Below are 52704 nucleotides of genomic sequence, written 5' to 3'. Positions count from 1 at the left end.
TAAAAAAACCTCCTCTTTCACGTATTCTGAGGAGATTCTACATATTTTTTCACTGTTTGTCCATTGACAGAAGACTTTATCAACAGAATGAAAGCTCCCCGCAGCTGCGGGGAGCTTTCTTAAATTATTATGCTTTTCTTGCTTCTTTTCTAATCGTGTCAAGGAAGTCATCAAAGGCGACTGTCTCTGACTTCTGCTCGCCGTATTTGCGAACATTCACTGCCTTGTCTTCAATTTCTTTATCTCCGATCACAAGCATATATGGAATCTTTTGCATTTGTGCTTCTCTGATCTTATAGCCGAGCTTTTCATCACGCCCGTCAAGCTCGGTACGGATGCCTGCACGGCGCAATTGATCCTGTACTTCTTTCGCATAATCTAAATGAACGTTCACAGATACAGGAATAATTTGCACCTGCACCGGCGCCAGCCATGTCGGGAAGGCTCCTTTATATTCTTCGATCAAGAATGCGACAAAGCGTTCCATTGTGGATACGACTCCACGGTGAATAACGACTGGACGATGCTGCTTTCCATCTTCACCGATGTAGTTCAAATCAAATCTTTCTGGCAGGAGGAAGTCAAGCTGAACAGTCGACAATGTCTCCTCTTTGCCAAGAGCCGTTTTCACCTGCACATCGAGCTTAGGTCCATAGAATGCGGCTTCTCCTTCTGCTTCGAAGTAATCGAGGCCCAGGTCATCCATCGCTTCTTTCAACATGCCTTGTGCTTTCTCCCACATTTCATCATCATCAAAATACTTCTCTGTATCTTCTGGGTCACGATAAGAAAGACGGAAGGAATAATCATTTAAGTCAAAGTCTTTGTACACTTCCAAGATCAAGTGAACAACTCGCTTGAATTCTTCTTTAATTTGATCCGGACGAACGAAAATGTGTGCATCGTTCAATGTCATACCACGCACCCGCTGCAAGCCGGAGAGCGCACCGGACATTTCATAGCGGTGCATTGTGCCGAGCTCCGCAATGCGGATTGGCAGTTCACGATAGGAATGGATACCATTCTTGTAAATCATCATATGGTGCGGACAGTTCATTGGGCGGAGTACAAGCTCCTCATTATCCATATCCATGACCGGGAACATATCCTCTTGATAGTGGTCCCAATGTCCGCTTGTTTTATAAAGCTCTACGTTTGCCATGATCGGTGTATACACGTGGTTATAGCCAAGGCTTTCTTCCTTGTCTACAATATAACGCTCAATAATACGGCGGATTATCGCACCCTTCGGCAGCCACATTGGCAAGCCCTGACCTACTTTTTGCGAACTCATGAACAGATCGAGCTCTTTGCCAATCTTGCGGTGGTCGCGCTCTTTCGCCTCCTCGAGCATCTTCAAATGCTGCTTTAGATCCTCTTTCTTGAAGAAGGCTGTACCGTAGATACGCTGCAGCATCTTATTATCACTATCACCGCGCCAGTAGGCACCGGCGATATTCAGCAGCTTGAACTCTTTAATTTTTCCTGTGGATGGCACGTGTACACCACGGCACAGATCGAAAAAGTCTCCCTGCTCGTAAATAGTAACCTTCTCGTCCTCAGGAATAGCATCAATTAATTCAAGCTTATACTCATCGCCGAGTTCCTCGTACAATTCTTTGGCTTCGTTTCGGCTTACCTCCCTGCGAACGACCTCCAGGTTCTCATCCACAATTCTCTTCATTTCTTTTTCGATCTTTGGCAAGTCCTCCGGTGTGATAGATTCATCAAGATCCATATCGTAATAGAAGCCGCCTTCAATGACAGGACCTACACCAAGCTTAACTTTGTCATGGCCGTATAAGCGTTTGATAGCTTGTGCCATTAAGTGAGCCGTGCTGTGACGCAAAATCTCAAGAGCATCCTCATGATCAGGCGTCACAATTTCCAGACGGCCGCCCTCTTCGATCGGTGTGCGCAGATCCAGCAGCTGACCGTCCACCTTGCCAGCCAACGCTTTTTTCCTTAATCCCGGGCTAATAGACTGGGCAATCTCTTCGGTTGTTGTTCCCCGAGGAAACTCCTTTACAGCTCCATCAGGAAACGTAATATTCATCATTTCAGACATCATGAACACTCCTTGCTTTTTTAAAAAATAAAAAAACCCCGCCCCCAAATGAAGGGACGAGGTTTATCATCGTGTTTCCACCCTACTTTTCAACATATACATTACTGTTGAAATCTCCAGATCAGATAACGGCTGCTGCCGGCGGTCCATTACTAGCACGGATGCGTTCACGGCCGAAGTTCAAAGGTGGTAAATATTTATCCCGTGTTAGGAAAGTTGCAGCCTCGCTTTCCCTCTCTGGAAACCGTAAATAAATATTCATGTCCTTCTCTATACTTTTCACTTTATTGATATGTCTGTTCGTATTATATGGGTTGTTTTTAAAAAAATCAATAGGCAGCAGATCTATTTCCTTCTATTTGCACCCTTCATTTCAACAGGATTCGTTAAATATTGAATTCGCTCCATGATGCGCTTCGCTTTCATCTCTTCCTTCTCGCCACGCTGTGAATACGTTAAATGATGCTCAAGGCCGTCATAGTTAAAGTTAGATGTAAATAAGGTCGGCAGTCCTTCCAGCATACGGAACTGAAGAATCGTTCCTAAAATATCATCACGCATCCAGCTCGACATTGTTTCTGCACCAATATCATCGATCATAAGAATAGGTGCCGTCTTCACCACTTCCAGCTTCTTGTCCATTGACTGATCGTTAAACGACTGCTTTAGTTCGCGGATGAATTCGGGGAAATAAACAATTAAAGACGACACGTTCATATCAGCAAGATCGTTCGCAATCGCCCCTAAGAGATAGGATTTTCCTACACCAAAGGGTCCGTATATATAAAGTCCTTTGCTGCTCTTGTCTTTCGTGTAGTTTTCTATAAATTCTTCTGCAAGCTCAATCGCCTTCAAGCGCCCATTGTCCCCTAGATCAAGGCTTGAAAAATCAGCATGCAAAATGTCCTTTGGCACATACAGGCTTTTGATCAGCTTTTCATTTTTTCTTTGCTCATCATCCCGAACCTTGCGCGGACAGCGATGGTAGTCAATATCAATGCCGCCCCGGCGCCAAACAAGCTTTGGTTCGTACCCCTTCATCATATTTATGCAGCCTTCAAGACTTGGGCATTTCTCGCATCCAAAGCTCTGCGTCTTAAATTCATATAGCTTCATCAGGTTTTTATCCAGTACATCCGGCGGGATTCTGTCTTCCTGCTCATCTAGAAAAGCCTTCACGGCCGGGTCTTCTAAAATCTCACGCCGCATGCTTTCATAGCGCTCTTTGAAGTCTGGTGAACGGGCCAGCTTGCTGAGTGCTTCATCCATTCGTTTCATTGCCATTTTTCACCTGCCTTTTCAAGCGCCGATTTTTAATCTTTTCGGCTAATTCTTTTCGTTTTGTATCTAAAGACGGATCTTCAGCTGGCGAGGAAGGCTGGGTCTTGTCTTCCTCGTGGAACCAATCAGGCAGCTTCTCGGTCCTTGTCACTTTTTGCTTTGGACTACGCTTGTTATTCGCCCACTCTGAATACTGACGATGCTCCTTTTTCGCGAGCTCCATTGCTTCCTGTACTGTTTTTATTTTCTTACGGGACCAATGGGAAGCGATCTTCTCTACATAACTCTTCGTAAGCTTCATGTCTGTTTTCAGCATAACATATTGCAGAAGTACATTGACGACGCCTGCCGGCAGCTTATTCTGGAACAGTACACCCTCTACCACTTGCAGATCTGCCTTCGACGGCTGGCTGCCTGAAATATCGATTAAAAGCTGTAACGGAGAAGTCGTTTCTAAATAGTGAACGAGCTTCTCTTCCTGGGAGGCTGGTTCACTCTGGACCGTTCGCAGCGCAGCCGGCTGCACTAAGTGAATTAGATCCGGCAGCTCTTCGCTCTTCTCCAGCTGGTACCAGTCACGGGCCGACTTCCTAAGAACCTCTATATTAATTTCATCCTTCTCATCGACAGCTGTCAGAAGCAGGTTCTTCATTTCCAGCGGGCTGATGCCATAGAGATGGGCAAGCTTCACAATTGTCTCCCTTACTGATGGCGTAAGGGAGGTTTTTGGTACCATTACTCCTTGAAGGGCTGACTCAAGAACACTAAAGTCAAACTCTGAAGAGGAAAGCGGTACTCCCTGATTGTCCACCTTGCTTATGTATTGCTTTCCCTCTCCCGGCCGGCTATCCTCTACCGCCTCTCTGTCAAACGGCGGCGGACCGGAGGAAAAGACTTCCTGAAAGTCTTTCGTTACTTCTCGATGCTCGCTCGTAAAAATATCATGGTCCGCAAAGAAATCTTTCAATCGCAGAAAATGAGTTCGTCCAATTTTACGGTAAAGAAATATATTCAGCATCCCATCATTGAAAAACTGATCGGGTGCAAGAGGCGGCTGCAGCTCGTACACAAATTCCCGGACATCTCCTATTTCCTTTACAAAGGTTTTCAATAAGCCGAGTGCCTCCAGCTTTAAGCGAGCGTCATAAATCTCCTGAAGATTCTTACCTAGAAAGTTCATTAAGTAATAATGATTAGCCACCTGAGAATTCAGCCGGTTCTCCTCTACCTCCGCCCATAATGTCATATACAAACTAAAGCAAGTGGCTCCAAGGAGCGGCTGGTATAAGAAGGTCAATATGCGGCGGTCCGACTCATGAAGCATACCTCTAAGAGACACAGTGTACTTATCTACAGGCTGAATTTCTTTCCAATGTCTTGTCATGGTATTTATCTAACCTTTCATTGATGAAAAAAGCCAGAGCACACAATTAGTCTCCAGCTCATTATTCCTCTTTCTTGATTAGCTCTTTTAATTCATCTAAAAACACATTGATGTCCTTAAACTGGCGATACACAGATGCAAAGCGAACGTATGCCACCTCGTCAATGTCAGCCAGGCGGTCCATCACCATCTCTCCTACCTTTGAGGAAGGGATTTCCGATACTCCTTGACTCCGTATATCCTTTTCTACATCCATCGTCAATTGTTCAAGCTGTTCAACGGAGACAGGACGCTTTTCGCACGCCTTGATCAACCCGCGCAAAAGCTTATCACGGTTGAACTCTTCTCTTGTCCCTTCCTTCTTTACAACGACAAGCGGCAAATCCTCTACTTTTTCGAATGTCGTAAACCGGTAACCGCATTCTTCACACTCACGACGGCGACGTATCGACCGTGCTTCGTCCACAGGCCTTGAATCGATTACCCGCGTGCCATTATGCTGACAGGCCGGACATTTCATGATTATCAACTCCGATTTTAAATTCGCTACTTTCATGATATTAAAAAGCAAGCAAATGCACAAGACAATGGTTTTGGTACACATAAATGAAAAAGGCGTATGCCGTCGCGCACACACCTTCCAACTTTACATCATCACTTTTTGTTTTGCTTTTACAGGGCCCATTCCCCGAGGCATTTCGATCTTCTCACGCGTCTCTGCCTCCAGCGCCTCTGCAATGTAGTTTGCTGCTATATTTGGATCAAGATCTCCACAAGTATATACGTCAATGCTGGCATAACCGTGCTCCGGGAAGCTATGAATCGTTAAATGCGATTCTGAGATAATGACTACTCCACTTACACCTTGAGGGGCAAATTTATGGAAAGCCACTTCCCGAATCTCTGCACCAGATTTCAATGCAGCATCCACAAAAATTTGTTCAATTGTTTCCATATCATTCAATTTCTCTAAATTACAGCCCCAAAGCTCTGCAATGACATGACGACCCATTGTATCCATTGGCCGTTTCCCCCTTTTTACATTTTTTCAAGTAACTGTAAAATAGTAACTGCCACGGGGGAAAGTTAGTCCGAAGAGGTCCTAACCCTTTAAGCAGCTATTTATTTCACGAAAATTAGTATACTGTGAACGGCTTCTTTTTGCAATATCTCATAAATTATTTCTCGGATATTTGTGGAATTTTTATTCTGCTCCCATAAAAAAACCGGCTTAGCAATAACTAAGCCGGTTCGTATAAATCTATTACGCGTTTACTTCAATTTTTTTTTTCATATTTTCTGCAATATAAGTAACCAGATCAGCAACACGGCAAGAATAGCCCCATTCATTGTCATACCAAGCAAGCACCTTTACCTTTGTGCCTTCCATCACCATTGTGGATAAACCATCAATGATAGAAGAATGAGGATTAGTATTAAAGTCCACAGAAACTAGCGGCTCAGTTGTATAATCGAGAATGCCATCTAGTTCACCTTGCGACGCATTAATGAATGCCTCGTTCACTTCATCAACTGTTACTTCGCGCTTCAACTCTACTACAAGGTCTACTAACGATACGTTAGAAGTTGGAACACGCAAAGCCATGCCGTGAAGCTTTCCTTTTAATTGCGGAAGAACAAGCGACAATGCTTTCGCAGCTCCTGTAGATGTAGGAATGATAGACTGAGCACATGCGCGGGCACGGCGCAAGTCTTTATGAGGATTGTCAATGTTCTTTTGATCGTTCGTATAAGCGTGAACAGTTGTCATGAGCCCATTTACAATGCCAAACTGCTCATCAAGCACTTTCGCTACTGGTGCTAAACAGTTTGTTGTACAAGAAGCATTAGAAATAACCTCATGTTCTTCAAGGTTAAGTTCATCCTGGTTTACTCCCATAACAACTGTGATGTCTTCATTTTTACCTGGAGCCGTTAGAACGACTTTCTTCGCTCCAGCTTCCAAGTGAAGAGCTGCTTTTTCACGGTCGTTAAACTTCCCAGTCGCCTCGATGACGATATCAATGCCAAGCTCTTTCCAAGGAAGCTCACGCGGATCGCGGTTATTTACAAGCTGTACGCGTTTTCCATTCACAATTAAAGCGTTTTCTTCTGTTTCAATATGACCTTCAAATTTGCCATGATTTGTGTCATACTTAACTAAATGAGCAAGTGTTTCAGCAGGATAGCTTGCATTCACCGCTACAATGTCAAAATTATCTTCTAAAATCGCCTTACGAAATACCATTCTTCCAATACGGCCAAACCCGTTGATTGCTACTTTTGCCTTCATCTACCGGCTCCTCCTAAATCTATAAGTGTTATACTTAATTGTTTTTTCATTTGCAATTAGTATAGCATAATTGCTCATAAAAGGAACCTCAAAAAGCCTAAAATATCTAATTTAATTATTCTGAAAATTTTAGGTATTTTATTTTCCCCTGCTCCCTTTAACTCCTTTGACTGAAATAGACAGAAGTGAAAATAAGAGAAAGATTATGAGCAATCCAAATGCCGGTCATTAGAAAAAAAGCAAAGGAAATCCCATCATAAAGAATAACGATCACCCATGCTGCTAGGAGAATAGCAGAGGTAATGTTCCAAGCCATCCCCTTTGCCCGAGCCGTTACATACTGTTGACGTTCATCAAACCGCCTCCTCTTCTTCCCAATCCGGCGGTTGATAAGATACACGATCCCTATCGTAATAACGCCAAACAGCAGTCCTGACACGCTAATCACATGATCCATCAATGTTCTCCTCCCCTTCGAAAATAAATAAATCTTCAATCTGACAATTAAACACTTGAGCCAGCTTATGAGCCAGTACGAGAGACGGATGATACTTGCCCTTCTCAAGGGAAATGATGGTTTGCCTTGAGACATTCAGCTTTTTTGACAGCTCCTCCTGCGTCATTTTCCACTCAATTCGTTTGGTGCGAATGATGTTTTTCATTTTCTCTCCTCTGTTTTAATGGTAAAGTATACTTTACAGACAAGTTGCATGTCAAATAGACTTTACTTTTCTATAAGAAAAAACCCGTCCAAGTACGGAACGGGTTAAGGGGTCAGCTGCCAATCACGAAGAATGCGAAGAAGCTGTTCTTTCGTTTCTTCAATAGTCCCATTATTATCAATCACAGCATCTGCCTGCGCCGCTTTCTCTGCAAGCGGCAGCTGGGAGGCAATTCGGGCTTTAGCTGCATCCTCGTCTAATTGGTTTCTCGCCATCAGTCTTTGCAGCTGTGTATCTTTATCTACATATACGACAATCACCTTTCCGACCATCCACGTTAACTTGCTCTCATATAAAAGCGGAATGTCCATAATGATTGTCTGCTTTCCAGCTTCGATCGCAGCTTCTTTTTCATCTTTCATAAATTGGCGGACAGCCGGATGGATAATATTGTTCAGCTTTTTTCGTTCTTCTTCATTATTAAAAATGCGCTCACCCAGCTTTGCCCGGTCTAGCGAACCGTCGGGAAGAAGAATGCCTTCCCCAAATGCTTCTGCAATTTGCTGAAGAGCAGGCTGGCCTGGTTCAACAACTTTACGGGCAGCCACGTCTGCATCCACTATTGTATATCCTAATTCTTGTAATAGCCGACTGACTGTACTCTTGCCGCTCGCAATACTGCCAGTCAGCCCGATAATAACTGCCATGATTTTCCCCCTGTATATGGTGATTACATTTTTAACGTACCTAAAATAATAAGCAGGACTCCTGGAAAAAAAGCGATCCGCTGAACCCACTGCATGCCGGCAAACTTCCTTCCGCACGCCAGACCGCCTAGTACAAATAACAGATTCATTACAGCTACTGAAGCCGCCAGAAAAAAAGGCGGGTAGTTCAGCATTGCCGCCCCAATCCCTGCCCCGAAAGCGTCAAGCGACAAAGCTAGCCCTAATAACAGTGCCTCTAATCCAGTAATCGTGCCTGACTGATCCAAATCAGCTGTCGCCGGCCTTTTAAAAATTTGAATCACTAGACCAAGACGTCGCAGCTCTAAACGAACGAGCTGCTTCTCATTGGACGTATGCTTCTTCTGCTCTCCTCTGAAAAACTGCCAAAGCACCCAGGCACCGAGGAGCATTAAAATTCCGCCTCCAAGACGGTTGGCTATATCTTCATTGAGCCAGCTGCTGAGCCAATGCCCTGCCCCCATAGCCGCCAGAAGAGAGCCAGCCGAACAAAGCGATAGGATAATGGCAGATTTAATAGGAAGCTTTAGCTTTTTCAATCCATAGGCAAGACCTGTGCTGAAGCTATCCAAACTAACTGCCGCCGCCAGCATAAACAGCGAAAAGTACCCATTCATCGAACTGCTCCTCCCTATCTAACCGTTACGATAGTATATGGAAAGAGCAGATGGAAGGTTCAGCACGGTTAGGAGAAAGGTTTTTGACAGTTCGGACAAAGATGTGTTCCTCTGCCGGCTACCTTTATCTTTTCAATACGTTCTCCGCACTTTTTGCACGGCTCTCCTTTGCGCCCATAAACAAAGTGCGTCTCCTGAAAAGTACCTGCTTGCCCCTGGCTGTTGACGTAGGAACGGACCGTGCTGCCGCCTTTATCAATCGCCTCTTGCAATGTAGCGACAACTTCCTTGTGAAGCTGCTCTATTTCTTCTTCTGTCAGCGATCGCGCTTTTCTTTCTGGATGAATGCCTGCACGAAACAACGCTTCATCAACATAAATGTTTCCTAAACCGACGAAAACTGTCTGATCCAGCAATACTGCTTTAATCGATCGTTCTGTTCTCTGCAGCTTTTCTTTTATATAGTTGATTGTAAATTCCCCGGAAAACGGTTCGGGACCCAGCTGTGCGAGAGGGAGGGAGCTGTGCTCTTCTCCCTTCAAAAACAAATGCATAGTGCCGAATTTGCGTACGTCCCTATAACGGAGCTGGGTACCATCTGTAAATGTAAAAAGAATATGTGTATGCGGTTCCTCTTCTTCACCCGGCTGATGTAAATGATATTTTCCTTCCATACGCAAATGAGACACTAGAGAGTAATGATCCAGTATGAAAATCAAAAACTTTCCTCGGCGCTCAATATCATGAATGGTTTCACCAGCTAAAGCATCAGCAAATTGTTCTGCCTGTTCAGGCTTCTTTATAATGTTTGGCCAGCGGATCTCGACGCTTTCGACCGTTTTGCCGGCAACTAAGCTTTTAAGTGTCCGCCGAACCGTTTCAACTTCTGGCATTTCCGGCAATTGACCTTCTCCCTTCTATTTTTCTTACACACGTTATTTTGCATCATACCAGGTAGATCCGTAAGAATAATCTACCTTTAACGGAACGTTCAGCTCGACTGCCTGCTCCATGACCTCCGGCACAAGCTTCTTCATAACATCCAGCTCTTCTTTCGGCACTTCAAAAATCAGCTCATCGTGCACCTGAAGCAGCAGTTTAGATGCAAGACCTTCCTCTTTCACACGCTCTGCTACATCAATCATTGCCTTCTTAATGATATCTGCTGCACTGCCTTGAATAGGCGTATTCATCGCAGTCCGTTCACCAAAGCCACGCACATTAAAGTTTCTGCTTGTAATTTCCGGGATGTAGCGCCGGCGATGGAGCAGTGTAGTCACGTACCCTCTTTCCTTCGCCTGGCGAACAATGTCCTCCATATATTCCTTCACTCCTGGATAGGAATTTAAATAACGTTCAATAAACAGTCCCGCTTCCTTCCTTGTAATTCCCAGGCTTTGAGACAAGCCGTAGTCACTAATGCCATAGACAATTCCAAAGTTCACGGCTTTTGCCTGCCGGCGCATGTTGCTGTCCACTTCGTCCTGGGATACGTGGAATACCTGCGCAGCTGTGGCTGTATGAATATCGAGGTCATGCTTGAACGCATCAATCAATCGCTCATCATCCGCTATATGAGCGAGAACACGCAGCTCGATTTGTGAGTAATCCGCTGCGAAAATAACCGCTTCAGGATCAGAAGGAACAAATGCCTGGCGTATCTTTCTTCCTTCCTCCAGCCGAATAGGAATGTTTTGCAAGTTCGGTTCCGTCGAGCTTAGACGTCCGGTCTGTGTTAACGCTTGATTAAACCTCGTGTGGATCTTGTGTGTATCTTTATCCACAACTTTCAACAGACCTTCAATATAAGTGGACTGCAGCTTACCAAGCTGGCGATAGTGCAGAATGTGTTCGACAATCTCATGGGAAGGGGCCAGCTTTTCAAGAACATCCGCCGAGGTTGAATAACCTGTTTTTGTCTTTTTGATAGGCGGCAGTCCAAGTTTTTCAAACAGAACAGACCCAAGCTGCTTTGGAGAATTAATATTAAATTCTGTACCTGCAATGCGGTAAATGGTCTGTTCAATATCTGTCAGCTTATTCTTTAAGTCTTCACCCATTTCTTTTAAACGGCCAATATCTACTTGTACACCTTCTGTTTCCATGTCTGCTAGAATGAGTGCAAGCGGAAGCTCAAGCTCATAAAACAGCTCTATCTGTTCGTTCTGCTCCAATTCTTTTAGGCAAACTTCCTTTAACTCTTCAATGACAGCTGCTTTCGAAGCAATGTGCTCCGTATACACTTCTTCATCCGGCAGCTTCCGTTTTGCTCCCTTGCCGTAGACAGCTTCATCGGTCTGCACAGAAGTAAGGCCATGCAGCCTCGCGACTGCAGCAAAGTCTTCTGGTGATTCTGAAGGGTTCAGCAAATAAGAAGCAAGCCAAACATCAAAGTCGATTCCTTTTAACTCCACCCCGCGGCGTCTTAATCCAATGATGGTGCGCTTGGCATCATATACTGCCTTCTTCTTGGAGTCATCGGCAGCCCAAGCTTTAAATACATCCGATTGAAGCGCAGTCTCTAACGGAAGAAAAAAAGTTCCCTTTTCCCCACTGATGCCCAGACCAGCAATATCCGCCTGGTGATAGTTTTCAGTAATGATCTCCACATAAAAGGAAGAACTGCTGCTAAAAAGATCTTCGTCTAGCTCTTTCACAACCTTATACTCCACTTGCTCACGCTCCTCGGTACTCTCTGCCGGAGGATTCAATTTATCCAGCAGCGAATTAAAGCCAAGATCTTTAAATAGCTCATAGACTTTCTGTTCATCAGGCTCCCTATACTCTAAACTGCTTATCGAAAAGTCCAGAGGCACTTCCCGAGAAATCGTTGCAAGCTCCTTGCTCATTACAGCAAGCTCTTGATGCTCCTCCAGCTTCTCCTTCAATTTCTTTCCGCTGACTTCATCAATAGAGCCAAGCAGCTTCTCAACTGTCTCAAATTGCTTTAACAGCTTAATAGCTGTTTTTTCTCCAACTCCTGGAATACCCGGAATGTTATCAGAAGAATCGCCCATCAAGCCTTTCATGTCAATAATTTGCTGGGGAGTGAGCCCGTACTTTTCCTGAATATGCGCCGGTGTATACTCCTCAATATCTGTAATTCCCTTCTTTGTGATGCAAACGGTCGTCTGATCGGAGGCCAGCTGCGTAAGATCCTTATCCCCTGAGTAAATCTTAACTTCAAACCCATCGCTCTCCGCCTGAAGGGATAAGGTACCGATAATATCATCCGCTTCATAGTTCTCCAGCTCATACTGAGCAATGCTATAAGCCTTCAAAAGCTCACGAATATATGGGAACTGTTCAGATAACTCAGGCGGCGTCTTCTGCCGGCCGCCTTTATACTCACTATACGTCTCGTGACGAAAGGTGGTTTTTCCTGCATCGAAAGCGACTAGCAAATGGGTTGGTTTTTCTTCTTCCATCACCTTTAACAGCATCATGGCAAATCCATATACTGCGTTTGTATGCACACCTTTATTATTATTCAATAAAGGCAAAGCAAAAAATGCTCGGTATGCAATGCTGTTGCCATCAATTAGTACGATTTTTTTCTTCATTATGATTCGTCCCCCTTCTCGGAACAATAGCCGTAATCCAACGCAAAAAAGCCGTTATTTTCTTCTTTATTCTACCATGCCCAGAATAAAAAAAGAAAATAACGGCTTTGAGTTCTCATCTCTCATTTTAAAAAGAGCGAGAGGCTTTTACACCCCTCGCTAAAGTGGGGGTTGACACCATTTATTATAGGAAGCCATTGTGAAGTAAACATAAAGCCGATTTAAATATTTTGTAAAAGTTTACTCTTTCTCCATATGTTTGTGCAGATATACCGTAAAGGTCGTTCCTTCATTCACCTTGCTCTCTACGGTTATCTCCCCTTTGTGCGCTTCAATAATATGCTTGACAATCGCCAGACCAAGGCCGGTTCCGCCTGAGTTTCTGCTTCTCGCCTTATCTACCCGGTAGAACCTTTCAAAAATTCGGGGCAGTTCCTCCGAAGAAATACCAATGCCATTGTCTTTCACTTCAACAACGATCTGATCTTCTTGCCCAAATGCCCTCACGCTGACGTTTCCACCTCTTTGTGTATATAAGGTTGCATTGGTTAGTAAATTCACAAACACTTGCTTTAAACGGCTGGCATCCCCCTTAATGAACAGATCGTCCTGCAGATCAACAGTAAGACCCAGCTGCTTCTCTTCAAAACGGCTCTGCAGCACAAGAACGACTTCTTTAATCAGCTGGTCCACCGCTACCTCTGAAACATTCAAACTGATTCCTTTTTGCTCAATCTTCGATAATTCGAGCAGATCCATAACAAGCGTCTGCATTCGCTCGCTCTCTTTTAAAATAATGTCTAAAAACATTTTCAGCGCTTCCTTATCTTCCATCGCTCCATCCAGCAGCGTCTCTGTGAAGCCCTTAATCGAAGTAATAGGAGTTTTCAGCTCATGAGAAACGTTGGCCACGAAGTCCTTGCGCATCTGCTCCAGCCTTTTCAAGCTCGTAATATCATGGAAAACAACGAGAATTCCCTTCCATTCATCGTTTGTTCCGATAATAGGGGCACCCGATACTTCAAAGTGCTTTCTCTCAATTCCCACTGGCAAAATAAGCTGGCGACGCACATGCTCTTCCTTCATGAATACTTCTTCTACGACTTCCATTGCTTCCTTATGAGGGATGACCTGATGGTATCTTTTCTTGATCAGTCTCTGGCCCTCTAAATGGAACAGCTGCTTAAAAGAACGATTGACCATCACCACGAAGCCCCGATCATCAATCAGCAAAAGCCCGCTTTCAATGTTTTCAATTAGCGTGGAAAGTCTATTTTGATGAATCTCTTGTGCTTGCATCATTTCCTGCAGGTTCCTTGCCAGGATATTAATGGAGGTATTCAACACTCCGACTTCATCTGAGGGAGCTTCATACGTTCTCGCCCGGTAATTTCCTTTTGCCAGCTCAATCGCTACCTTTGTAGCGGACTCAATTGGCTTCGTATAACGTCTCGTAATTCTTGAGCCGGTTAAAATAATCAGGACGAAGGACAAGCCTAGTGAAAAAAGTAGAATTATCCAAATCTCTTCGTAAATGGCATCTAGCGCCTCTACCTTTGTACTTAAAATAACCAGTCCATCCTCTTCCCCATCACTGTTGGTTATGCTCCGCCAATGATACAATTCATCTACTTTTGATAGAAGGGATTGCTTATACGCTGCAGAATTTTCGACTTTTGGCAGCTGCTTGACAATTTCTTGATGGGTAGAAAGCATGGCCCCATTAAACACACCGCTGTCAAAGAGAAGATCACCGGATGAATCCGCGATCGAGACACGTACATTGAGCTTATCGCTCCATTCTTTCGCTAAATCCGTATTAAAAGTATTAAGACCACCTTCTCTACTGATCATCTCTGCCAGCATATCTGCTTCTTTTTCCAGACGTTCATCGAAAATAGATAAGTAATAACCTTTAAACATTTGCCCGAGCATAATTCCCAGCGCAGCTAACACAAGAACAACTAGGGAAATAAGCGCTAGTACTAGCCGGGTTCGGAACTTCACCATCAGATCTTAGGCTCCTCTAGCTTGTACCCTAATCCGCGTATCGTTTTTATGTATGCAGGTTTTCTAGTGTTCTGTTCGATTTTTTCGCGCAGGTGGCTAATATGCACATCCACAATGCGTGTATCTCCCGCAAAATCGTATTTCCAAACAGCACTTAACAGCTGATCACGAGTCAATACCCTTCCTTTGTTTTCAACTAAATACATCAATAATTCAAATTCTTTTGGCGTTAATTCTAACAAGTTCCCTTGAAAATATGCTTCATACTTTTCTGGATAAATTTCAATTTCTGATACCCTTAAGCTGCCTTCCTGCGGCAACCTTCTTTCCTCTTGAGGGGCCAGTTGCAGTGCACGACGCAAAATAGCTTTAATACGCGCAGTCAACTCCCGGGGGCTAAACGGCTTTGTCATATAATCATCTGCCCCTAATTCAAGACCGAGCACTTTGTCAAATTCTTCGTCTTTCGCTGTCAGCATTAAAATTGGCATGTCCATTCTCTGCTGGCGTAATGCTTTGCAGACTTCCATTCCTTCCATAATAGGAAGCATCCAATCTAAAACAATGAGATCCGGCTGTTCCTCCACAGCTTTCTGTAATCCTTCTTCTCCATCAAAAGCAGTGATTACTTCAAAGCCTGCCTGTTCCAGGTTGTATTTAATTAATGTCACAATGGATTGTTCATCATCCACTACTAGAATTTTTTTACTCATGTCGCCCTCTCCCTGAAAGTGATTTATCGTCTCTCTCCCTCATTATATAGAATGAATGTCCATAGGAAAAGACAAGGGAGGAAAGGAATGCAGGTATTTCGACAATTATTTCCGTAACCGCCCTCTATGACAAGAGCTTTAACATATGCAGCAAAAAAGCCTGCCAGTTCGCCTGGCAGGCTTCCTCATAGTATCTCTCTTACCCATCAACAGAGCCAGGAGACATCGTTACTATCCGTTATGCAAGAACTTTCATAACATTGCGGACAGAATCAGCAGACTTCTGCAGGGCTGCCTGCTCATCCTCTGTTAATTCGAGCTCAATAATCTCTTCAATACCGCCAGCACCTAAGATCGTTGGCACACCGAGATAAATGCCTTCGAAGCCATACTCTCCTTCCAGATAAGCAATAGCTGGAAGAACACGTCGCTGGTCCTTCAAGATAGCTTCAGCCATTTCTACAAGTGAAGCAGCTGGTGCATAGTAAGCGGAACCATTACCAAGCAGTGCAACAATCTCTCCGCCGCCTTTACGTGTGCGTTCTACAATTTCTTCTAAACGGTCTTTTGGAATTAATTTCTCAAGCGGAATACCGCCAGCATACGAATAACGGACAAGCGGCACCATATCATCCCCATGCCCGCCAAGAACGAAGCCCGTGATATCTTTTACAGACAGGTTTAATTCTTGAGCGATAAATGTACGGAAGCGAGCACTGTCCAATACGCCTGACTGTCCGATAACGCGATGCTTCGGAAAGCCTGATTCCTTAAATACTGTGTAAGTCATTGCATCTACTGGGTTTGTCAATACAATGATTGTACAATTCGGAGAGTTTTTCACAACTTCAGCTGTTACAGATTTCATCACCTTTTGGTTTGTTTGAACCAAATCGTCACGGCTCATACCTGGTTTACGAGCGATACCAGCTGTGATAATGACGAGGTCTGAATCCTTTGTATCCGCATAGTCAGAAGTGCCGGTAATATTTGCATCGAAGCCAAGAACCGGGCCTGATTCGAGCATGTCTAATGCTTTGCCTTTCGTTGGGTCTTCTGCTTGTGGAATATCCACTAATACAATATCACCAAGCTCTTTCTGTGCTAGCAAAAATGCTGTAGTGGCTCCAGTGAAACCGGCACCGACAACGGAAATCTTTTTTCGCTTTAAAGACATGAAATGAACCTCCTTCAGTATTGGAAATAATATATACCCCTGTTTCTCCCTAATGGGAGAAACAGGGGCTATACAAATTAAAGGTTTTTAATTAATTCGTCTGCAAATTGAGAAGTTTTCACTTCAGTTGCACCTTCCATTAGGCGGGCAAAGTCATAAGTAACGACTTTAGATGCAATTGTTTGCTCAACTGATTTAGTGATCAGATTTGCTGCTTCATTCCATCCTAAGTGTTCAAGCATTAATACACCTGAAAGCAGAACAGAAGAAGGGTTTACTTTGTCAAGACCAGCATATTTCGGAGCTGTACCGTGTGTCGCTTCGAAAATAGCATGTCCTGTCTCGTAGTTAATATTGGCTCCTGGAGCAATACCAATACCACCTACTTGCGCTGCAAGGGCATCAGAAACATAATCACCGTTCAGGTTCATTGTAGCAACTACGTCGAACTCTTTCGGACGAGTTAGGATTTGCTGTAAGAAGATATCGGCAATCGCATCTTTTACGATGATTTTGCCAGCAGCTTCCGCATCAGCCTGTGCTTTGTTCGCAGCCTCTGCTCCTTGCTCTTCTTTAATCTTGTCATATTGCGCCCAAGTAAATACTTTCTCGCCGAATTCTTTTTCAGCAAGCTCGTATCCCCAGTTCTTGAATGCGCCTTCTGTGAACTTCATGATATTGCCTTTATGTACTAGCGTAACAGACTTGCGTCCTTCTTTGATCGCATAGTTGATCGCAGAACGTACTAAGCGTGTTGTACCTTCTTTTGAAACAGGCTTAATACCGATACCTGATGTTTCAGGGAAGCGGATTTTATTTACACCCATTTCATTTCTTAAGAATTCGATCACTTTCTTTACTTCGTCTGATCCTTCTTGATACTCAATACCTGCATAAATATCTTCAGTGTTTTCACGGAAGATAACCATATCTGTATCTTCGGGGCGCTTAATAGGAGAAGGCACACCGTCAAAATAACGAACCGGACGCAGGCAGACAAATAAGTCTAACTCTTGACGAAGAGCAACGTTCAGGGAACGGAAACCGCCGCCTACTGGTGTTGTTAGCGGGCCTTTGATTGCGATCAAGTATTCACGGATTTGGTCTAATGTTTCATCCGGAAGCCACTGGCCAGTTTGGTTAAATGCTTTCTCACCAGCAAGTACTTCTTTCCATACGATTTTCTTTTCCCCGTTGTATGCTTTCTCAACAGCTGCATCTAATACGCGAGAAGCTGCTGCCCAAATATCAGGGCCAATACCGTCGCCTTCGATAAATGGGATCACCGGGTTATTTGGTACGTTTAATACTCCATTCGATACTGTGATTTTTTCGCCTTGTGTCATTAAAAAATACCTCCAATTCCATAATCAAAGGTTAGAGGCGAGGCCATCTAACCTTTCTACTCTCTTACATATTACATCAGTTTTTTAGTGATTTGTAAATATCTGAACTTAGGCACGTTCGCTGATTGGTACGAACTTCTGCATGCCAGGTCCTGTATACTCAGCACGCGGGCGAATCAGTCGGTTGTTTGCATATTGCTCCAGGATATGAGCAAGCCATCCAGACACACGGCTTACCGCAAAGATTGGTGTGAACAGGTCATGTTCAATACCCAAGCTGTGGTATACAGAAGCAGAATAAAAGTCTACGTTTGGAGGAAGCTTCTTCTGTGATGTCACAAGCTCCTCGATTTGAACGGACATTTCATACAGTTCGGAAGAACCAGTCAGCTCAGTAAGCTTTTTAGACATTTCTCTTAAGTGCTTAGCACGCGGATCACCCTCACGGTATACGCGGTGTCCGAATCCCATAATCTTCTCTTTATTATTTAATTTGTTTAAGATATAAGGTTCTACATTATCTACAGAACCAATCTCTGTTAGCATCTTCATTACTTGTTCGTTCGCTCCACCATGAAGAGGGCCTTTCAATGCTCCGATGGCAGCTGTAACACCTGAATAAACATCAGATAGCGTAGCAACACAAACGCGCGCTGTAAATGTAGAAGCGTTCAATTCGTGGTCTGCATGCAGTACAAGGGCTTTATTGAATGCTTCCACTGCAATATCTTCTGGTTCTTTGCCAGAAAGCATGTACAAGAAGTTTGCTGCTAGGCTAAGGTCTTTGCGAGGAGCAACCGGTTCTTCTCCTTTGCGAACACGAGCAAAAGCTGTAACAAGAGCCGGAAGTTTTGCTTGAAGGCGTACAGCCTTTCTGTAGTTGGCTTCTTCAGACATATCGTCTGCTTCTTCGTCATATAAACCAATTAACGAAACAGCTGTGCGAAGGGCTGCCATTGGATGCACTTTATCAATAGGATATTGTTTAAAGTGGTTAAGTACTTCTTGGGGAAGATCGTAGTTATCTGCTAGCTGCTGCTTTAATTCATCAAGCTCTGCTTGATTTGGAAGCTTTCCGTGCCAAAGCAGGTAAACTACCTCTTCAAAACTTGCGTTTTCGGCTAAATCATCAATATTATAGCCGGCATATGTAAGAGTATCATCAATAATTGAGCTTACTGAAGATGTTGTCGCGACTACTCCTTCGAGTCCACGGGCAGTTGTCATAATCATTCTCTCCTTTGTTTGATAAATTCCCCATACCTGCTTGAATCATCTTGATTTTTGTCCTCCTTTACTGAATACATGCTTGTTCTGCTGTCATGCACCCAGACAAATGGATGAACTTACAAAGATTGCGCTTTCATCATCATTATAAACAATAATTCCGAATTTGTGAATGAGATATGTCTAAATCTTTACAAAATTATTATCTACTGAATCATTTAAAGTATGAGGGAAATATTTACTATATTAAAAAACTTCTTTTACGATCATTATTATACACCTTTCCACATATTATTTCTAATGAAACCACTCAATTAATTTCATTACAGCGTATGCAATACCTGCTGCGACAATCGGTCCAACTGCAACCCCATCAAACAGGGCAATAGCAACAACTGTACCTACTACAAGGGCGGTGGTTAAATGAGGTTCTTCAGCGAGCAGCGAGACTCCTCCCTTTCCGAGAATGGCAACTAATATTCCAGAAGCAAGGGCTACCCATGCTAAAGGCGATCTTAAAGCGGCCGTCAGGTCTTTCATGCCGATGTCCCCAGTAGCAATAGGGGTGAGTACAGCGATCGTTAGAACCGTAACTCCCCAGTTCACTCCCTTAGCTTGAACAACAGAGAAAATTTTATCATCTACACCGATGACTTTCATTACTAATAATACAGATACGGCGATTAGCAGCGATTGGTTTTTTGCTATAAAGCCGACCGCAAGCAAAACGATTAAAAATATGTAGGCCTGCATGTCTCGTTGCCTCCTTCATATGTTTTTAAGCAGGGTCATTAACATCACATTAAGCTCTATCCACTTACTTTCACGGGGGTGAACACTTGAGTACTTCCATAAGGGACAAGCTAATCCGCTTGACCGTTGTCGTTCTATCTACAGTTTTGCTGCTCTATTGCTTTTACTATATCGCAAAACTAACTTACCCGTTTATCATTGGATTTGCTGTTGCTTTCCTTATGCAGCCTTTTATTCGGATGCTGGAAACGAAAATAAAACTGCCTCGAACACTGGCAGCGGCTGCCGCTCTTTTGTTCCTCATTTTACTCTTTGCAGGCGGAATCACTCTGCTTATTGCGGAAACTGCTTCTGGAGCTAATTATTTCGCCTCCATCATTCCACGTCATATCGATATAGTGACCCAGCAATTTCAAGCGCTATTCACCTCTCAAGTTATACCAGCTTATGAGCGATTAACGGGTCTCTTTCAATCACTTGACGGAAGCCAGCAGAACGCTGTACTGACTAATATTCAGGAAACGAGCGAACAGTTTGCCGCAGCAGCCGGCCAGTTTATTCAAAGCTTCTTTCTTAAGCTCCCTTTGCTCATTTCCTGGATTCCTGACTTTGCCACCTCATTTATCTTCTCATTCCTGGCTGCCTTTTTCATTATAAAAGATTGGGAAAAGCTGCAAAGGCACTCATTAAATTACCTGCCAAAGAAAATAGAAATGAGTGTGCGCAAAGTATTTAATGCACTGAAGAAAGCAATGTTTGGATTTTTCCGCGCTCAATTCACGCTCGTTTCCATCACTACATTAATCGTGCTGGCAGGCTTGCTGGTTCTTCGCGTGAATTATGCCATCACACTAGCCCTTGTAGCAGGTCTTGTGGACTTGCTTCCTTACCTTGGAACCGGCACGCTGTTTATTCCGTGGATCATATATGAGTTTATTGCCGGTGACTCACGCCTTGCTATAGGACTGATTGTTTTATATGTCATAGTTATCGCTCAACGACAGATTATGGAACCAAAGATCCTTTCTTCAAGCATCGGGCTGGATCCATTAGCCACTCTTCTTTCTTTATTCATCGGCTTTCAGCTCGCAGGATTTTTCGGTTTGCTTCTCGGTCCGGCCGTTCTTGTTGTACTCAACGCATTGCAGCAGGCAGGCGTATTTACAGACCTTTGGACTTACATCACCGGTAAAAGCGGCAGTCCGCCAAGCAAATAAGCTGATGAACCGTATCCTTGACCAACACAAAACAAGCCGGCTAATGCCGGCTTGTTATTTCATTATGATAATATTCGGGTTTTGGAAAGAATTCTTTAACACCTTAATAAGCAGAGGCTTCAGTATAGTTCTTGTGTAGGGAATTAAAAGTACAAAGCCAATCGCATCCGTTACAAAGCCAGGTGTCAACAGCAGCAGTCCGCCGAATAACACACATACACCATCGAACGCCGTATCGCCAATGAACCGCCCGCTCTCTATATCCTGACGTAACCGGATAAACGTATGCATTCCTTGACGTTTCGCTAAGTACGCGCCAACAAAGCCTGTTAACAAAATAAGCAGCACCGTCGGAAGAATGCCAATCGTCTTTCCTGACAGCAATAGCAAAGCTATTTCCAGCGCCGGTACAATAACAAAGGTGAAAAGTAAATATTTCAACAGCGTATCCCCTTTTTATCTTTCAATCTATGCACATACACATTATATCATTCCAGGACCCTTCTTCGCAAAAGAGCCGAGTTTCTTTTCTTAAGCATAGAAAAAGCCGCTTAAGAAACCCTTGCAGGCTCCTCAGCGGCTGTTCTTTTCCTATAAGACATTAGCGTGGCCATTATAAATAATTCCTCGTGATGCATCCACTGTGATCTCCTGACCATCTGTTAATTTAGAAACGGCATCCTCTACTCCTACAATCACTGGCAGTCCCAAGTTAATGCCAACAACGGCCGCATGGCTTGTTAAACCGCCTTCTTCTGTGATAAGAGCGGCACATTTCTCAATGGCAGCTACCATGTCTCTGTCACTGCCAACCGTTACGAGAATAGATCCCTCTTCCACCTTTGCAAGAGCTTCCTTAGCATCTTTAGCCACCACGACTCTCCCGTAAGCTGATTTACGACCAATTCCCTGACCTTTCATCAGCACATCTCCAACTACATGGATCTTCATCAGATTAGTCGTACCTGATTCACCAACTGGTACACCAGCCGTAATAACGACTAAATCGCCATGCTTGACAAGATCTGACTGCAGGCTGCGTTCTACTGCTAAATCCAGCATTTCATCCGTGGTCTTTACCTTCGGACCAATATATGGATAGACTCCCCACACAAGCGCTAAGCTTCGCGACACTCGTTCATTTGATGTGACAGCGACGATTGGTGCTTTGGCACGGTAACGGGAAATCATTCTGGCTGTGTGACCACTCTCCGTCGGTGTGATAATCGCTTTGACATCCAGATCATTCGCTGTGTGCGCAACCGACCGGCCAATCGCATCGGTCATGGATTGATCCTTCACTTTGCTTCTAGCGGAAAGAAGCTCTGAGTAATTTAGCGCTTTTTCTGTACGTTTGGCGATGTTATGCATCGTTTGTACAGCCTCTACCGGATACATGCCTGCTGCGGTTTCGCCGGAAAGCATGATCGCATCTGTTCCATCAAAAATCGCATTAGCTACATCGCTTGCTTCAGCCCGTGTCGGTCGTGGATTTCTTTGCATAGAGTCGAGCATTTGAGTAGCTGTAATGACTGGCTTGCCGAGCGAATTACACTTTCTGATTAATTGCTTCTGTACAAGCGGCACTTCTTCTGCTGGAACTTCTACGCCAAGATCACCACGGGCAACCATTAAACCATCAGATACTTCAAGAATGCTGTCGATATTGTCAACGCCTTCTTGATTCTCAATCTTGGGGATAATCTTTATGCTATCTGCTCCGTAGTTTTCCAGAAGTTCGCGAATTTCAAGAACATCTGATGCTCTTCTCACAAAAGAAGCAGCGATAAAGTCAATGTCCTGCTCAATACCAAACTTAATGTCTTCTGCATCTTTAGAAGTGATACCTGGAAGGTTAATGGATACTCCAGGCACGTTCACCCCTTTTTTGTTTTTCAACGTGCCGCTGTTTAACACTTTTGTATGAATTTCTCCCCGGTCTTTATCTATTCCTGTTACTTCCAAAGCAATTAATCCGTCATCAAGGAGAATCTTTCCTCCAACCTGAATGTCATCAATCAGCCCCGAGTAGGAAATAGAAAACCGCTCCGGCGTACCAAGGACTTCTTTCATAGAAACGGTCACTTGATTTCCAGCCGATAGCTCGATAAAACCATTTTCCATCTCGTGCGTACGAATTTCAGGCCCCTTCGTATCTAATAGAATCCCGATCGTGCGTCCTAACTTCTCAGCCGCCTGACGGATATGTTTAATTCGCTGTGCATGTTCCTCATGATTCCCATGAGAGAAGTTCAAACGTGCTACATTCATTCCTGCTTCTATGAGCTTTTCCAGCATTTCTGGACTTTCACTTGCCGGACCAATCGTACATACAATCTTTGTTTTTCTCATTCTTTGACCGCCTCCTAGAGAGATAAATTAAATAGATAATTCTTTAGATAATTGATAAATATCCAAGTCCAATTTATGAGGAAGAGACAAGGCTTCGATAATGTCATAATCGACGAGCTCATTCCGCTCTATTCCAACAGCCCTTCCTCCCTTATTAGCGAGCAGAAGCTCTACTGCCTTAGCGCCAAGACGGCTCGCGAGCACGCGGTCTCTAGCGGTTGGCGACCCTCCGCGCTGCATATGTCCGAGAACGGAGACCCTCGTTTCTATGCCCGTCATTTCCTTTACCTTATCGGCTAGCTCATTGCCGCTCATTACGCCCTCAGCAACGATAATAATACTATGTCTTTTTCCACGCTTTAACCCTTTCATGAGTCGCTCTTTCATCGACTCCATATCAATCGGGTCTTCGGGAATAACAATAGTTTCTGCCCCGCCAGAGAGTCCTGCCCACAAGGCAATGTCTCCTGCATCCCGTCCCATGACCTCTATAATAAAAGTTCTTTCATGAGAGCTGGCGGTATCACGAATTTTATCTATCGCATCAATGACCGTGTTGAGTGCCGTATCAAATCCTATTGTAAATTCTGTTCCCGGTATATCATTATCAATTGTTCCCGGTACGCCGACACATGGATAGCCGCGTTCAGTCAATGCTTTTGCTCCTCTATAGGAACCATCGCCGCCAATCACGACCAGACCATCGATGTTATGCTTGTCAAGCTGCTTCAAAGCTTGCTGCTGTCCCTCTTGCGTTTTGAATTCCGGGCACCTCGCAGAGCGGAGAATCGTTCCGCCGCGGTGGATAATGTCACCGACTGATCCCGCCTCCAGCTGATGAATATTGCCATTAATCAGCCCCTGATAGCCCTGGTACACGCCGTACACCTCGACTCCATGATAAATGGCTTTACGAACCACTGCACGAACAGCCGCATTCATTCCTGGAGCGTCACCACCGCTTGTTAGTACGCCAATACGCTTCACTTCTTACCACCTCACTTAATATGTACCTGCTAACATTATTATGTACCTGTTAACAAAGAAAAGAAAACACTTTCCGATGGTTAGTCTTTTCTCTAATCATCTGTTTTTAACATAGCAAAAAGGTCTGACCTTTACAATTTTTAGAGCTTTTGAGCCATCCGGAAAATGAAAAACACGGCTGCTTCCATACTCAAGAAAAAAGAACGTGCCTTCGTTCATACGATGCACGTTCTTTCTTCTTTTACTCTATTGATTAAAGAGTGTACTCTCCGATTGCTTTATACTTGTCATAGCGCTGATCCACCAATTCGGAAGTTGATAGCTTCAGCAATTCCTTCAGAGCCGGTGCAAGCACCGCATCAATCAACTCTGCCTGCTTCTTGGCATCCCGGTGAGCGCCCCCTCTTACTTCAGGAATTACTGCATCAATAATGCCAAGCTCTTTTAGGTCATGAGCAGTAATTTTCATTGTTTCTGCTGCACGCTTGGCTTGAGAAGCATCCTTCCATAATAAAGCGGCTGCTCCTTCTGGCGAAATCACTGAATATGTCGAGTTTTCCAGCATAAACAGCTTGTTCCCTACACCAAGGGCAAGTGCTCCTCCACTACCGCCTTCACCAATAACGATACAAATCACAGGAACTGTTAGACCAGCCATCTCAAATAAATTTCTGGCAATTGCCTCACTTTGGCCCCGCTCTTCTGCCGCTTTTCCGGGATATGCGCCTTTTGTATCAATTAAACAAATGATAGGACGATGGAACTTCTCCGCTTGTTTCATTAGACGAAGTGCTTTTCGATAGCCCTCTGGATGAGGCATACCAAACGTACGACGTATGTTCTCTTTCGTGTCGCGGCCACGCTGGTGGCCAATGACCGTGACAGGCAGCCCTTTGTACTTAGCCACTCCGCCTACGATGGCTTCATCATCACCAAACAGACGGTCCCCATGCAGCTCCATAAAATCAGGGAATAAATACGTAATATAATCAAGAGTTGTCGGACGCTCTGGGTGCCGGGCCATTTGCACACGGTCCCATGGCGTCATGCTTTCATAAATGTCCTTTTCGAGTTTTTTCAGCCGCTGTTCGAGCTTTTCAATCTCTTCTGTTAAATCCACGTCAGATGTTGACGTAAAGTGCTTCAGTTCAGCAATCTTCCCTTTTAACTCCGTTACCGGCTTTTCGAATTCTAATCCTACTACCATGCGAGTTCACCACCCGGTTGATGTATGTCTAATAAAAAGGCAATCTTCTCCTTCAAGTCATGGCGGTGAATCACTTCATCCAGCTGACCATGCTTCAGCAGAAATTCAGCTGTCTGAAAATCTTCGGGCAGCTTTTCATGGATTGTCTGTTCAATAATCCGTCTGCCGGCAAAGCCAATCAGGGCCCCCGGTTCTGCAAAGTTATAGTCACCAAGAGAAGCAAAGCTTGCAGATACACCACCTGTCGTCGGATGCGTCATAATGGAGATAATTAAGCCGCCATTTTCACTAAAACGCTTCAAGGCTACACTTGTTTTCGTCATTTGCATTAAGGACAGCACGCCTTCCTGCATGCGAGCTCCACCGGACGCTGTGAAAATCACAAAAGGAACTTTGCGCTTATCCGCTTCTTCAATCGCTCTTGTGATCTTCTCACCTACAACAGACCCCATGCTTCCCATGCGGAAGTTAGCATCCATAATAGCAACGACTACCTCCAAGCCGTTTACACGGCCTGTCCCTGTTAATACAGCTTCGTTCATTTCTGTCTTCTTTCGATCTGCCTCCAGCTTCTCTTCATAATCCGGAAATTCCAAAGGGTTAGCTGAAGTCATCTCTGCATCAAGCTCTTGGAATGTACCTTCGTCAATGAAGGAATCCCTGCGCTCAAATGCCGTCATTCCAAAGTGATGCCCGCACCCTAAGCATACAGACAAGTTTTTTTTCAGCTCTTTTGCATAGCTGATCTTCTTGCACTTAGGGCATTTCTGCATAATGCCCTGTGGAACATCTTGTTTGCTGGCTTCAGTTGGAATGGTTACATATTTTTTCTTCTTTGGCTTTTGTTTATTAAATAAGTCTCTGATCAACTTGCATCCTCTCCCTATAAAAAGCTTCACCCGATTAGTATCTTTTCTTTTATGAGATGGACAGCAGAAAACAGCATAGCTGCTCTATGGAAAGACGCTTGTACATCTTCAGGATTCCTCCACGGAAAGCTGACCGTAAGCTTCAAAGACGTTGGTCACATCCTTTGTCCTTACCGCGTCAATAAGACGGAGAAATGCTCCTTTGTTATATACTAGTCTATCTTCCTCTTGAACGGCATCTGCATAGCTAGACACAATAAGCCAGATCTTCTTAAGCAGCTGATTGCCGCTCACATCCATGAAAAAACCAAAGAAGTCGCGTTCGGTGAAATGTTCTTTTCTTATTTCAGCCTCAAGCTCTTCTAAACGCTCCTCTAAGTTTGGTTGTACCATAGCGGTTGATAAACAGCCCATTTCAACGATATGCTTCGTATGCTGCACATCCCGCTTTGTTTGATCTTGCTGCAAAATAAATGCGCCTACTAAATGGATGAGCTGATGATTACTGAAGTCACGAAGAAATGTACCTTCTCCGCGCTTCGTTTCAATTAATCCAAGCAGCTCTAAAGCTCGCAAGGCTTCTCGAATAGAAGAGCGAGAGGCTGCGAGCCGCTCAGACAGCTCGCGTTCAGATGGAAGTTTGTCACCAGGAAGAAGATGATCTTCAATAATAATATCGCGGATTTCCTCTACCACTTCGGCAAACTTTGATTGTGGCCTCTTACTTTCCACTTTTTTACTCACTTTTTCCAATACGAGCTAGCTGTACAGTCCGCTCTCTCACTTCATCTGCATCCACTTTTTGGCGTGCCACACCTGTTTCCATCGCTGTTTTTGCTACCGCTGCTGCTACTGCTGGCGCTACTCGCGGATCAAATGGCCCAGGAATAACATAATCAGCATTTAATTCATTTTCACTAATTAAACCAGCAATTGCCTCTACAGCTGCCCGTTTCATATCCTCATTAATATGAGTCGCCCGTACATCTAGTGCTCCGCGGAAAATCCCTGGGAAAGCGAGTACGTTATTAACTTGATTTGGGAAGTCAGATCGGCCGGTTCCGATAACTCGAGCGCCCGCCTGCTTAGCCTCTTCCGGCATGATTTCCGGTACAGGGTTCGCCATAGCAAATATAATCGAATCAGCATTCATCGTCTGCACCATTTCCTTCGTCAAAGCACCAGCGGCCGATACACCAATAAACACATCTGCGCCTTTAATCACATCTGCAAGCTGACCTTCCTGTCGGCTGAGATTAGTGAATTTAGCTACTTCTTCTTTTACTGGATTCATGCCTTCCGGACGGCCTTCATAAATAGCCCCGCGTGAATCGCACATAATAACATTGCGTACGCCGTAGCTTGATAACAATTTGATAATCGCAATACCTGCTGCTCCTGCACCATTAGCGACAACCTTAATATCCTTAAACCTTTTCCCTGTCAGCTTCAAAGCGTTAACCAATCCAGCAAGCGTGACAATCGCTGTCCCGTGCTGATCATCATGAAAGATAGGAATGCTTGTCTCTTTCTTTAAACGCTCTTCAATTTCGAAGCAGTGTGGCGCTGCAATATCTTCCAGGTTCACACCGCCAAACGTCGGCTCCATTAGCTTAACTGTTTCAACAATCTTGTCAGGATCTTCTGTATTTAAGCAAATAGGAAAAGCATCCACGCCAGCAAAGCTTTTAAACAGTACTGATTTCCCTTCCATTACAGGCATAGCTGCTTCAGCACCGATATTTCCGAGGCCAAGTACGGCTGTTCCATTGGATACAACAGCCACAGTATTTCCTTTGATTGTATAATCGTAAACAGTCTCAGGCTTCTCGTATATATCCTTACAAGGCTCGGCGACGCCCGGTGAATAAGCAAGGCTTAAGTCTTTAGCGTTTTTCACTTCAACTTTAATGCCCGTGGACAATTTTCCTTGATTTATTTTATGCATATGTAACGCTTCTTCTCTAATTGACATCTTTTTTCTCTCCCCGTTCATTTGCTGTCCGCTTGTAGTGGTCTGACCACGTGTAGTCTATTACACACAATAAACTATCGGCGGAAAGTTGTAAAGTTATTTTATTTCATTTTTTAATACGACATTCTCAGAGCCCACGATTCTCTTTAACTCATCTAATAAAGGCTTCACCGGCTTGACGTATTTCTTACTGTTAAGCCTGACCGTCCGGCGGGTTCGTTCATAATGCAGTACAACAGCCGTTTCCCCTTTAAAGCGGCTGATTAGCTGGTGAATATCTTCAAGAACAAGGGATTCATCCTGAGACCCTGGAATTTTTACATATAGCGTTTTTTCCCGTTCACTCTGTCGTTCTTTCAATTCAACTGCTGTGTAAATGTCTTTCACAATCAGCTTCTTTTGTCGGTTTCTTTCTTCTACATCCCCCTTCACAAACAGAACGGCCCCTTCTTGTAAATCGTCCATATGCACACGGTATACAGCCGGAAATACAACACCCTCTATCTCTCCGCTTTCATCAGACCCTTGGATAAACGCCATATTCTCCCCCGTCTTCGTACGGATGACCTTTACCTCATCTATGAAAATTCCAGCAGAAATGCCTCTCTGTCCTGAGGACAGCTTAGCAATCAGCACTTTTCCTGCCTGCTTGAATAGACTGTCGTACGTTTCTGCCGGGTGAGCAGATACGTAGAAACCAAATGCCTTCTTCTCATGCATAAGCCGCTCTTCCTCTGACATAGGGGCGGCTTTCGAATATTTCGGCTTAGGAAAAAAGTCTCTGTCCATTGATGACTCTCCCCCAGGATTCATAAGGTCTGCATGCTCTATAGCCGCCTCCAAGGTGGCTAGCAGAACAGCCCTGTCTTCCCCAAACTCATCCATCGCTCCAGCCTGAATGAGAGACTCAATCGTATTTCGATTGACAATATGAAGCGGTACACGGAGACAGAAATTAAACAAATCGGTAAACGGACCATTTTTCCGGGCAGCTGTAATTTCCTTCACTGCCGCTGCTCCTACTCCTTTCACAGCTGCTAAACTAAAACGAATCTCATTTCCTTCTGCCGTGAAAGGATACTGGCTCGAGTTAATAGAAGGCAGAAGCAGGGTGAGCCCCATGCTCTTAGCTTCTATAGTACACTGTTTTAGCTTTTCTTCATTGCCAAGTGCGGAGCTCATCAATGAGGCCATGAAAATAGCTGGATAATGCGCTTTTAAATAAGCTAATCCATACGTAATAAAGCTGTAGGCGACTGCATGGCTGCGGTTAAACCCATAATTAGCGAATTGGACGATCAGTCGGTAGACACGATCGGCTTCCTCCTCGCTATAACCATTTGCAGCAGCTCCGCTAATAAAGTGCTCCCGCTCCTGCTGGAGCACTTCTCTATTCTTCTTGCTCACAGCCCGGCGGAGCAGATCAGCCTCTCCTAAGGAAAAGCCTGCAAACTCGGAGGCAATTCGCATAATCTGCTCCTGATATATAAGCACACCATATGTCGGTTCTAAAATCTTCTGTAAATCGGGATGTGGATAAGCGACAGGCTTCTTCCCATGCTTCCGCTCAATGTAAAGCGGAATGCTCTCCATTGGACCTGGGCGGTAGAGCGCATTCACCGCTACAATATCTTCAAAGCGGTTTGGCTTTAAACTTTTCAGCACCCTGCGCATTCCCTCGGACTCCATTTGGAAAATGCCGGTTGTGTTCCCTTCCCCAAGCAGCTGGAAGGTCGCTTCATCCTGAAGTGGTATATTCTGTAAAGATAGCTTTTTTCCTTCCGCATAATAAATCGAATCTAGTATTCTTTCTAAAATCGTCAAATTGCGCAAGCCTAGCAAATCAATTTTCAGCAGCCCTAGTTCCTCGAGAGCATCCATGGGGAACTGCGTTAAATACAGATCATCATGCCCAGCTTGAACAGCAGTAAGCTCTGTTAGCGGTTCATCCGTGATGACCATACCAGCGGCGTGAGTAGAAGTATGCCGTGGCAGCCCCTCTAATAGAAGAGCCGTCTCATAAATCTTCTGATGCTTCTCCGACCTGTGCACCCAATCCCGGAAGCGGGCAGATTCCCTGTACTGCTGCTGCAGGGTGGGGCCTCCCCGAGCCGAAAGCACCCTGGATAACTCTTCTAAATCCTTAGTAGAAAAATGAAACACACGGGCTATATCACGCATCACCGCTTTAGCTGACAGAGTGCCGAATGTGATAATCTGGGCAGCATGAAGCTTACCGAACTTCCTGCCTATGTAACGGATCACTTCATCACGGCGGTGATCGGGAAAATCAAGGTCAATATCGGGCATAGAAATACGCGCAGGGTTTAAAAACCTTTCAAATAACAGTCCATATTTGATAGGGTCCACACTCGTAATACCCAAAAGATAAGCTACAAGCGAGCCAGCGGCCGATCCTCTCCCTGGCCCGGTTAAAATCCGCTGTTCCTTTGCAAAGCTCATGAAATCCCAAACAATGAGGAAATAGTCGCTGAACCCCATTTCTTCAATAATTTTCAATTCATAGGATAGACGCTGTTCGTAAGCCGGCTCTCCCTCTGTTCCTGCCTGTTTCATCGCCTTTCTGCATATATCCTTTAAATAGGCAGAAGCAGTTTGTCCTCCTGACAAAGGATACTTCGGGAGAAGATGACGCCCAAAGGCCAGATCAACCTGGCATTCCTCCGCCAGCCGAGCTGTTTCTTGAAGGACCTCCGGCTCATCTAGAAACCAGGCAGCGGCTTCTTCAGGAGAAGCGAAATAGGAGCCGCTATCCGATTCTGTCTGACCATCTGACAGCTTTTCTCCGTCTCGTATTGCTTTTAAACAGCGTAAAGCAAACGCCTCTTCTCTATGTAAATGCGTAACCCGGCTCGAGGCAATGACCGGGATTGAGAGGGTCTGTCCTAACCGTTTGATCCTCTCTACTATCCCTGTTTCACTCTCTTGCTCGCGCCGGCCGATGGAAAGAAAGAAATGCTCAGAGGCGAACAGCTCTTTCAGCTGAAGTGCCGCCTTCTCTGCCTTCTCTGGATCTTCCATTAGAAGCTTCTCTACTTCTCCATCTGCTCCCGGCGTAAAGGCAAACAAGCCGGCAGAATAACCTTTGAGCCAATGAAGAGGGATAAATGGCTGCTTAGCAGTCTGGATAGCACTGGAAATCTTTAATAGGTGCTGGTAACCTTCATTATTTTTGGCTAACAGTACGAGCGGGAATGACTGCCCAGCTTGAAAAACACTTTCGACATCAGCCAGCAAACCAATAATAGGCTTAATACCGGCCTGCTTACACGCCTTGTAAAAAGGCACAACCCCATACATCACATTCCTGTCCGTAATCGCACATGCCTGGTAGCCGAGCTCGCTGGCTCGTGTTACCAATTTATCGACAGATATAGTGCTCGACAGCAAACTATATCCGGTTTGCACTTGCAGATGGGTAAACATCCCCTCATCTCCTGCCTACAAATTTCGTTCTATACTTACTTTTCATTATAGGGTTTCTATTTAAAAAAGGAAAATAGGGCCTTCTTACATATCGCTCTCTTCTTGTACATATATAAGTAAAAAGCATGTATAAATGGAGGGCCTATGACAGAAACGTTCTTTCATGAATTATTTAAATGTTATTTCATTGCTTTTGGCGTTCTGATTGGCGGTTCCTTAATTGGCGGACTTGCCGCTTTTGCAGTCAACCAGCCTCTTCTAACCAGCGTTGAGAAAATCAGTGAAAGCTTGCGCATTTGGGCGATCATTGCAGCAATCGGCGGCACCTTCGACACTCTGTACAGCTTCGAGAAAGGATTCTTAAATGGTGAAACGAAAGAGTTGTTTAAACAATTTTTATTTATTTTGTCTGCCATGGGAGGCACCTACACGGCGAAAGCTATTATTAGCTGGCTGACCGGGGAGCACATTGCCCCATGAGAGTACCGACGTTATATAAGAAACCCAGGCTGAAATGGGTTCTCGCCGGAGCGGCAATTGGCTGCTGCATTAGCTGGATGCTATTTGTTTATATGTATGGGGCTATGCAGGAGAGACAAGCCGTAGTACTTGAAAAACAGAAGAACGACGTAAGAGAGCTTCAATCCCAGCTCAATATTTGGCAGGAGGAATTTAAGGAGCTAAACAAACAAAACCTGCACAAGCTAACTGTGCAGGAAATTGAAATCGATATTATTAATTATGAAAAGTATGGCATTGACGACGCTCACAGCATGTTTCTCGCAAAGGAGCAAATCAAAAAAGATCTATCTGTACTCTATGCAAAAGACCTTGAAACTGTGTATTCCCACAGGGAGCTCATTCGCCAAACTATTGAAAATAAAACCTTGAAAATTAATGATAGAAGCTATTCCCTGCACGTAACCGAGTGGTACTTCTATACAACTCTTTATCTCCAATTGGAAATGACGCTCCCAGAGGACTAGCCGTTACTTGCTTTCTTCGCATAATGCTTCGAGGTCAGCCGTCACTTTCTCTGTTTCTTCCCATGAATAGACAGAAGCGCCTGCGGCAAGCGGATGGCCTCCTCCTCCATATTTCTTGGCAATTTCATTAATGACAGGCCTTTTTGAACGGAGACGCACACGAATTTGATCCTCTTCTTCAATAAAGAATACCCACGCCTTAATGCCTTTTACGTTGCCGAGTGAATTAACGAGCATGGAAGCTTCAGGGACAGGCACATCAAATTTCTCAAGCAGCTCCCTTGTTAGGGAAACACTTCCCGCTCCATTCGAGGACAGGCGGAATGTTTGCAAAATATGCCCCTGCAGCTTCAATACATTTTCTTCTGTTTCGTACATGCGAGTGAATAATTCATTGCGGTCAAAGTCAAACTGAAGCAATTCACCTGCGTATTCCATCGTGCGCCTTGTCGTGCTCGGGTATAGAAACCGTCCTGTATCACCAACGATACCAGCAAACAGCAGACGTGCGCCCGCATCATTCAGTTTCAGCCCTTCCTTCACTCCGCTTTTATATAAATCATAAATCATTTCACTTACTGAACTCGCAGATGTATCCACCCACAACAGGTCACCATAGGGGTCCTCATTCGGATGATGGTCAATCTTAATCCACTCTTTTCCCAGCTTGTAACGGCTGTCACAAATTCTCGCTTCATTCGCTGTATCACAAACAATAACTAGTGCTCCTTCATACGTTTCATCCGGAATATCATCCAGCCGGCGCAAATATTGTAAAGTTGGCTCTTCTTTCCCTACCGTATATACCTTCTTATGCGGGAAAGACGCGCGAATTACTTCTGCGAGCCCTCCCTGCGAACCGTAGGCATCAGGGTCCGGACGGACATGGCGGTGGATAATAATAGTGTCATATTCTTTTATTTTTTGAATGATTTTCTCTTTCATGTGAATCCCCTTTTCCCATAGATAGACTTTTAAGTAGAATTCCTACTGCTTTCTCGTTACAATGAAAAAGTATGAACAAATAAACGGAGGACCAATCATGCCGATTTTTGCTTTTATTATTATTCTATCCTTTGTGTTTTATATTTTTTACAAGGTACAATACGTGAGAAGCAGACGGCCGATGGAAAAGAAATGGCTGTCAGCCAAGTCCAGCATTGCACTCGGCTTATTCGTTAGTGTCTTTGGTTTAAATACATTATTTATTCAACAGACAACCGTTTCCTACATTATTGCCGCTGTGTTCATTCTGATTGGCGGTGCCAGCGTATGGGCTGGCATTAAAGCATATCGGCACTTTCTGCCATATGCTCGCAGAGAAGCAGAAGAGTTAAATAATCACTCCTAGGTGGAAAGCCGCTTTCTCGTAAAGCGGCTCTTTTTTGTACCCTGTTAAGCTCCAAAAGGCACTATGGCTTTTCTCATTGTCTGTCAAGAAGCTGGCACATCATCATGGCCTTGCCTACGAGACGGCCATTGTTATAGACCTCGACATCCACCTTTCCGAATTTTCGGCCGACTTCCAGTACACTTGGGTGAATTTCGAGTACGCTTTCCATCTGCACAGGCTTGATGAAATAAATGGTTACATTCTCTACGACGATGTCGCCCTTCTTCTTCAAGCGTAACGTACGGCTCGCAGCTTCCGTTACAATCGTTGTGAACACGCCATATGAAATTGTGCCAAGTCGGTTCGTCATTTGCGGTGTAACCTCAAATTTATATATATCATCTGACCTGTCACCGAGTAAATCAAGCTGATTCGTAATCGTATCATCCAGCGTTTCTCCCACCTGCGGCTGACGCTGTGTCATCTGCAGTGTCTTTAACACGTCTTGCCGGCTAACGATCCCTTTAATGCGATTATGCTCATCCACAACCGGCAGCAGCTCAATTCCTTCCCAAATCATCATGTGGGCTGCTGAAGCGACGCTCGTTTTGACGGTAACAACTAACGGGTTCTTTGTCATTACCTTCTCAATCGGCACATTCTCGTCGACTCCCATGATATCTTTCGCTGTTACCATTCCATGCACTTTCAGCTGGTGATCAAGCACTGGAAACCGACTATGCAAGGTCTCCTGATTCTTCGTCATCCAGTCTTTCACTTTATCATCGATAGATAAAGCCGCAGTACGGTCGAAAGGCGTGAAAATGTCACCAACGAGAACAATTTCCTTCTTGATCAGCTGATCATAAATAGCACGGTTGATCATCGCCGCCACGGTGAACGTATCATAAGTCGTCGTAATAATCGGCAGCTCTAACTCATCCGCAAGCTTCGTTACATGATCATCCGCTTCAAAGCCCCCTGTGATTAAGACGCCCGCACCTGCCTGGAGAGCAAGTTCATGAGCCTTAGTTCGGTTTCCAACGATCAGCAGGTTATCCGAGCCCGTGTACCTCATCATCGCCTCAAGCTTCATCGCTCCGATAACAAAGCGGTTCAATGTTTTGTGGAGACCTGCACGTCCACCGAGCACTTGGCCATCGACAATATTAACCACTTCCGCGAACGTCAGCTTCTCAATGTTTTCTTTTTTCTTCTGTTCAATCCGGATGGTTCCTACGCGCTCAATCGCCGATACGAGCCCTTTTGTCTCCGCATCCTTAATCGCCCGATAAGCAGTTCCTTCACTAACCGATAGCGCTTTAGCAATTTGACGGACAGAAATCTTTTCTCCGATCGGCAAACCGTGGATATATTGCAAGATCTGTTCATGTTTTGTACTCAACTGTTTCACCTGTTCCTTTCAAACACGCTGATACAGTTATTATACTTGGAAACCCATACCTTTTCAAATCCATTTAAAAAGGCTGCAGAGAGATTCTGCAGCCCTTCTACTGTTACAATTCAATTGATTCTCCCGGTTCCAGCACTTGACCATTTTTCTGCTCTAGCTTCGCCACAAATTCATGCGGGTCCTGCTTGATTGGCGGGAATGTATTAAAGTGAACAGGCACCACTGTCTTTGCCTGTAAAAACTTCGCTGCAAGTGCCGCATCGTCTGGACCCATTGTAAAGTTGTCACCGATTGGCAGGAAAGCAAGATCAATTGGGTGCAGTTCGCCAATTAATTTCATATCAGAGAAGATGCCTGTATCTCCGGCATGATAAATCGTCTTTCCTTCAGCCATTAGCAGCACACCGGCTGGCATTCCCATGTAAAGGAACGTGCCATCCTCCTGTTCCATGCCGGAGCCATGGAATGCTTGTGTAAACTTCACGCGACCAAATTCAAATTCACGGCTGCCGCCAATATGCATAGGGTGCGCATTGACACCTTGATGACTTAAATAAACAGCCAGTTCATTGACCGCAATAACCAGGGCATCACTCTTCTTTGCAAGTGCTACCGTATCTCCAACATGGTCTCCATGCCCATGAGTCAGAATAATAACGTCCGGGCGTTCATCCTCCACTTTTAAGTCAGTTAGATCATTGCCAGTAATAAATGGGTCGATTAAGATCGTCTTTCCATTCGTTTCGACTTTTACAATTGAGTGTCCATGATAAGATACTTTCATATGTAAAAAACCCCTTTCTCAAAAATTGTTCCACTTCTCTAATTCAATGAAACATGAAATTTCCCTGCTTGTCTATTTATTTACATCCAATATGTTTATTGATACGCTAATCATATTTCAACACATCCAAAAGGAGGAACATTATGAATAAAAGATTGCTTTCGTTAATAGAATGGATGAAAACAAACGACGTATCTTTTTCATTCATTACTAATCCAGATAACGTATTTTACTTCACGGGATTTCGCAGCGACCCCCACGAGCGTCTGCTTGGCGTGGCTATTTTCCCTGAAAATGATCCCTTCCTCATTTGTCCGCAGATGGAAGCAAGTGATGCTCGAAACAGCGGGTGGTCTTTAGATATCGTCGGTTATTCCGACATTGATAATCCATGGGAGTTAATGGCTAAACAAATAAGCAAGCGGTCAAACGGCCTGCAGAAAATAGCTGTTGAGAAGCAGCATCTTACACTTGAGAGATACGAGGAGCTAACCAACCGCTTTCCGCAGGCTGCCTTCATCGCAGCTGAGCAAAAACTCAACCAGCTTCGCCTGATTAAAGATGAAAAGGAACTTGCTTCTCTGAGAAAAGCAGCTGAGTATGCTGACCTTGCTGTGAAGGCTGGCTCAGAAGCGATTCAAGAAGGAAGAACAGAATTAGAAATCCTTGCGGAGATTGAATATGAAATGAAGAGACAAGGCATTTCAGAAATGTCTTTTTCCACCATGGTGTTGACAGGTAAAAACGCCGCCTCCCCGCACGGTACGCCTGGCCATACAAAGGTTCAAAGAGGTGACCTCGTGCTCTTTGACCTTGGGGTCGTTTATGAAGGATACTGCTCAGATATTACACGTACGATTGCTTTCGGCAGCCTATCAGACCAGCAGCAGGAAATCTACGATACCGTGCTGAAGGCTCAGCAAGCCGCCATTGATGCTGTAAAACCGGGTGCCCTGGCGAAGGACATTGATTTAGCGGCTCGGCGGATCATTGATGAAGCAGGCTATGGCCAATTCTTTCCACACCGTCTTGGTCACGGTCTTGGTATTAGTGTGCATGAATATCCGAGCATTACAGAAACGAGCGAGCTTCGTCTGGAAGAAGGAATGGTTTTCACGATTGAGCCTGGCATCTATGTTCCTGGAGTAGCTGGCGTGCGGATTGAGGATGATATTTATGTTGCAGCTGACGGACCAGAGCTATTAACTGCCTTCCTAAAATAATAAGGCTATTTAAAAATATTTCATATTTTCAGATTGCTGAGAGCTGTAATCCCTCTCTCTTTTAGGTAAAATAAAAGAAAAGGAGGAATGCAAATTGAAGACGAAATATGAAAGTATTTTAGTTGCCGTCGACGGCTCTAAAGAGGCGGAGTGGGCATTCCAAAAAGCTATTGCCATTGCTAAGCGCAATCAAGCTATCCTAAACCTTATACACGTCATTGACACCCGATCGTTCGCTGCGATTGAAGCGTATGACCGGTCGATTGCAGATCGTGCAACTGATTATGGAAAAGACTTACTAACGAAATATAAACAGCAAGCAGCTGAAGCAGGAGTTCCTCGTGTGAACACTTATGTTGAATACGGTTCTCCAAAAACAGTGATTCCTAAGGACGCAGCTAAGGAAGTAAAAGCAGACTTGATCGTTTGCGGGGCAACGGGGCTCAATGCAATGGAGCGCTTTCTTATCGGAAGCGTATCTGAGCATATTACACGCGCAGCTAAATGCGATGTTCTCGTTGTCCGCACGGAAAAAGGTGAATAAATCTAACGTGGCGCTCCGGATATCCGGGGCGCTGTTTGCATGCCGCCCCATGTTCAAACAAACCAAAAACAGCCCCCTGCTTCCTCAGGGGGCTGTTTGGGATCATTTCACCAAGCTTTTCGCTGTCTCAATTTGGAGCTGAACCTGGTCGAAGCCAGTGCCGCCTAAAGACTTCCTTCTTTTGACGGCCTCATATGGAGACAATACTTGATAAATGTCTTCTTCAATGCAATCCGATGCTTCCTTCAGCTTCTCTAAAGGGAGATCTGCTAAATAGCATTGATGTTGAATGCAGTGAAGCACGAGCTTCCCTACAATCTCATGTGCTTCGCGGAATGGAATGCCTTTTGATGCCAAATAATCGGCCAGCTCCGTGGCATTGGAGAAATCGTTATGGACAGCTTCCTCTAAGCGGCCCTCATTCACCTTCATTGTTTGAACCATTCCAGTAAAAATCTTCAAGGAACCAATAAGTGTATGTACCGTATCAAACATGCCTTCCTTGTCTTCTTGCATATCTTTGTTATACGCAAGCGGCAAGCCTTTCAATACGGTCAATAGACTAAAAAGATTTCCATAGACGCGACCTGTCTTGCCTCGGATCAGCTCCGCCATATCTGGGTTCTTCTTCTGCGGCATAATACTTGAGCCGGTTGAGAAAGCGTCATCCATTTCAATGAATTGAAATTCCTGGCTCGACCAAAGAATCATTTCCTCAGCCAGACGGGACATGTGCATCATCAAAATAGAAGCGCTGCTTAAGAACTCCAGAATGAAGTCGCGATCGCTTACCGCATCCATACTGTTAGCATACACCTTGGAAAACCCAAGGAGTTCAGCCGACAATTCACGGTCAATTGGGAAAGTGGTTCCAGCCAGCGCTCCCGCCCCTAGAGGCGAGACATCTATGCGCTTCAATCCTTCTTGAAACCGCTCCTTGTCTCTTTGCAGCATCCAGAAATAAGCCATTAAATGGTGGCCGAATGAAATCGGCTGTGCTCTTTGCAGATGAGTATAACCGGGAGCAAGAGTTTCTACATTCTGCTCTGCTTTCTCCACAAGAGCTGTTTGAAACTGTTCAATAAGGCCAATGATCGATTCAACCTGCTCCTTCAAGTATAAATGCATATCAGTGGCAACTTGATCGTTTCGGCTCCGACCGGTATGCAGCTTGCCGCCGATCGGGCCGATTTCATCAATCAAGTGTTTTTCCAAATTTAAATGGATGTCCTCTTGGGCAACCGAGAATGTTAATTCACCTTTTGAAGCTTTCTCCTTTAAAGCTTCAAGGCCGCCCAAGATTTGACTGGCTTCTTCTTCTGACAGAATGCCTTGTTTTCCAAGCATTTTTACATGAGCCATGCTGCCTTTGAGGTCTTCAAAAACAAGTTCTTTATCAAAGTGGATAGAGGCGCCGAATTCATCTACCCATTCTTCCGCTGATTTTTGAAAGCGCCCTCCCCATAGCTTGCTCATTGATTGATTTTCTCTTTCTCTTGCTGAACAACTGCGTTCACTTTTGTCGGCAGACCCCATAGCTGGATAAATCCAACAGCTGCATCGTGGTTGAACTCATCATCTGGTGTGTACGTAGCCAGCTTTTCATCGTATAGAGAGTACTCAGATTTTCTTCCTTCAACAATTGCATGGCCCTTAAACAGTTTTACGCGTACAGTTCCAGTTACGAATTGCTGTGTCTGCTTTAAGAAAGCTTCAAGAGCTGCTTTCAAAGGAGAGAACCATAGACCCTCATAGATAAGCTCTGTCAATTTCTTTTCAATCACTGGCTTGAAATGAGCAAGCTCCTTTACAAGCGTTAAATCTTCTAGCTCTTTATGAGCCTTGATCAGCGTCATAGCGCCTGGGCACTCATATACCTCTCTTGATTTGATACCAACAAGACGATTCTCCACATGGTCAATTCTTCCAACTCCATGCTTGCCTGCTACTTCATTTAATTTCAGGATAAGCTGATCTAAAGAGTAGCTTTCACCGTTCAGCTTCACTGGTACCCCCTTCTCAAAAGCAATCTCTACCACTTCTGGTGTATCAGGAGTTTCTTCTAATGAAGCTGTTAAATCATAAGCCTCTTCCGGAGGAGCTGCCCAAGGATCCTCTAGAACGCCGCACTCATTGCTTCTTCCCCATAAGTTTTGGTCAATAGAGTATGGGCTGTCTAAGTTGATTGGGATCGGGATATTGTTTTTCTTCGCATATTCGATCTCTTCATCACGTGACCATTGCCAATCACGTACAGGCGCTAACACTTCAAGATTTGGATTTAATGCATTGATGGAAACCTCAAAACGAACTTGATCGTTTCCTTTTCCTGTACATCCGTGCGCTACAGCAACCGCACCTTCTTTTTCAGCTACCTCTACTAGCTTCTTCGCGATAAGCGGACGTGAAAGCGCAGATACAAGCGGATATTTTCCTTCATAAAGTGTATGACCTTGAAGAGCAAGAAGTGCATATTCATTTGCATATTCTTCTTTTGCATCAATCATGTAGCTGGCTACTGCGCCAACCTTCAAAGCTTTTTCTTTAACAAACTCTAAATCTTTTCCTTCACCGACATCCAGGCAGCAAGCCACCACGTCGTATCCTTTTTCTTTCAACCATGGAATGGCCACGGATGTATCTAAACCGCCTGAATAGGCTAAAACAACTTTTTTACCCATTTCTTTTTCCTCCTCTAAGCTGACCCCTATAAGTATAAATATACATTAAGTTTTATTTTTATTCCTTTCGATGAATAAAATATATCATGTTCCTCTGAAGGTTTCAAGTATTTATTTAAAAAAATTCATCAATTTGAATAAATAATCACTTTTTATTCTTTTGCAGAAAAAGCCAGAACAAGATACGATAAAAGAAAAAGGAGATTAGCTATGTATTTTCAATTAAACCGCCGGCTTGGCATCCGTATTCCTCATTTACCAAAAAGCTGGGAAGAACATTCCTCCTTGGAACAGGCCCGCATTCTTCATGAATGGGAGAATATTCGCGGAGCTATTCCTGACCGAATTAAAGAATTAGAAAGACAAATCCAATCCCGTCAGTCCCAGCTTGATCAAGAAGAGGACTTTCTCCGTTCCTGCCGCCTTAATGAAGAAATCAGTGACATTGCTTCTATTATTAACGACTTGTGGATTTGGTTTCGTACCACTCCATCTGTTAATAACTAGGACCTTAGCGATGGCTAAAAGAAACCCGTTCTCCATAAAGAGAACGGGTTTTCTGCCGGAGGAGATCTTTGGCTTATTCAGCTGCTTCTTTCTTCTCCTGCAGCCAGCGATATTGATAATACTTCTCCGCAAATTCGGTAATGTCTTTCGTTAAGCGGTAATTCGCTCCGGCTCCAATCGCCAGACCGATGATCGGCAAATTGGACACCTTTTTGTTTTTAAATACCGTGATCGCGAACAGCTTAGCAAACTGCTTAATCGTTCCTTCCAGCCAAGACGGGTCTGTTAAATACTCCTGCTCGTTGTAAAAATAAGGATTCTCTCTTTCTTCCAAGTCCATTAACAGCTCCTGCCAGCCTTCTGCCTTTAGCCTCTCAGGCAAGGTCGCTGCATGAAATACCTTTAAGGAAGCCATCATTTCGAACGGTTGCTGCGGATCATAACCGTAGGTCATAGCGGTGATTTGCACAGCCCGCAGATTAAGTATAGCAATCGCTGCAAGATCCGTACTAAGCGGAACAGCCCCTCCCGTTCCAGTTACTCCTCCTTGAACGAGAGAATACAGCCGCTGCCTGGATGAGTGCTGACTGTTTAGGTAACGTACTTGGTCAATCTTCAATTTTTTTAAATCTTGGATCGAGCTGATCTCTTCGTTAAATACACGGGCAGACATAATAATCCGCTCTCTTGCTTCATTTTGCAGCTGCGAACTTTGCAGCAAGGAATGTATCTGAAATAGCACATTATCCAGCTGAGTAAAGAAGGATTCAAGCGTTTCCTCCGGAAGTGCCATTAAAGCGCGATTCAGCCATTTAGAATATGTATACTGAAAGTCATTCCCTTCATAATCGGCCAGCCTTTGCTCCCAGTTCATCACGTCGTTCCATACCGCCTGTTCTCTTTCTGTCCAAGCCATTATCCATCCTCCCAGCATACTCCATTATTTTATTTATTTTCTATGATGATAGAAAAAAAGTCAATTCAGGCAATAAGCAGTTAAAGAAGCGGCATGGTATCTTCAAAGGTCATCGTTACTAAGCATTCTTTCTATATGTATATTCTCTTTCCTTTTCGACATGCTTCTAGTGTTACACCAGCTGCTGAAAAGAGAAGCTGCCAGGCACTGCCGGCAGCTTCTCTTACTTGTTTTCCTTAAACCATTCATTCATTTTATTCATAATCGATTGCACAGCCTGCTTGTTTTTCATAGAAGGCATGTTTGCTAAGAATACTTCCTTAGGTGCGGCCAATCCTTCTCCTTGTTTTTGCAGGATCAAAATACTCTTCGCTGCCTGCTTTGCTTTAAACATCGACTCCGGCAGCTGAATCAAGCCTTGAATATATACGTTCTTTTGAAAAAACTGCTGCAGTTTGTCTGCTTCCCCATCCTCAAACAGCCCATTTGGAATCAAAAAGAATAAATAGCCGCCGGGCTTTGTATGCTTAATGCTTTGTTCGATAAATAAATAATGGGCGTACGAATGCCCTTCCTGGGCGCGCAGCTCATAATCAGCAGCTCTTATATCATTAGGATACCAGCCAACCGGCAGGTCGCAAACAACAGCGTCCACAGGATCAATGAATAGAGGTTCAAGTGTATCCTGATTAAATAACTGAACGGGCTGTTCAATTAAGTTAGCTCCACACCAGGCCAGCTTCAATAATAAATCATCTATCTCTACACCAGCAGCAGAGACAAAGGCGTCTGGTTGGCGGTTTAGCACCGTCAGCAGCAAATTCCCTGTTCCTAGAGCAGGATCGAGAATAGACCAGCCCTTTTCCCCTTTCATAAATCTCTCCAGCAAGTAACTGATGAACAAACCGATGGAATCTGGCGTCATTTGGTGGTTAGGCTGCACATTCTCCTGCATGCCTTTTAGGATAGCCAGCTGGTACGCCTGGCGGATTTCTTCCTTCGAGTATCTTGATAAATGGGCTTCATCATATTGTTTCTGGATTCTTTTCTTTGCCACTTCACTAATCTCGTCCTGCAGAATCGTTTGCTGGAATAAATTCTCGGACGTTTCTGCTAGGGCATCTAAATATGTGCAGGATAACTCCTGCTGAAGAATGCTAGCTGTTTCATCAAAAGTACGAAACAAATGCTCAATTGGGGAAAATTCGTTCATGTTCTCTCCTCCTGTATATCTCTTATCCGCACAGAAGAGGAAAGCAGCAATGCCACAAACATGGGCAGCACGCTTACATGGCTGTCACCACTTCTTATACGTCGCGAAAAGAGCTGACCCTTGCAGAGCCAGCCCTTGCTTTTTTTACTTTTAGTTGGCGGCTTTTGCTGCCTCAATCGCTTTTTCATAATCTGGATGAGTCGTGCCTTCACTTACATACTCTGCATATGTAACTTTTCCTTCGCTATCTACCACGAATACAGAGCGTGCTAATAGGCGAAGCTCCTTCATTTGAACACCATACGCCTCACCGAAGGACATATCGCGATGATCGGAATAGATCTTTACATTTTCAAGTCCTTCTCCTGCACACCAGCGCTTTTGCGCAAATGGCAAGTCCGCAGAAATCGTAATCACTTCTACATTATCAATTTTAGATGCTTCTTCATTGAACTTACGTGTTTGCTGTTCGCATACGCCTGTATCAATGGAAGGGATAACGCTGATCAATCGCACCTTTCCATTCGAATCAGCTAATGTAACTTCAGATAGATCGTTAGCAAGAACGGTAAAATCAGGTGCTTGGTCGCCTGCTTTTACTTCGTTTCCAACTAGTGTAACTGGATTGCCTTTAAATGTGACATTTGCCATGCTTACATTCCTCCTCCTTCTTTTACACTCTTCATCATACTTGTTTAGCAAAAGAAATTGCAAGGAAAAGGATATACAGCGAACTGGGGCTTTTCTCCTTTGACACCCCGCAGGCAGCTAAAAATAGACAGCCTGAAAGAAAGTCATTCATGACTTCTTTTCCGGCTGCCTTTGGCATTTAAATAGAATAATCAGAGGGAGGCTTCTTGGAACTTGAAGATTGAGAACCCGAGGATGAAGAGGACTGGTTTGTATTCTTCTTCCCCATCATCCCCTGTATCTTATCAATGACGCCTGGGGCCAGGTCGATGATTTTATCCAATAAGTGTGTGTTCTCATCCACGTGCAATAACCGGACATCATCACCTTTTACAATTAAGAAAGCAACCGGTGTGATAGAGACACCGCCTCCGCTTCCTCCGCCAAATGGGCTTTTATCCTGTCCTGATTGCTGATTCATCATGAATTCGCTGCCCCCTGCTGCAAAACCAAATCCTACCTTGGAAATCGTCATGATAATGCTTCCATCAGGTGTTTCAACGGGGTCTCCGATAATTGTATTTACGTCAATCATTTCTTTCAAGTTTTCCATTGCAGTCGTCATTAATCCTTCAATTGGATGATCGCTCATCGTGATCCCTCCCGGTTAGCCGTTTTGTATAAAATTGGCGCCGCTTTTTGCTGGGATTTAAGTCGGCGCCCCAGTCTCAATAATTGAATGACTCCGGCTATAGCATGCCCTGCCCGCAAGGAAATCATACATGAGCATTCCGTTTCCAGGACGTTTCTTCCGAAAACTGGGGTTACTGCAGTAAATGGACTCATGGAGGCTTTCATGAACGGGCTGGCGGCTGATGATAGGCTCCCTTTGATAGCCCAAAGGACGCCTGTCACCATGCCCGTTAAAGCGGCATCTTTTGTGCCAAGAACAGTATCCCACCGCAAACTTTGAATGGTTACCCTCTTAAGCATATTAAGGAGGACGTTAAACTCTTCCTTTCCTGCTCTATGTATGGCTCTATTTGCTTTCTCCAATGACTGATCCGTTACTTCCTTAGGGGGCAAATGGATCGTCCAGCGCAGCCAGCCGCCAAGGAGAAATAGGCGGATGTACGCTCGTATATTTCCTTGTTTAGCAGAAAAGTAAAATAACACATAAATGTTCATTCGGCTAATGATCCAAATCACCCACAGGACCGCCAAAAGAGCTGATATCCACCACAGCAACTTGTCTTCCTCCTTTTTCCACTACCAGTGTGCCCACAGAGGCAACAAGCTAAACTTTACATTATAGAAAAACAGCCCGGCTGATGACCGGGCTGTTTACGGGCTTGCTTATTATGTCTCTTAACGTCTTATTTCTCACACGGTATGAGCAGATGTCCGAACAGCCAGCGACCGTTCATGAATGACGGCCGTATCAGCAAAATAATCGTGGAGCCCCTGCTTCTTCGGCATGAAAGCGACAATGACGTATAAAATCCAGATCGTCGCAGATAAATAGCGGCCAATCCATTCTCTGAAAAGCACTGTTGGCCATGAAAGTTGTGTGGCCTTTAAAGGAACAACCTTTAACCCAAACACCATTTTGCCAAGCGTTTGTCCTCTCCATTTTGTCATGAGAACAAAATACAAATAGAAAATAATGGAGGCAGCAATATTTTCAGCAGAGAAAACGCCGCCTCCCTCTTCCACTCCTGCCATTTGAAGCACCGGATAAACGAGCAGACGGGAAAGACTGCCGATTACAAGCAGATCAAGCAAGTACGCCCAAAGCCGCATCCAAAATCCCGCATAATGAAGGGCTGGGACAGCTTCCCCTGCATCCGGTAAATGCTCGGCTGCTAGCGTTCGTTCCTCCAGATACGTCTCTCGCTGCTCCTCTGTTTCATCGAGCAGCTGGCGCTCTTCTTCTCTTTGCTCTTCTTCTCTTTCCTTTTCGCTGCGAGAATCTTCTCTCATCTCTTCTCCCTCCTTTGTTTATTATTCAGCATATAAATACATAAGGCGTGGAGAATTCGGCTGCGTGAAAGCTTTCACTATTGACTCTAGTTCCTGGTTTCCGCCCATCAGCTGTCCTGCTTTCATCGTCAAAAAGGACGGCAGCCCCATGCTTGCTCCGTATGAAACGACTTGTGCGCCTTCGAGACCTGCGTCTTTCTTCAAGCCTTCAATGGTATCTTCTAAATAACCGAATTCATCGACCAAGTTTAGCTCTTTTGCTTGGCGGCCATCATACACACGGCCATCTGCCAGCTGCTTCACTCGTTCTTCAGACAGCCCTCGGCCATCTGCAATGACCTTTACAAAGCCATTGTACGAGTTATCGATTAATGATTGGACAATTTTCTCTTCCTCTTCAGTCATCTCACGTGAAGAACTTAAAATATCCTTGTGAGGACCGCTTTTAATTGTCACAAAATCAATACCTATGTTGTCCGCGAGCTCTTCATAGTTAACACTCTGCATAATGACACCAAGAGAGCCTGTCATCGTTTCAGGACTTGCGTAAATCTTATCAGCCGGGGCCGATATGTAATAGCCGCCAGATGCCGCCATGGACCCCATTGATACATACACTGGTTTGTTTGTCGCTTCCTGGATTTCTACGATTTTGTCATGTATTTGAGCGCTTTCCACTACTCCTCCGCCCGGTGTATTGACGTCAAGCACAATGCCTTTTACCGTATTGTCTTGCTGGGCCTGCTCCAGCTGCTTCATAAAGCTCTCGTGATTATAGCCTGGTGCAGACAGAAAAGATTCTGTTGTCGAGGTATCCTGGATCACTCCGTCCACCTCTAACACCACAATTTTTTCTGCGGGATTACCTTCCTCTTCTACCTTTTCTGTAAATTCTTCGCCGCCCGGAGCAACAGCTGTTTCGAAGGCCGATGAAAAATCAGTTGTCAGCGCATTAAAGGCTGTACTGACAAGAACGGACACAAGAAACAACCCGATAGCAAGCGATAAGGCAATAATCCTCTTCGTATTCAATTAGCTCTCCCCTTTCTCTTCTTCTCACTCTGCCGCTGCCTTTCCCACAGCAACGCACACGTGACCTTACTTTATTCTAACAAAACAGGAAAAAATATTCATGCCGCGTTCCTTTCTCATAGCCTTCTCTTCTATCCTATGAAAAGAGAAGGTCAACATTCGATGAAAACAAAAAGAAGCGTGCTCTTGCATGCTTCTTTAATGCCGCTCTATAAAAGATTGTTTCTTTTGGAACCATTTCGTTTGCGAAAGAGTAAAAACAATGAGCGCTGTCCAAATAAATGCAAAAGCCAGCAGCTGAACAGACGAAAACGGTTCGTGATAAGCGAATAGACCCAAAAACAGCGTCATCGTTGGTGTAATATACTGCAAAATACCAATCATGGAGAGCGGTATTTTCGGAGCCCCTTCCGCGAATAACAACAGTGGAAGCGCGGTTACAGCACCACCAGCAATCAGCAGTAAATCTGTAGCCGTTGATACAGAAAAGAGTGCCAGCTGCTCTTTAGAAGATAAATAGATTAAAAATAGAACAGCTGCCGGAGTAACGATCAGCGTTTCAAGCATCAAGCCGGATGCTGCCTCTAATTGAATAGTTTTCTTCATCAATCCGTACAAGGCAAAAGTAACGGCCAAGCCGAGAGAAACCCACGGAAGCTGCCCGTAAGATACCGTTAGAACTAGAACACCGGCCGCTGCAAGGATAACGGAAAACACCTGGGCTCTTGATAAGGATTCTTTTAAGATAAATACGCCGAGAAGCACACTCATTAACGGATTAATATAATAGCCAAGGCTTGTCTCAATCACCCGATCATGGGTAACTGCCCAAATATATAAGAACCAGTTACAGCTAATAAGTAAGGAAGCAGCAGTAAGAACGATAGCCTGCTTCGGCTTCTCTATTAACGACAGTACAGCTGTACGCACCTTTCTGATATTCCTTGTTAAAAGAATAAATATAACAACAAAAACAAAAGACCAGATAATACGATTTGCCAAAATCTCATAAGCAGCTACATGCTCGATCAGCTTCCAATAAATAGGAAAAAGCCCCCATATTAAGTAGGCTATAAAGATGGACAGCATACCTGCTCTTGACTGTTCGTTCATTCTAACCACCTGTTTCTTCTAGATTCGAAATAACATTAATTATACTCTGTTTAATCGGAAAAGCAACGGCTGCTTCCTCTGTCTTTCACTATAAACGCGCAAAAAAGAAGGCCAGAATTCCTTCTAGCCCTCTCGTTCGTCATTATTAGACTCTTGCTTTGTTCTCCGCTTCTCTCAATTCGATACGGCGGATTTTCCCTGAGTTTGTTTTCGGTAACGTCTCGACAAATTCAATTTTTCGAGGGTATTTATACGGAGCAGTCAGGTTTTTCACATGATCTTGTAAAGTGCGCACCAATTTTCTTTCCTGCGGGTCAATTCCTTCCTGCAGGACGACAAACGCTTTAACCACATGACCGCGAATCTCATCGGGACTGGCTATTACTGCACATTCCTTTACATACGGATGCTTTACTAATGCATCCTCCACTTCAAATGGTCCAATCGTATAGCCCGAGCTGACAATAATATCATCACTGCGTCCTTCAAACCAGTAATACCCATCTTCATCCTTCTTCGCTTTATCGCCCGTTAAGTAATAATCGCCCCTAAATTGTTTGGCTGTTCTTTCAGGCTCTCTATAATAACATTTAAAGAGGGCAGGGGTATCTTTATGAACCGCTATGTCGCCAATCTCCCCTGCTCCTACCGGCTCTCCACCCTCATTAATAATCTCCACCCGGTTGCCTGGTGTTGGCTTGCCCATAGAGCCCGGCTTGATCTCCATGCCCTTCATCACACCTACAACAAGCGTGCTTTCTGTCTGTCCATATCCATCACGCACATCAATATTGAAACAGCTGCGGAACGTGTCGATCACCTCACGGTTCAACGGCTCTCCCGCTGAAACAGCGCTGTGCAAATGGGACAGGTCATAGCTTTTTAGATTATGCACCTTTGCCATTAACCGGTATTCTGTCGGTGTGCAGCATAGTACATTTACCTTGTGCTGCTCCATCAGCTTTAAATACCTTTTAGGCTCAAACCGACCGTGATATACGAATCCAGTTGCGCCTGAACCAAGAACAGACAGGAACGGACTCCAGGTCCACTTTTGCCAGCCCGGCCCTGCTGTTGCCCAGACTACATCTCCTTCTCTCACATTCAACCAGCTAGCAGCTGCCGTCCGCAAATGAGCATATCCCCAGCCATGTGTATGTACTACGCCTTTTGGATTGCCGGTTGTACCAGAAGTGTACGGAAGAAAAGCAATATCATCTTTAGATGTCTCGACGGTCTCCAGCTCTTCAGGTGCTCCTTCTGTCCTTTCCTCCAGGTTCATCCAGCCTTCTGCTTCTCCGCCAAACACAAACTTAGTCAGTTCATTAATTCTTTGGGTTTGATTTAATTCATCAACGAAAGGTGAATAGCATACAACACCTTTCACGTCAGCGTGTTCAATGCGGTAATCTAAATCCTTGGCGCGCAGCAATTCAGCGCTCGGAATAATAATAAGCCCTGTTTTCAAGGCAGCTAAAAATATTTCATATGCCTCGATGACACGAGGAACAACAATAAGAATGGGATCTCCCTTTTTCAATCCGCTCTCTAAAAATGCATGGCCAATTTGGTTGGCTCTTTTCATCAGATTTGCGTAAGTGATTTCTTTCTCTTCTCCTGCTTCGTTTTGCCATTTTAAGGCTAAACGGTTAGGATCGCTTGCAAATCTTTCTACTTCCATCACGATATTGTAACGTTCAGGTGCAAGTAAGTCCTCTCTTTTCATTCTCTTACTCCTCCTTCTAGTATGAGATTATTATACCAGATAATAAAAAATTAAAAAGTTTTTTACCTTCACAGCAAATAAAAAAAGAACCTTCCGGATACCCTTAACGGTCCCTGAAGGTTCTATTATCTCCCTATAGTAGTTCGGAAAATTCACTAGCTGCTTTCTCTTCCGGCAGCTGAATGACTTCTGTATTTTCTATTGCTTCTTTAATCAATTCTTCAAAATTCACCGAGCTTTCATACTGTTGCACTTTCTCCAGCTTCGGTCTCGTCTTTGGAGCCGCCGGTGTAAAAATGGTACAGCAGTCCTCGTAAGGAAGAATAGAAATATCATGCGTGCCAATTTGCTGGGCAATTTCAATAATGTCCAGCTTATCCATTGCGATCAGCGGACGCAAAATTGGAGTAGGCGTCACTGCGTTAATAGCCAACATGCTTTCAAGCGTCTGGCTGGCTACTTGTCCAAGACTCTCTCCTGTTACCAGCGCGAGTGCTCCTTGCTTTCGCCGAATCTCATCCGCAATTTCCATCATCGCTCTTCTTGTAGACGTCATAGTATAGCCGCTTGGCACTTTCTCCTGAATCTTTTGCTGAATGGCCGTGAACGGAACAACATGCACCTTCATCTTTGCCCCAAACGCGGTTAGCTTTTCAGCCAGATCAAGCACCTTTTGCTTGGCACGCTCACTTGTATAAGGCGGACTGTGGAAATGAATAGCTTCAATTTCCACTCCCCTTTTCATCATCATATATCCTGCGACAGGACTGTCAATCCCGCCTGATAAAAGGAGCATAGCTTTGCCGCTGGTGCCCGCCGGCAGACCCGTCGCCCCTGGGTACTTCTCGCAGGACAGGTACACTCCCTCTTTTCTTACCTCTACAAGCAAGTTAATATCTGGATTTTTCACGTCGACAGTAAGACCCTCCATGCGCTGAAGCACATACCCGCCGACAGCCTGGTTAATGCCATTTGTATCCAGCTCGAACTGCTTATCAGAACGGCGGGCAGATACTTTAAACGTTTTTCCTTTGCTGAAATTCTTTCGGACAAGCTCCAATGCCGCTGCCTGAATCTCTTCTATATTCTGCTCCGTGCGCACGACCGGACTGAAAGACTGAATACCGAACACTTGCTTCAACGGTTCCTTGACTTCCTCAAACGGAGTGCCTTTTAAGTGTATAAATAAACGGTCATGCCTTACTTGCAGGCGGATATTCGGAAATTCCCGAAGCGCATGCATAATACTTTTCTTTAATTTATTCGTAAAGAGACTGCGGTTACGGCCTTTCGTCGAAAGCTCGCCATATCTTACTAACACACGGTCGTAATTCATTGTTGTCACCTCTGCACCTTTGCTAATGTAGGAATTGTATCCTTTAAAATTTGAATGAATGCTTCTGCTTCTTGTCTTGTATTTTCATACGACAGGCTGAGCCGAACACTGCTGTCAGCTATTTCCTTCGGTACACCCATAGCGGTAAGGACCGTGCTTGTCTTTTTCTGTCTCGAAGAGCAGGCACTTGTTGTTGATAAGTAGCAGCCCCTCTCTTCAAGCGCATGAACAAGAACTTCACCCTTTAAGCGCTCAACTGAAAAGTTTAAAATGTGCGGAGCGCAGCCTTCTCGAGGAGTATGAATGATTACATCCTGTCTACCTTCAAGCTCCTTACGCAGGAATTGCTGGACGGCTCTTAGACGCTCGCCATGTTCACGACGATGCTCCTCTATGAGACGAAGCGCTTTCGCCATAGCTGCTACCCCGCCAGCGTTTTCTGTGCCGCTGCGAAATCCGCTTTCTTGATTGCCGCCTGACAGAAGAGCTGACAGCTTCACTCCCTTTTTCTTGTATAATACGCCGTTTCCCTTTAATCCATGAAACTTATGGGCGGACAACGTGCATAAATCGATATTTTCAAGATTTAGCGGTACCTTTCCCCGTCCTTGCACATCATCCACATGGAACAATACTTGGGGTTCATTCTTCAATAGCTTAGCGATTTCCTGTATCGGCTGAATTGCTCCCGTTTCGTTGTTCACATGCATAATCGATACAAGAATCGTCTCATTCGTTAACGCGGCAGCCACATCCTCTGCTGAGACTTGTCCGTGCGAGTCCACAGGCAGGTAGCTGACACGAAAGCCATGCTCTTCTAATTGCTGGCAGGCATTTATAACAGATGGGTGCTCTGTCTGCTGGGTAATAATATGACGTCCCCGATGCATATTAGCAAGAGCAGTGCCTTTTATAGCTAAATTGTTTGCTTCTGTTCCACCTGAAGTAAAGATAATATTTTCAGCCTCTGTTCCTAACAGAGAAGCCATTTGTTTACGTGATTCGAACAGCAGCCGCTCCGCCTGCAGGCCTAAATGATGGAGAGAGGACGGATTCCCAAAGAACTGTTCATTCACTTTAACATAGGTGGACAAAGCTTCCTTATATGGTTTGGTTGTTGCGCTATTATCAAAGTAAATCATGTCTGCACCTGCTTTATCCCTTGTTTATTCAACTACTTATCATAGCATAGCCGTCTTTTGAAAGAAATGTTCTTCCGTAAAAAAACTCCGTCCGGCTGTCGATAGCCCGGACGGAGTTTACTCTATTGCTCTTTCTTATTCATCATTTTTTCCAATTGCTTTAACCCTTTTGGATCGACTTTATGAATGGCTGTAGCAGCCTCCTCAAGGGCAGAGCGATAATCATAATTTCTAAAGGCTCGTTCCG

Annotated in this window: 50 protein-coding genes and 1 other annotated feature (1 of these 51 cut by a window edge); of the genes, 7 read left to right on the top strand and 43 right to left on the bottom strand. The window is 44.5% G+C overall.

Annotated elements, in window-relative coordinates; genetic code table 11:
- Positions 1-127 precede the first annotated feature (127 nt).
- The 18 genes from thrS to QY97_RS05970 form a co-directional block, all read right to left on the bottom strand.
- Entirely contained in the window at positions 128-2068 is a 1941-nt protein-coding gene (gene thrS / locus QY97_RS06055; RefSeq protein ID WP_039234312.1) for a threonine--tRNA ligase, read from the bottom strand.
- A gap of 49 nt (positions 2069-2117) precedes the next feature.
- Positions 2118-2350, bottom strand: a binding site (T-box leader).
- Positions 2351-2413: 63 nt separating this feature from the next.
- Positions 2414-3346, bottom strand: a complete 933-nt coding sequence (dnaI, locus tag QY97_RS06050) for a primosomal protein DnaI (RefSeq protein ID WP_039234309.1) — start codon at positions 3344-3346, stop codon at positions 2414-2416.
- Positions 3330-4733 (bottom strand): replication initiation and membrane attachment family protein, encoded by a 1404-nt coding sequence (locus QY97_RS06045; protein ID WP_039234294.1) that lies wholly within the window; start codon positions 4731-4733, stop codon positions 3330-3332. Before QY97_RS06045 ends, dnaI begins: the two co-directional genes overlap by 17 nt.
- Before the next feature lie 61 nt (positions 4734-4794).
- Positions 4795-5253 (bottom strand): transcriptional regulator NrdR, encoded by a 459-nt coding sequence (gene nrdR / locus QY97_RS06040; RefSeq protein WP_039234291.1) that lies wholly within the window; start codon positions 5251-5253, stop codon positions 4795-4797.
- 126 nt (positions 5254-5379) lie between these two features.
- A complete protein-coding gene (speD, locus tag QY97_RS06035; protein ID WP_039234288.1) occupies positions 5380-5754 on the bottom strand; it encodes an adenosylmethionine decarboxylase in 375 nt (124 codons plus the stop codon).
- A gap of 243 nt (positions 5755-5997) precedes the next feature.
- Entirely contained in the window at positions 5998-7026 is a 1029-nt protein-coding gene (locus QY97_RS06030; RefSeq protein ID WP_039234286.1) for a glyceraldehyde-3-phosphate dehydrogenase, read from the bottom strand.
- Positions 7027-7183: 157 nt separating this feature from the next.
- A complete protein-coding gene (locus QY97_RS06025; RefSeq protein WP_039234283.1) occupies positions 7184-7483 on the bottom strand; it encodes a hypothetical protein in 300 nt (99 codons plus the stop codon).
- The gene (locus QY97_RS06020; RefSeq protein WP_039234281.1) at positions 7467-7688 is read right to left on the bottom strand and encodes a helix-turn-helix transcriptional regulator; all 222 of its coding nucleotides are present in this window, start codon (positions 7686-7688) and stop codon (positions 7467-7469) included. The genes QY97_RS06025 and QY97_RS06020 overlap by 17 nt, the downstream gene beginning before the upstream one ends.
- Before the next feature lie 104 nt (positions 7689-7792).
- Positions 7793-8395, bottom strand: coding sequence for a dephospho-CoA kinase (gene coaE, locus QY97_RS06015; RefSeq protein ID WP_039234279.1), 603 nt, complete (start codon positions 8393-8395; stop codon positions 7793-7795).
- A 23-nt stretch (positions 8396-8418) separates the two neighbouring features.
- Complete coding sequence (gene ytaF / locus QY97_RS06010) at positions 8419-9051, bottom strand: sporulation membrane protein YtaF (protein ID WP_039234276.1); 633 nt, start codon at positions 9049-9051, stop codon at positions 8419-8421.
- Positions 9052-9119: 68 nt separating this feature from the next.
- Complete coding sequence (gene mutM, locus QY97_RS06005) at positions 9120-9953, bottom strand: DNA-formamidopyrimidine glycosylase (protein ID WP_039234273.1); 834 nt, start codon at positions 9951-9953, stop codon at positions 9120-9122.
- A gap of 33 nt (positions 9954-9986) precedes the next feature.
- Positions 9987-12614 carry a DNA polymerase I gene (gene polA, locus QY97_RS06000; RefSeq protein WP_039234270.1) on the bottom strand — a complete coding sequence of 876 codons (2628 nt, stop codon included), beginning with the start codon at positions 12612-12614 and terminating at the stop codon, positions 9987-9989.
- A 240-nt stretch (positions 12615-12854) separates the two neighbouring features.
- Positions 12855-14624, bottom strand: coding sequence for a two-component system histidine kinase PnpS (gene pnpS / locus QY97_RS05995; RefSeq protein WP_039234267.1), 1770 nt, complete (start codon positions 14622-14624; stop codon positions 12855-12857).
- Positions 14624-15337 (bottom strand): response regulator transcription factor, encoded by a 714-nt coding sequence (locus QY97_RS05990; RefSeq protein WP_039234265.1) that lies wholly within the window; start codon positions 15335-15337, stop codon positions 14624-14626. Before QY97_RS05990 ends, pnpS begins: the two co-directional genes overlap by 1 nt.
- A 238-nt stretch (positions 15338-15575) precedes the next feature.
- Entirely contained in the window at positions 15576-16514 is a 939-nt protein-coding gene (mdh, locus tag QY97_RS05985; protein ID WP_039234262.1) for a malate dehydrogenase, read from the bottom strand.
- Between the two features lie 77 nt (positions 16515-16591).
- Positions 16592-17860, bottom strand: coding sequence for an NADP-dependent isocitrate dehydrogenase (gene icd / locus QY97_RS05980; protein ID WP_039234259.1), 1269 nt, complete (start codon positions 17858-17860; stop codon positions 16592-16594).
- A 108-nt stretch (positions 17861-17968) separates the two neighbouring features.
- Positions 17969-19087: a citrate synthase gene (citZ, locus tag QY97_RS05975; protein ID WP_039234256.1), complete on the bottom strand. Its 1119-nt coding sequence runs from the start codon at positions 19085-19087 to the stop codon at positions 17969-17971.
- A gap of 297 nt (positions 19088-19384) precedes the next feature.
- On the bottom strand, positions 19385-19840 hold the full coding sequence (locus tag QY97_RS05970; protein ID WP_039234253.1) for a DUF441 domain-containing protein: 456 nt from the start codon (positions 19838-19840) through the stop codon (positions 19385-19387).
- Between the two features lie 86 nt (positions 19841-19926).
- Here QY97_RS05970 and ytvI point away from each other — a divergent pair, with 86 nt between their 5' ends.
- Complete coding sequence (ytvI, locus tag QY97_RS05965) at positions 19927-21057, top strand: sporulation integral membrane protein YtvI (protein ID WP_039234250.1); 1131 nt, start codon at positions 19927-19929, stop codon at positions 21055-21057.
- A 54-nt stretch (positions 21058-21111) separates the two neighbouring features.
- On the opposite strand, the gene QY97_RS05960 is transcribed toward ytvI, so the two are convergent.
- From QY97_RS05960 to dnaE, 8 genes are all read right to left on the bottom strand, one after another.
- Positions 21112-21498, bottom strand: coding sequence for an FxsA family protein (locus QY97_RS05960; RefSeq protein WP_039234248.1), 387 nt, complete (start codon positions 21496-21498; stop codon positions 21112-21114).
- 150 nt (positions 21499-21648) lie between these two features.
- Positions 21649-23409, bottom strand: a complete 1761-nt coding sequence (gene pyk, locus QY97_RS05955; RefSeq protein WP_039234245.1) for a pyruvate kinase — start codon at positions 23407-23409, stop codon at positions 21649-21651.
- A 27-nt stretch (positions 23410-23436) separates the two neighbouring features.
- A complete protein-coding gene (gene pfkA / locus QY97_RS05950; RefSeq protein WP_039234242.1) occupies positions 23437-24396 on the bottom strand; it encodes a 6-phosphofructokinase in 960 nt (319 codons plus the stop codon).
- 253 nt (positions 24397-24649) lie between these two features.
- Positions 24650-25603, bottom strand: a complete 954-nt coding sequence (gene accA / locus QY97_RS05945) for an acetyl-CoA carboxylase carboxyl transferase subunit alpha (RefSeq protein ID WP_039234239.1) — start codon at positions 25601-25603, stop codon at positions 24650-24652.
- On the bottom strand, positions 25597-26472 hold the full coding sequence (gene accD / locus QY97_RS05940; RefSeq protein WP_039234236.1) for an acetyl-CoA carboxylase, carboxyltransferase subunit beta: 876 nt from the start codon (positions 26470-26472) through the stop codon (positions 25597-25599). Before accD ends, accA begins: the two co-directional genes overlap by 7 nt.
- 108 nt (positions 26473-26580) lie before the next feature.
- Complete coding sequence (locus QY97_RS05935) at positions 26581-27204, bottom strand: FadR/GntR family transcriptional regulator (protein WP_052717145.1); 624 nt, start codon at positions 27202-27204, stop codon at positions 26581-26583.
- Between the two features lie 4 nt (positions 27205-27208).
- Positions 27209-28447 (bottom strand): NAD(P)-dependent malic enzyme, encoded by a 1239-nt coding sequence (locus QY97_RS05930; protein WP_039234233.1) that lies wholly within the window; start codon positions 28445-28447, stop codon positions 27209-27211.
- A gap of 96 nt (positions 28448-28543) precedes the next feature.
- On the bottom strand, positions 28544-31894 hold the full coding sequence (gene dnaE, locus QY97_RS05925; RefSeq protein ID WP_039234230.1) for a DNA polymerase III subunit alpha: 3351 nt from the start codon (positions 31892-31894) through the stop codon (positions 28544-28546).
- 144 nt (positions 31895-32038) lie between these two features.
- Between dnaE and QY97_RS05920 the strand changes: the two genes are divergently transcribed.
- Together QY97_RS05920 and ytrI are read left to right on the top strand one after the other, a co-directional pair.
- Positions 32039-32374, top strand: a complete 336-nt coding sequence (locus QY97_RS05920; protein WP_039234227.1) for a YtrH family sporulation protein — start codon at positions 32039-32041, stop codon at positions 32372-32374.
- Positions 32371-32880 carry a sporulation membrane protein YtrI gene (ytrI, locus tag QY97_RS05915; RefSeq protein ID WP_039234225.1) on the top strand — a complete coding sequence of 170 codons (510 nt, stop codon included), beginning with the start codon at positions 32371-32373 and terminating at the stop codon, positions 32878-32880. The genes QY97_RS05920 and ytrI overlap by 4 nt, the downstream gene beginning before the upstream one ends.
- A 3-nt stretch (positions 32881-32883) precedes the next feature.
- Here ytrI and QY97_RS05910 read toward each other — a convergent pair whose 3' ends face one another.
- Complete coding sequence (locus QY97_RS05910) at positions 32884-33825, bottom strand: DHH family phosphoesterase (RefSeq protein ID WP_039234222.1); 942 nt, start codon at positions 33823-33825, stop codon at positions 32884-32886.
- Positions 33826-33922: 97 nt separating this feature from the next.
- On the opposite strand from QY97_RS05910, the gene QY97_RS05905 reads away from it, so the two are divergent.
- Complete coding sequence (locus QY97_RS05905; protein ID WP_039234219.1) at positions 33923-34231, top strand: YtpI family protein; 309 nt, start codon at positions 33923-33925, stop codon at positions 34229-34231.
- A 73-nt stretch (positions 34232-34304) separates the two neighbouring features.
- Here the strand turns inward: QY97_RS05905 and QY97_RS05900 are convergent, their stop codons facing one another.
- The gene (locus QY97_RS05900) at positions 34305-35618 is read right to left on the bottom strand and encodes a DRTGG domain-containing protein (RefSeq protein WP_039234216.1); all 1314 of its coding nucleotides are present in this window, start codon (positions 35616-35618) and stop codon (positions 34305-34307) included.
- Positions 35619-35730: 112 nt separating this feature from the next.
- On the bottom strand, positions 35731-36411 hold the full coding sequence (locus QY97_RS05895; protein ID WP_039234213.1) for a metal-dependent hydrolase: 681 nt from the start codon (positions 36409-36411) through the stop codon (positions 35731-35733).
- Positions 36412-36554: 143 nt separating this feature from the next.
- Between QY97_RS05895 and QY97_RS05890 the strand changes: the two genes are divergently transcribed.
- Together QY97_RS05890 and QY97_RS05885 are read left to right on the top strand one after the other, a co-directional pair.
- Positions 36555-37634 carry a M24 family metallopeptidase gene (locus tag QY97_RS05890; RefSeq protein WP_039234208.1) on the top strand — a complete coding sequence of 360 codons (1080 nt, stop codon included), beginning with the start codon at positions 36555-36557 and terminating at the stop codon, positions 37632-37634.
- Positions 37635-37728: 94 nt separating this feature from the next.
- Positions 37729-38178: a universal stress protein gene (locus QY97_RS05885; protein ID WP_039234205.1), complete on the top strand. Its 450-nt coding sequence runs from the start codon at positions 37729-37731 to the stop codon at positions 38176-38178.
- 102 nt (positions 38179-38280) lie between these two features.
- Here the strand turns inward: QY97_RS05885 and argH are convergent, their stop codons facing one another.
- Both argH and QY97_RS05875 read right to left on the bottom strand, forming a co-directional pair.
- Positions 38281-39654 carry an argininosuccinate lyase gene (gene argH / locus QY97_RS05880; RefSeq protein WP_039234203.1) on the bottom strand — a complete coding sequence of 458 codons (1374 nt, stop codon included), beginning with the start codon at positions 39652-39654 and terminating at the stop codon, positions 38281-38283.
- On the bottom strand, positions 39651-40859 hold the full coding sequence (locus QY97_RS05875; RefSeq protein WP_039234201.1) for an argininosuccinate synthase: 1209 nt from the start codon (positions 40857-40859) through the stop codon (positions 39651-39653). The genes argH and QY97_RS05875 overlap by 4 nt, the downstream gene beginning before the upstream one ends.
- Before the next feature lie 210 nt (positions 40860-41069).
- Here QY97_RS05875 and QY97_RS05870 point away from each other — a divergent pair, with 210 nt between their 5' ends.
- Positions 41070-41366 carry a hypothetical protein gene (locus QY97_RS05870; protein ID WP_039234198.1) on the top strand — a complete coding sequence of 99 codons (297 nt, stop codon included), beginning with the start codon at positions 41070-41072 and terminating at the stop codon, positions 41364-41366.
- 73 nt (positions 41367-41439) lie between these two features.
- Here the strand turns inward: QY97_RS05870 and QY97_RS05865 are convergent, their stop codons facing one another.
- The 12 genes from QY97_RS05865 to ezrA all read right to left on the bottom strand — a co-directional run.
- Positions 41440-42282: an EcsC family protein gene (locus tag QY97_RS05865; protein WP_039234195.1), complete on the bottom strand. Its 843-nt coding sequence runs from the start codon at positions 42280-42282 to the stop codon at positions 41440-41442.
- 223 nt (positions 42283-42505) lie between these two features.
- A complete protein-coding gene (locus QY97_RS05860; RefSeq protein ID WP_039234193.1) occupies positions 42506-43495 on the bottom strand; it encodes a class I SAM-dependent methyltransferase in 990 nt (329 codons plus the stop codon).
- Positions 43496-43645: 150 nt separating this feature from the next.
- Entirely contained in the window at positions 43646-44146 is a 501-nt protein-coding gene (gene tpx, locus QY97_RS05855) for a thiol peroxidase (RefSeq protein ID WP_039234190.1), read from the bottom strand.
- Between the two features lie 178 nt (positions 44147-44324).
- Entirely contained in the window at positions 44325-44777 is a 453-nt protein-coding gene (gene ytfJ, locus QY97_RS05850) for a GerW family sporulation protein (RefSeq protein ID WP_039234187.1), read from the bottom strand.
- Entirely contained in the window at positions 44774-45373 is a 600-nt protein-coding gene (locus QY97_RS19500) for a DUF2953 domain-containing protein (RefSeq protein WP_052728932.1), read from the bottom strand. The genes ytfJ and QY97_RS19500 overlap by 4 nt, the downstream gene beginning before the upstream one ends.
- 135 nt (positions 45374-45508) lie before the next feature.
- Positions 45509-46108 (bottom strand): RDD family protein, encoded by a 600-nt coding sequence (locus QY97_RS05840; protein ID WP_082090018.1) that lies wholly within the window; start codon positions 46106-46108, stop codon positions 45509-45511.
- A gap of 21 nt (positions 46109-46129) precedes the next feature.
- A complete protein-coding gene (gene sppA, locus QY97_RS05835) occupies positions 46130-47140 on the bottom strand; it encodes a signal peptide peptidase SppA (RefSeq protein ID WP_039234184.1) in 1011 nt (336 codons plus the stop codon).
- Between the two features lie 198 nt (positions 47141-47338).
- Positions 47339-48253: an EamA family transporter RarD gene (gene rarD, locus QY97_RS05830; protein ID WP_039234182.1), complete on the bottom strand. Its 915-nt coding sequence runs from the start codon at positions 48251-48253 to the stop codon at positions 47339-47341.
- A 145-nt stretch (positions 48254-48398) separates the two neighbouring features.
- Positions 48399-49979 (bottom strand): acyl-CoA synthetase MbcS, encoded by a 1581-nt coding sequence (gene mbcS, locus QY97_RS05825; RefSeq protein WP_039234179.1) that lies wholly within the window; start codon positions 49977-49979, stop codon positions 48399-48401.
- A gap of 133 nt (positions 49980-50112) precedes the next feature.
- Positions 50113-51315, bottom strand: coding sequence for a tRNA uracil 4-sulfurtransferase ThiI (gene thiI / locus QY97_RS05820; RefSeq protein ID WP_039234176.1), 1203 nt, complete (start codon positions 51313-51315; stop codon positions 50113-50115).
- A 5-nt stretch (positions 51316-51320) separates the two neighbouring features.
- Complete coding sequence (locus tag QY97_RS05815) at positions 51321-52457, bottom strand: cysteine desulfurase family protein (RefSeq protein ID WP_039234173.1); 1137 nt, start codon at positions 52455-52457, stop codon at positions 51321-51323.
- A 122-nt stretch (positions 52458-52579) separates the two neighbouring features.
- On the bottom strand, positions 52580-52704 hold the 3' portion of the coding sequence (gene ezrA, locus QY97_RS05810) for a septation ring formation regulator EzrA (protein ID WP_039234169.1). 1573 nt of this gene lie beyond the right edge of the window; 125 of the gene's 1698 nt are visible here — the last part of the coding sequence; its start codon lies off the right edge, out of view — the gene reads right to left on this strand; the stop codon is at positions 52580-52582.

The sequence above is a fragment of the Bacillus thermotolerans genome (genome assembly GCF_000812025.2).
In the GTDB taxonomy this organism is placed as follows: domain Bacteria; phylum Bacillota; class Bacilli; order Bacillales; family Domibacillaceae; genus Quasibacillus; species Quasibacillus thermotolerans.
This window is presented reverse-complemented; position numbering and strand designations above follow the sequence as displayed.

Excerpts from the sequence above, each read along its gene's own strand:
- accA (WP_039234239.1), bottom strand. The coding sequence starts at position 25,603 with ATGGTAGTAGGATTAGAATTCGAAAAGCCGGTAACGGAGTTAAAAGGG.
- QY97_RS05875 (WP_039234201.1), bottom strand. The coding sequence starts at position 40,859 with ATGGGTAAAAAAGTTGTTTTAGCCTATTCAGGCGGTTTAGATACATCC.
- citZ (WP_039234256.1), bottom strand. The coding sequence starts at position 19,087 with ATGACAACTGCCCGTGGACTCGAAGGAGTAGTCGCGACAACATCTTCA.
- QY97_RS05970 (WP_039234253.1), bottom strand. The coding sequence starts at position 19,840 with ATGCAGGCCTACATATTTTTAATCGTTTTGCTTGCGGTCGGCTTTATA.
- QY97_RS05860 (WP_039234193.1), bottom strand. The coding sequence starts at position 43,495 with ATGAACGAATTTTCCCCAATTGAGCATTTGTTTCGTACTTTTGATGAA.
- QY97_RS05930 (WP_039234233.1), bottom strand. The coding sequence starts at position 28,447 with ATGTCAATTAGAGAAGAAGCGTTACATATGCATAAAATAAATCAAGGA.
- rarD (WP_039234182.1), bottom strand. The coding sequence starts at position 48,253 with ATGAACGAACAGTCAAGAGCAGGTATGCTGTCCATCTTTATAGCCTAC.
- QY97_RS05870 (WP_039234198.1), top strand. The coding sequence starts at position 41,070 with ATGTATTTTCAATTAAACCGCCGGCTTGGCATCCGTATTCCTCATTTA.
- QY97_RS05990 (WP_039234265.1), bottom strand. The coding sequence starts at position 15,337 with ATGAGTAAAAAAATTCTAGTAGTGGATGATGAACAATCCATTGTGACA.
- QY97_RS06020 (WP_039234281.1), bottom strand. The coding sequence starts at position 7,688 with ATGAAAAACATCATTCGCACCAAACGAATTGAGTGGAAAATGACGCAG.
- pyk (WP_039234245.1), bottom strand. The coding sequence starts at position 23,409 with ATGAGAAAAACAAAGATTGTATGTACGATTGGTCCGGCAAGTGAAAGT.
- QY97_RS05815 (WP_039234173.1), bottom strand. The coding sequence starts at position 52,457 with ATGATTTACTTTGATAATAGCGCAACAACCAAACCATATAAGGAAGCT.
- QY97_RS05890 (WP_039234208.1), top strand. The coding sequence starts at position 36,555 with ATGAATAAAAGATTGCTTTCGTTAATAGAATGGATGAAAACAAACGAC.
- dnaI (WP_039234309.1), bottom strand. The coding sequence starts at position 3,346 with ATGAAACGAATGGATGAAGCACTCAGCAAGCTGGCCCGTTCACCAGAC.
- QY97_RS05920 (WP_039234227.1), top strand. The coding sequence starts at position 32,039 with ATGACAGAAACGTTCTTTCATGAATTATTTAAATGTTATTTCATTGCT.
- argH (WP_039234203.1), bottom strand. The coding sequence starts at position 39,654 with ATGAGCAAGCTATGGGGAGGGCGCTTTCAAAAATCAGCGGAAGAATGG.
- coaE (WP_039234279.1), bottom strand. The coding sequence starts at position 8,395 with ATGGCAGTTATTATCGGGCTGACTGGCAGTATTGCGAGCGGCAAGAGT.
- QY97_RS06030 (WP_039234286.1), bottom strand. The coding sequence starts at position 7,026 with ATGAAGGCAAAAGTAGCAATCAACGGGTTTGGCCGTATTGGAAGAATG.
- dnaE (WP_039234230.1), bottom strand. The coding sequence starts at position 31,894 with ATGTTTACCCATCTGCAAGTGCAAACCGGATATAGTTTGCTGTCGAGC.
- thiI (WP_039234176.1), bottom strand. The coding sequence starts at position 51,315 with ATGAATTACGACCGTGTGTTAGTAAGATATGGCGAGCTTTCGACGAAA.
- icd (WP_039234259.1), bottom strand. The coding sequence starts at position 17,860 with ATGACACAAGGCGAAAAAATCACAGTATCGAATGGAGTATTAAACGTA.
- QY97_RS06025 (WP_039234283.1), bottom strand. The coding sequence starts at position 7,483 with ATGGATCATGTGATTAGCGTGTCAGGACTGCTGTTTGGCGTTATTACG.
- ytfJ (WP_039234187.1), bottom strand. The coding sequence starts at position 44,777 with ATGAGCGATCATCCAATTGAAGGATTAATGACGACTGCAATGGAAAAC.
- QY97_RS05895 (WP_039234213.1), bottom strand. The coding sequence starts at position 36,411 with ATGAAAGTATCTTATCATGGACACTCAATTGTAAAAGTCGAAACGAAT.
- ytrI (WP_039234225.1), top strand. The coding sequence starts at position 32,371 with ATGAGAGTACCGACGTTATATAAGAAACCCAGGCTGAAATGGGTTCTC.
- pnpS (WP_039234267.1), bottom strand. The coding sequence starts at position 14,624 with ATGGTGAAGTTCCGAACCCGGCTAGTACTAGCGCTTATTTCCCTAGTT.
- QY97_RS05910 (WP_039234222.1), bottom strand. The coding sequence starts at position 33,825 with ATGAAAGAGAAAATCATTCAAAAAATAAAAGAATATGACACTATTATT.
- speD (WP_039234288.1), bottom strand. The coding sequence starts at position 5,754 with ATGGATACAATGGGTCGTCATGTCATTGCAGAGCTTTGGGGCTGTAAT.
- mbcS (WP_039234179.1), bottom strand. The coding sequence starts at position 49,979 with ATGAAAAGAGAGGACTTACTTGCACCTGAACGTTACAATATCGTGATG.
- QY97_RS05865 (WP_039234195.1), bottom strand. The coding sequence starts at position 42,282 with ATGGCTTGGACAGAAAGAGAACAGGCGGTATGGAACGACGTGATGAAC.
- ytaF (WP_039234276.1), bottom strand. The coding sequence starts at position 9,051 with ATGAATGGGTACTTTTCGCTGTTTATGCTGGCGGCGGCAGTTAGTTTG.
- thrS (WP_039234312.1), bottom strand. The coding sequence starts at position 2,068 with ATGTCTGAAATGATGAATATTACGTTTCCTGATGGAGCTGTAAAGGAG.
- QY97_RS05840 (WP_082090018.1), bottom strand. The coding sequence starts at position 46,108 with ATGAGAGAAGATTCTCGCAGCGAAAAGGAAAGAGAAGAAGAGCAAAGA.
- QY97_RS05905 (WP_039234219.1), top strand. The coding sequence starts at position 33,923 with ATGCCGATTTTTGCTTTTATTATTATTCTATCCTTTGTGTTTTATATT.
- mdh (WP_039234262.1), bottom strand. The coding sequence starts at position 16,514 with ATGTCTTTAAAGCGAAAAAAGATTTCCGTTGTCGGTGCCGGTTTCACT.
- tpx (WP_039234190.1), bottom strand. The coding sequence starts at position 44,146 with ATGGCAAATGTCACATTTAAAGGCAATCCAGTTACACTAGTTGGAAAC.
- polA (WP_039234270.1), bottom strand. The coding sequence starts at position 12,614 with ATGAAGAAAAAAATCGTACTAATTGATGGCAACAGCATTGCATACCGA.
- nrdR (WP_039234291.1), bottom strand. The coding sequence starts at position 5,253 with ATGAAATGTCCGGCCTGTCAGCATAATGGCACGCGGGTAATCGATTCA.
- QY97_RS06045 (WP_039234294.1), bottom strand. The coding sequence starts at position 4,733 with ATGACAAGACATTGGAAAGAAATTCAGCCTGTAGATAAGTACACTGTG.